The organism is Streptomyces sp. MB09-02B (assembly GCF_033794485.1).
Taxonomy (GTDB): domain Bacteria; phylum Actinomycetota; class Actinomycetes; order Streptomycetales; family Streptomycetaceae; genus Streptomyces.
In genome coordinates this window covers 1-52,777 of sequence record NZ_JARGEE010000009.1, presented here as the reverse complement: position 1 = coordinate 52,777, position 52,777 = coordinate 1, and the positions used below count along the sequence as shown (strand labels likewise).

Here is a 52,777-nt window from a genome sequence, read left to right as displayed (position 1 = left end):
GTTCCGGGGGTGGTGGGCAGGGGGATGCCGGTCAGCGCGGAGAGGTCGTCGGCGGGGACGTCGAGCAGTACCGCGTAGTCCGCCAACAGGTCCGGGGTGAGGGGCTTACGGCCATGGCCCACCTGGCCGAAGGTGGAGGCCGCCCAGTACCGGTAGGTGACCGTATGGAAGGTACTGGCGATGGCCGGCCAGTTGAGATTCCGGTTGTGCAGCATGGACATGAGAAGGGCCCCGGGCCCCGGAGGGTAACGACGGCCCGGCGGGGTTTCCGGGACGGGCCGGGTGCGCTCGGCCTGGGGCAGGGACGCGACGAATCGGCGCAGCGTGTCGAGCTGCTGCGGCGGGAGGTCGGCTGCTTCCCGGAGGACACCGGTGATGGCGCGTCCGGCGGTCGCGTCCACCGGGGCGAGGTCGTCAGGGGTGTCGGTGCCCGCGATCGCGAAGACATCCGCCGCGTGGAGGCCGAGGGCGGGTGCGAGCCGCCGGAGGAGGGGCGGCGCCGGTGCCTCGCCGCCGTGGAGGACTGCCGTCAGCTCGCGCTCGGGGACGTCGACGTGCCGGGCCAGGGCGGCCGGTCGCAGCCGCCGGTGAGCGAGCAGCCGCCGTAACCGCGCACCGAAGTGGTGTTCCCCCACCGTCGCCCCCACCATCGGGTCAGATTAGGCCGACGATCGCCCCGAGACCGACGGAACCGGCGGAACCGAAGAAGCGGACGTGCCCTCGCCGGGGAACCCGCGTTCCTGCTGAGCAGCAGCCGACTCGCCCCGTAAGAGGCGCGTCGGACGCGGCGCGGGCACGGCGGAGGGCCGCATCCCCGGTCCCGGGGATGCGGCCCTCGACTGCCTTGCCCAGCCGGCCGCTTACTTGCGGATCAGGCTGCGCAGCACGTACTGCATGATGCCGCCGTTGCGGTAGTAGTCGGCCTCACCGGGGGTGTCGATGCGGACGACCGCGTCGAACTCGACGCCCGTGTCGGTGGTGACCTTGACCGTGCTCGGGGTGGTGCCGTCGTTCAGCTCGGTCACGCCGGTGATGGAGAAGGTCTCCTCGCCGGTCAGGCCGAGGGAGTCGGCAGACTGGCCGGCCGGGAACTGCAGCGGCAGGACGCCCATGCCGATGAGGTTCGAGCGGTGGATGCGCTCGTACGACTCGGTGATGACGGCCTTGACGCCGAGGAGCGCGGTGCCCTTGGCGGCCCAGTCGCGGGACGAGCCGGAGCCGTACTCCTTGCCGCCCAGGATGACCAGCGGGGTGCCGGCGGCCTGGTAGTTCTGCGACGCGTCGTAGATGAAGGAGACCGGGCCGCCCTCCTGCGTGAAGTCGCGGGTGTAGCCGCCCTCGGTGCCCGGCGCGATCTGGTTGCGCAGGCGGATGTTGGCGAAGGTGCCGCGGATCATGACCTCGTGGTTGCCTCGGCGCGAGCCGTAGCTGTTGAAGTCGCGGCGCTCGACGCCGTGCTCCGTGAGGTACTTGCCGGCCGGGGTGTCGGCCTTGATGGCACCGGCGGGAGAGATGTGGTCGGTGGTGACCGAGTCGCCCAGCTTGGCGAGGACCCGGGCGCCGGTGATGTCGGAGACCGGGGTGGTCTCCATCGTCATGCCGTCGAAGTACGGGGGCTTGCGGACGTAGGTCGACTCCGCGTCCCACTCGAAGGTGTCGCCGGTCGGGATCGACAGGGCCTGCCACTGGGCGTCGCCCGCGAAGACGTCCTGGTAGGACTTGGAGAACATGTCCTCGCCGATGGCGTTGGCGACGACGTCGTTGACCTCGGCCTCGGTCGGCCAGATGTCGGACAGGAAGACCGGCTTGCCGTCCTGGTCGACACCGAGGGCGTCCTTGGTGATGTCCACCTTCATGGAGCCCGCGAGGGCGTACGCGACGACCAGCGGCGGGGAGGCCAGGTAGTTCATCTTGACGTCGGGGTTGATCCGGCCCTCGAAGTTCCGGTTGCCGGAGAGGACCGAGGTGACCGCGAGGTCGTGGTCGTTGACGGCCTTGGAGACCTCCTCCGGCAGCGGTCCGGAGTTGCCGATGCAGGTGGTGCAGCCGTAGCCGACGAGGTTGAAGCCGACCTTGTCCAGGTACGGGGTCAGGCCCGCCTTGTCGAAGTAGTCGGTGACGACCTTCGAACCCGGGGCGAGGGTGGTCTTGACCCACGGCTTGCGGGTCAGGCCCTTCTCCACGGCCTTCTTCGCGACGAGCGCGGCGGCGACCATGACGTACGGGTTGGAGGTGTTGGTGCAGGAGGTGATGGCCGCGACCGTCACCGCGCCGTGGTCGATCTCGTACGTCGAGCCGTCGGGGGCGGTCACGGTGACCGGGTTGGACGGGGCGCCGTTCGGGGCGACGGCCGGGGAGTCGGAGGCCGGGAAGGACTCCTGTCCGGCCTCGTCCACGGAGTCGACGTAGTTGCGGACGTCGACCTTGAACTGCTCGGCGGCGTTCGCGAGGACGATGCGGTCCTGCGGGCGCTTCGGGCCGGCGATCGACGGGACGACCGTCGAGAGGTCGAGCTCCAGCTTCTCGGAGAAGTCGGGCTCGGCGGCCGGGTCCAGCCAGAGGCCCTGCTCCTTGGCGTACGCCTCGACGAGCGCGAGCTGCTGCTCGGAGCGGCCGGTGAGCTTGAGGTACTTGATGGTCTCGCCGTCGATCGGGAAGACCGCGGCGGTGGAGCCGAACTCCGGCGACATGTTGCCGATGGTGGCGCGGTTGGCGAGGGAGGTGGCGGCCACGCCCTCGCCGTAGAACTCGACGAACTTGCCGACGACACCGTGTTTGCGGAGCATCTCGGTGATCGTGAGCACGAGGTCGGTGGCGGTGGTGCCGGGGGTCAGCTCACCGGTCAGCTTGAAGCCGACGACGCGCGGGATGAGCATGGAGACCGGCTGGCCGAGCATCGCGGCCTCGGCCTCGATGCCGCCGACGCCCCAGCCGAGGACGCCGAGGCCGTTGACCATGGTGGTGTGGGAGTCGGTGCCGACCAGGGTGTCGGGGTACGCCTGGCCGTTACGGACCATGACCGTACGGGCGAGGTGCTCGATGTTCACCTGGTGGACGATGCCGGTGCCCGGGGGGACGACCTTGAAGTCGTCGAACGCGGTCTGACCCCAGCGCAGGAACTGGTAGCGCTCCTTGTTGCGGCCGTACTCCAGGTCGACGTTCTGCTTGAAGGCGTCGTTCGTGCCGAACTTGTCGGCGATGACGGAGTGGTCGATGACCATCTCGGCCGGCGAGAGCGGGTTGACCTTGGCCGGGTCGCCGCCGAGGGCCTTCACGGCCTCACGCATGGTGGCGAGGTCGACGACACAGGGCACGCCGGTGAAGTCCTGCATGATCACGCGGGCCGGCGTGAACTGGATCTCCTGCGACGGCTGGGCCTGGGAGTCCCAGCCGCCGAGGGCGCGGATGTGGTCGGCGGTGATGTTCGCGCCGTCCTCGGTGCGGAGGAGGTTCTCCAGCAGCACCTTCAGGCTGTAAGGGAGGCGCGCGGCGCCCTCCACCTTGTCCAGCCGGAAGATCTCGTACGACTCGTCGCCCACCTGCAGCGTGCTGCGGGCGTCGAAGCTGTTCGCCGACACGACAGTCTCCTTCATTCCATGTGCGCGTACCACCGCATCCTGCCGCCACGCCCCCTTGGCCGATCCGCTAAGGTATGGCTAAGTTAGGTACCCCTTACCGGGGTGGCGGCCGCAGTGCGCCTCGGCAGATATCTCGATGTCGAGATAACAGTAGTACATGGGCGCGGGCTGGTCATGCCCGGCCCGATGTGGCGTGCGCCAATCTCCGTGCCGTCGCCCCGCTCGTCGGCGGCCGGAACGGGAAATCTCGGTTGATCCGCACTCTGGCGGATGAATACTGGCTGTCGTCCCCGTCGATGCGGTCCGGTCCGCGTTCGATGTCCTCGCACGGGACCGGGAGGGCCTGCACGCATGACCATGCACGTCGACCAGGTGGACGTGACCACCGAGATCGTCGAGTCCCTGGTCCGGGAGCAGTTCCCCCGGTGGCGCGGCGAGGCGATCCGGCGCGTGGCGTCGACCGGGACGGTCAACGCCATCTTCCGCGTCGGTGACGGCCTCTCCGCGCGTTTCCCCCTGCGTCCGGCCGATCCCGCTGAGGCGCTGGCGGTCCTGGAGCGGGAAGCCCGGGCGAGCGCGGAGCTGGCCGAGGTGTCGCGGTTCCCCGTCCCGGAACCCGTCGCCCTGGGAGAGCCCGGGGCCGGTTACCCCATGCCGTGGTCGGTCCAGACATGGCTGCCGGGCACGGTGTCCTCCGCTGCCGACCCGAGCGGCTCGGACGCTTTCGCCGAGGACCTCGCCGTCTTCATCGCGGACCTGCGGGAGGCCGAGACGCGGGGCAGGGTCTTCGACGGCGACAATCGTGGCGGCGTCCTCACCGACCACGACGCGTGGATGGCGAAGTGCTTGGCGGAGAGCGAGGAGCTGCTCGACGTGCCCCGGCTGCGCGGGCTGTGGAGCCACTTTCGGGAGTTGCCCCGCACGGGCGCCGACGTGATGAGCCACGGTGACCTGATTCCCGGCAACGTACTGGTCGCGGGAGACCGGCTCGGCGGCGTACTCGACACCGGCGGGTTCGGCCCGGCCGACCCCGCGCTGGATCTGGTCGGCGCCTGGCACCTGCTGCGGACGGGCCCGCGGGAAGTGCTCCGCCGGGCCCTGGCCTGTGACGATCTGGAGTGGGAGCGCGGCAGGGCATGGGCGTTCGAACAGGCGATGGGTCTCGTCTGGTACTACGTCGAGACCAATCCGGCGATGAGCGGCCTGGGACGCCGGACACTCGATCGGATTCTGGGGTCGTCGGAGTGATGCGGTGTCACCCGGGTCGAAGGCTTGTCGGGTGAACGCGGTGTCGGGCGCTCCCTCTCCCTACCCGGTCCGCACGAAAAGGCAGAACGGGTGGCCCACCGGGTCGTAGAGGACCCGCACATCGCCCTGAGGCTGGAAGTCCGCCACGGTGGCCCCCAGGGCGCGGGCGTGGTCGACGGCTGCTGGCAGATCGTCCACCTCGATGTCCAGGTGCGTCATCATCTGCTGTTCGGCCCGCGTCGAAGGCCACCGCGGTCGGGTGAAGAGCGGCTCCGTCTGGAACGACAACCCGGCACTGCCGTCGGGGGGTGCGATCTCTACCCACGCCGGGTGGTCCTTCCGCACCGGCCACCCGAGCAGGCCCTGGTAGAACCGCGCCAGTTCGCGAGCGTCCGGAGCGTCGAGAGTGGTCGCGGCCAACGTGAAGCGCGGTGGGGATTCCATGCAGTACTGCTGCCCGGTTTCGCCGCACAGCACCGAAGGAAGCGGCGTCTTATTGCGTTGCGGGGCGTTTCCCGGGCTTCCTAGCATGGCTGTTCCCCATGGTGACTCCCCACGGTCGCTCCCCATGGGCCCCTCCCCATGGTCACTCCCCGTGGGTGGGGGACGAGCCCTGTCCGCGGCCGTGCCGACGGATCGGAGATCCCACGCGATGACGTCCCACCTTCACGCGCTCAGCTTCGACGCGAACGACCCGGTCGCTCTCGCGCACTTCTGGGCCGGCGTCCTGGACCGGGAGACCACCGAGGACCCCTACGGAGGCATCGCGCTCGCCCCGGACGAGGACACCTCGCTCCGGCTGCGCTTCCTGCCCAGCCAGGACAAGAAGACCGTTCCCAACCAGATGCACTTCGACCTGACCAGCACATCCCTCGACGACCAGCGGCGGATCGTGGAGCGGGCACTGGAGCTCGGCGGCCGTCACATCGACATCGGCCAGCTCCCGGAAGAGACGCACGTGGTCCTCGCCGACCCCGAGGGCAACGAGTTCTGCGTGATCGAGCCGGGCAACAACTTCCTGGCCGGCTGCGGACTCGTCGGCGCGCTCGCGAGCGACGGTTCGCAGGAGGTCGGGTACTTCTGGAGCCGGGCGCTGGGCTGGCCCCTGGTCTGGGACCAGGACGAGGAGACGGCGATCCAGTCACCGCACGGCGGCACGAAGATCACCTGGGGTGGTCCGCCGCTGGCCCCGAAGGTCGGGAAGTACCGCCTCCACTTCGACCTCGTCCCGTCCGCCGACAGCGACCAGCAGAGCGAGATCGACCGGCTCGTCGCGCTCGGCGCGGCCCCCGCCGACATCGGCCAGGGCCCGGTCGACTGGGCGGTCCTGGTCGACCCCGACGGCCACGAGTTCTGCGTACTGCCGCCCCGCTGAGGCAAGTACCCCCCGGCCGAGCCCAGTTGCCGTACGCGGGAGGGATGCGGACCGAAGAGCGGGGTACCCGTCGGGCATCGGGAAATCGGGAAGGAGACAGTCATGCCGCTCACGTTCCGCAAGAGCTTTCAGATCCTGCCGGGTGTGCGACTGAACATCAACAAGCGCTCCTGGTCCATCACCACCGGCGGCCGCAACGGCCCCCGCCACACCCACAGCAGCACGGGACGCCGTACGACCTCGATGGACCTGCCCGGTCCCTTCGGCTGGCGCCGCACCCGCAGCGCGCGGCGCCACTGAGCCAGGCTGACGCTCCATCAGCTGACATCGCGCGACATCACCTGAACGGCCCCGCGTCACACCCCCAACAGACCCCCCAAGAGGCGTCATCTCATATCTGAGATAACCTCTCCCTCATGGCAGACGACTACCTCGAACGCATCGGCAAGCTCATCCGTGACGCACGACAGCACCGTGGCTGGACTCAGTCGCAGTTGGCGGAGGCGCTCGGGACGAGCCAGAGCGCGGTGAATCGTATCGAGCGCGGCAATCAAAACATCAGCCTTGAGATGATCGCCCGAATCGGTGAAGCCCTCGACAGCGAGATCGTCTCACTGGGCTACGCGGGGCCGATGCATCTGCGGGTGGTCGGCGGGCGTCGGCTGTCGGGCGCGATCGACGTGAAGACCAGCAAGAACGCGTGTGTCGCGCTGCTGTGCGCCTCCTTGTTGAACAAGGGGCGCACAGTGCTGCGCAGGGTGGCCCGTATCGAGGAGGTGTACCGCCTTCTGGAGGTGCTCGGCTCCATCGGCGTACGCACCCGGTGGATCAACGGCGGTGTCGACCTCGAGATCGCGCCGCCGGCCGAGGTGGACCTGGACGCGATCGACGCGGAGGCGGCGCGCCGCACCCGCTCGATCATCATGTTCCTCGGCCCGCTGCTGCACCGCATGGACCACTTCAAGCTGCCGTACGCGGGCGGTTGCGACCTCGGGACGCGGACGATCGAGCCGCACATGATCGCCCTGCGCCGGTTCGGTCTCGACATCACGGCCACCGAGGGGCTGTACCACGCCGAGGTGGACCGCTCCGTCACCCCCGGCCGTCCGATCGTGCTGACCGAGCGCGGCGACACGGTGACCGAGAACGCGCTGCTCGCCGCCGCCCGCCACGACGGCGTCACCGTCATCCGCAACGCCTCGTCCAACTACATGGTCCAGGACCTCTGCTTCTTCCTGGAGGCCCTCGGCGTACGGGTGGAGGGCATCGGCACCACCACGCTCACCGTGCACGGCGTGCCGCACATCGACGTGGACGTCGACTACTCGCCCTCCGAGGACCCGGTCGAGGCGATGAGCCTGCTCGCAGCGGCGGTCGTCACCGAGTCCGAACTGACCGTGCGCCGGGTGCCGATCGAGTTCCTGGAGATCGAGCTGGCGGTCCTGGAGGAGATGGGACTCGACCACGACCGCTCACCGGAGTACTTCGCCGACAACGGCCGCACCCGCCTGGTGGACCTCACCGTCCGCCCCTCCAAGCTCCAGGCCCCGATCGACAAGATCCACCCCATGCCGTTCCCCGGCCTGAACATCGACAACGTCCCGTTCTTCGCGGCCATCGCCGCCGCCGCGCAGGGCCAGACCCTCATCCACGACTGGGTCTACGACAACCGGGCGATCTACCTCACCGATCTCAACCGCCTCGGCGGCCGCCTCCAACTCCTCGATCCGCACCGGGTGTTGGTCGAGGGCCCCACCCGCTGGCGCGCGGCCGAGATGATGTGCCCACCCGCGCTGCGCCCCGCCGTGGTCGTCCTCCTCGCGATGATGGCCGCCGAGGGCACGTCGGTGCTCCGCAACGTCTACGTCATCAACCGCGGCTACGAGGATCTCGCGGAACGCCTGAACACGGTGGGGGCGCAGATCGAGATCTTCCGGGACATCTGAACGGCGCGGTGTCGTGCCCCTTGAAGGCAAGGGGCACGACACCTCAACATGCCTGCTGACCTGCCGATATTCACCTTCACAACCCTTCACTGATCACTGTTGTTTTTCAGCACCTTGTGCAACGCCCGTGCAAGATGATCTTGAATGGCTGACGATACGTCAGGTATCCCTGAGGATCCGTCAGCCTTCACGGAGGGTTGCCGCCGAAGTGGCCCTCAGCGTGCGATGTCGGTCGTGTCGCGCCGACCGCGCCCGGTCGATCACCGGCACCCATGTCGACGCCCCGGCAAGCCACCCTGGCAACCATCATGGTGCTGAGGCAGCGACCTTGCCCGCTTTGGTGCACCGTCGCCGACCACGAGCATCGGCTCGCGCATCCCGCGCCGCCGATAGTCGCGCAGCAGGTCCGCCCAGGACTCGGTGGACTCGCGCAGACCCTCGGTGATCGCGATGAGTTCCTTGGCGCCGTCGATGCGGACGCCCATCAGGACCAGGAGGCTGGAGTGCGTCTGGGACAAGCGGATCTTGGGATGGACGCCGTCGGCCCAGACGTAGACGTAGTCGGATCCGGCCAGGTCACGGCGCTGGAACTCGGCGTGGTCGGCGGTCCGCTACTGCGTCAGCCGGGTCACCGTAGCCAGCGACAGCCCGGCCGAGGAGCCCAGGAACTGTTCCATCGCGGGCACGAAGTCGCCCGACGACAGGCCGTGCCGTGGAGATAGAGCAGCGGCAGCACCTCGCTGATCTTCGGGGACTTCCGGCACCACGGCGCCAGGATCTTCGAGGAGAACCGCTGACGTTCACCCGTCGTCTCGTCGACCCGCTTGTCGTTCACGCGCGGGGCGGCCACCTCGACCGGCCCGGCAGCCGTGGTCACGGTCCGCGGCCGGTGCCGGCCGTTGCGGACCACCAGCCGGCGACCGGCCTCGTCACGCTGCCCGGCGAGCTCGGCTATGTACTGGTCCACCTCCGCCTCCAGGGCGGCTGCCAGCATCCGCCGAGCACCCTCGCGGACGATCTCGTCGATCAGGGAACCGGCCTCGGTGGTGCCGTCTTCGTTGACTACGCTGAGCACGGGCGTGCCTTCCCGACCCGCGTTCGCAGCGCGGCCCTACTCGGTGACTTGACGATCACTCACTCGGGAAGGTAAGCCCTTCGTGCGTCCTCCAGAGGGGCTGATCCACAAGTTTTGAGCTTGACTCTGTCGGGGATCTTTGATGGTCGGGCTCAGGTTCCGAGGGTTCGCCAGGACTTTGACCGGGGGATCTTGTTCTGGTCCAGGAAGTTCTGAAAGGCGGTCGGCGGCCTTGGCGAAGAGGGTTCCGCGGTCGCTGACCGGCTGCTGAGTCGTTCGATGTTCACGGCGATGGCCGTGAGTACGTGTTGCAGGTGGGTTTTCGGCTGTCCTCGGTAGCGGCAGTGGCGCATGCCGTGTCCGTGGGCGAACTCGTTGATGGTGCCCTCGACTCCGGAGCGGACCGCGTAGCGGGTCTTCCAGTCGAGTGTCTGCTGCTCAGCGCGGACGCGGAGTTGCAGGTCGCGGAGTTCTCGTGGGGGAAAGCCCACGGTCCGGGCGCTGTCGGCGGTGGTGGTGCAGCGGGTGCGGGCCGGGCAGGGACGGCACTGGCTCTTGAGGAACCGGGCCACGATCAGCGGGGCGGCGGTGGGCGAGGATGTCGGGTAGGGGCCGTGCCAGCCCGCGCTGACCTGGCCCTGGGGACAGGTCAGCCGTCGGCGGTCGAAGTCGATGTGGAAGTCGTCCCGGTCGAAGCTCTCGTTCTTGCGGTGCTGGCGGGTGGGGTTGCCCGGCAGTGGGCCGCTGACGGTGATCCGGTGTTCGCGCTGGGCTCGTTCCAGGTGGACCAGGGAGGTGTAGCCGCCGTCGACCAGGTGCTCGGCGGGCAGCAGCCCGCGACGCGCCAGGCGGGTGTGGATACCGGGCAGCGCCTGCCCGTCGTTCGTGGTGGCCACGTCCGTGATCACGTTGACGCTGTCGGAGGCACACGTCTCGGTGACATGTGCTGCGAACCCCTTCCAGCTGATGATGTGCCCATGGCGGACGTAGCGCGCCGTAGTGTCGTAAGGAGAGACGACCGTCGACGAGGAGGGCGGCAGGCCGCCGTCGTCGGCGGTGCGCCACCGTAAGCGGCCTGCAGAGTCGCGGTAGTAGTTCTGCACGACGATCTGCCGCAGCGCCTCGGCCTGCGGGCACGGCCGGTAGCCGGGTCCGTGCTGATGGAGGCGTTCCAGCAGTCGGCAGGCGTCGTCACCGGCGGCGAGGATCCTGGTCTTGGGCCGGGTGGGGTTCTTGCCCAGACGGACAGGACGGCCGTAGCAGCGCCCCCAGTCCTCATCGACCAGGCAGTCCAGGAGATGAGAAGCGGTGCGGGCCACTTCCTCCAGGACGGCGCGGACAGCCTCGGTGACCAGTTCCAGCCGGGTCAGGTCGCGCACCGCGGCCAGGACGTGGGTGGAGTCGGTGCGCTGCGTGGTGCGTTCTCGCACGAGACCGGCCCCCTTGAGACGGGCCAGAGCGAGGTCGAGGAGGCGGTCGGCGCGGTCGCCCTCGGCGAGACGGTCGCGGAAGTCGGCCAGCACGCTGTGGTGGAAGCCGGGATCGTCCAACTCCAGGGCCATGGCGTACTTGAAGTCGATGCGGCAGCGGACCGCTTCCGCGGCCTGACGGTCCGACAGGCCGCGCAGGAAATGCAGCACGCAGACAGCCGCCAGCTGGGCGGGCGACAGGCCCGGACGCCCGTCCCGCGGGTACCAGTCGGCGAAGTCCTCGTCGCACCACAGCCCGTCGAGGCGGTCTCTCACCCACATCGCCGTCGTACCACCCGGGTTACTCGCCCGTGCGATCTGCGCGGTCAGAGAAGGGACTTGCTCACCGGAACGGGGACGGAGCGACAACGGACACCTCAACAACTGCATCGGCCTTCGAAACAGCCACGAGCATGCCCGCTGATCATGCAGGCGCACCGGCAAACTCCAAGATCCCCGACAGAGTCAAGCTGAGCATTGCTCTGCCGGACACCGCCAATCACCACGCGCATCCGACCGCGCTCGCACGACAAGGAGATGCCCCGGGACGAGTGTCGTCAGGTGAGTTCCTGACGACACTCACTACGTCGAACCGGAGCCTCACGGCTTGGGGAGCAGCCCCATGAGTGCTTCAGCCAGGGCATCGATCGTCGGGTAGTCCCACAATATGGTCGCTTCCACCTCGATCTCTAGGTAGTCCTCGATATCCCCGCAGAGCGTGAGCACGTACACAGAGTCCAACCCGTAGTTCTGCAGGGGTACACCGGTTTGAACATCCACAGCATCGGAGGGGATGTACTCCCTGACGCGCTGCGTGAGCCAGTGACGTAGTGCGTCCGCGGTGACAGCCTGGGCAGGTTCGACGGGCATGGACGAGTGGGACAAGGGTTCCTCCGGCCTTTGTGGGCATTGAAAAGAACAGGGGTGTCGGTGGGAGGTCAGCAGCCCGTGGCCTGGCAACTGAGGTCGAACGTCAAACCGGCCGCTTCCCGGCGGAGGAGTTCGCGGTACAGCGGCTCCACGAGCTCGGGAGGCAGTGGGCCAACGCGTCTGCCCGCGTGTGCGTCGATGCGGTGCAGTGCAGCGACGACCCAGACCGGGTCGGCGACGTGATCACGACGTTCGTGGTTGTGCCACCAAAGGTTGAGAACGGCCGAAGCGGCGAGTATTTCGCACCAGCGTTCGGCGAGGTCGAAGCTGCGGGCCGGCGCATCCGGGCCCAGGTCCCTCGGGGTCAGCTTGGCGCACTCGGCGGCGAATTCAGTGAGATCACCGACGGCCTCCTCCGCCCGTTCACGGATGCGCCTCGCCATACCATCGCTCCCCGGAGGGTGTGCGGCGAGTCCGGCGGGAAGAGCACGTGCCAGCGGATCATGTCCTGCGCCAGAGACCCTGAGGGCGTCGAATGAGAGCCCCGGCAGCGAAGCTGTGAGCCGGAAAGTGGAGCCGTCGAGCGATGGGGCTTTGTCGTTCCCCCAGGTACGGCGGGCCGTGACCGGTATCTGCGGCAACAGCGCCGTCAGACAGGAGGCCCGGGAGGCATGGCCGAATCCCGACGGAAGGCCGTCCCGCAGGAGCTTCTGGAACAGAGCGTAGGGGCCCGTCCGAAGGTAGAACTGGGAGCCCAGTAGCCCGGACAGCTTATGGAGTGCCGCCATCAGCGTCTTCGGCACGAAGGCCTTCGTCGCTGCGGCGTAGTTACCCGCTTGACCGGGGGCCGTGTGCATCGCTCGGGCCGAGACGGTCGTCAACGTGTCGGCCAGCAACAGATCGGCGAACGCCTCGGCCAAGACTGTCCGCGACAGGGGAAGATCGGCAGCGGTTCTTCCGTACAGACGCCGATCGCTCGTGCAGCGGACGGCGGTGCGCAAGGCGGTGTCCAATATCCCGATGGTCATGCCGGGCAGAGCGATCCGGGTGGTCTGGAAAGAGCGGAGCGCCGTCTCCAGGCCGTGGCCTGGAGCACCGACCACGGTTTCGGACGGGACGAGGCAGTCGGCGAATTCGATTCCTCCGAGTTGCACGCCTCGCATGCCCGCAGTGTGGAACCGGGGCAGCTGACGGGCCTGGGTTGCCGGCAGCTGATCCTTCTTGAGGAAGAGCTGTGAATGGCTGCGGCCGCCCGAGCCCTGTGCCGTGCGGGCGAAGAGCACCATGGCGTCGGCTCGGCCCAGGTTGGCTATGACCTCCTTGCTCCCGTTGAGTCGCAGACCGTTGGGAACCGATGTCGCGGTGACTTCAGCTCGCCCAAGGTCGTTTCCATGCGCCAGTTCGTGGTAGGCGCAGGCGACTTTTGACCCGTCCAGCAGGAGCTTGGCAAGCTCGGACCGCTGGTCGGTACGACCGGAAGTCCATACGTTGACCGCGGCCAGGAGAGAACTCGTCCCATAGCCGAGTCCCAGGGCGGGATCCCGCCGATAGAGGGCACGCATCACGTGGATCAGCCCTTGGAGCCCGGTCAGGCGGCCGCCGAACTCCTGCGGTACGAAGTGCGCGCTGAGCCCGTAGTCGTCCAGCAGCCGTTCACCCTCGGCGAGCATTTCGCGTCGTTCGTCGGCCGCGACGACGCTCTGGATCCCGGTGGGGTTGTCCTCGGCTTCCGCGTTGCCGAAGAGTTCTTCCAACAAGGCGACTGCGGATGCCCCGTCATCCGGTGGGACACGCGTCTGTTCCGATGATGCCGAAATTCTCATGATTCGTATGCTCTTTCGACGGCGCTGAGCAATTCCTCCTGGACGTTCACGCAGATCACTGACGACGTCTTGTCGTCGGGATCGAGTAGTTGTACGGAGCGAGCCAAGGCCGCCTCCAGGCGCAGCCGGACGTCGACGACACCCGGAGCGCGGAGCGCGGGCACGGCGGTGAGCAGGAGCCCAAGAGCCGAAGCACCCGCGAAACACAACTCGTATCTGCGCGCCAGAGCGAACGCGGCGGCCGGCACGTCCCGGGGCGTCGGGCGTACGTCGGCCATGCGGTGCAGAACCTCGTCCGCGGAGCTCAACAGGTGCTGTGCCAGCGTCACCGTTCTGGCATGGAAACGACCGTCCGCGGCCCGCCGCACCATGTCGGGCAGCCCCTGGACGACACTGCAACCGCCCCGGCCGAGCACACGAAGCAGCGAACCATCCCACGCGGGCAGAGAAGCCGAAGCGTCAGTGGTCATGCTGAGCGCCGTGGCATCGTAAGTGGCCTTTTGGTACGACCGGACGAGCGCTGGGAACTGATTGATCAACGAAGCCCGACTCACGGCTGTGCTGCCGTCGAATATCGGCACGATCCGGTGATCCCGCTCCAGTTTTTGGAACTCACCGTGGGCATACGTCTCTGTCAGAAACCCGCGCGCTCCGAGGAGTTCGGCGCACACATCGATGCTCTCTTGGACCAGTTCGGGAACAGCGGCTTTGACGACCGCCGAGACGACGCCGAGTTCCGCCGGCAGCGCGTGCGCGCTGCGAGCGCCGACGGTGGCCGTCGCTTCCGCCAACTGGAGAGTGGCCAAAGCCGTGGCCAGGGCCCTTCGAGCGTACGGCAGTTCCAGCAATACCTTGCCGTAGAGCTCGCGATCTCGTGTGAACTCCAGTGCCATGCGCAGTGCGTGCTCTCCGGCACCGAGGGACAGCGCGCTGCATATGGTTCGGGTCAACTGGAGTGCGCACAGCACGATCTCGATGCCTTCGCCGACACCGCCCACGAGCGCGTCGTCCGACACCGCAGCGCCTGCGAACGCGATCCCGCTGATGTCTGCGCCGCGGATGCCGTGGGTGGGCTGCTTGGGCAGAGAGCGCCAGCTTCCCGGTGCGAGGGCTTCCTTGTCGACCAGGAAGAGACTGAATCCGCGGGGTCCCCCTTCAGGGTGGGTACGAGCCAGCACACAGCTGTAACGTCCGCGAGTGGCATTGTTGATCAGGTATTTCTCACCGTCGAGGCGCCATCCGCCGTCGCCCGTGCGAGTGGCCGAGAGCCGGCCGGCGAGCAGGTCGCTGCCTCTCTCGGGTTCCGTCAGCCCCCAGGAGACCACGGCACCGTCGAGGACCAGGTCGGCCAAGCGCCGACGTTGGGCGTCGGAACCGCGGACCCAGACCGAGGCGGCTCCAAGAAACGTTTTGCCATGTGCCACGGCAGTGGTCATGTCGTGGCGAGCGACGGTACGGAGTGTTTCGACGAGTTCGGGCAGGCCGCCGTGGGCCCCGCCGAGTTCTGCCGGAACGTATGTGCTTGCCGCTCCGGCGGAGTCCAGCAATCTGCATTCGGCGTCCGGGAACTCCTCCTGTTCGTCGAGGCGCAGGGACCGGGCCGGTGCGAACGGGGCTTCTCGTCCAAGTCCGGCGAAGGCGGCGGCGATCGCGTCGGTGACGGCGATGGGCACGGCGTAAGTACCCGCGAGGGATGGCCCGGTCACGGCGTCCGCGGAGTATGAGGCCGCCGTCGTTGTCATGGTGCGTTCCAAACCGTCGCCTCGCGCAGCGCGGGATCCAGGTCCGCCACCAGGGGCGTGAGCTCATTGGCGAGGAAGAGCTGGCGCATCAGTGAACGTTGCACCTTGCCGCTGGTGGTCTTCTGCACGGTTCCCGGCCGCACCAGCACAATCCCTGCGACGCGCACGCCGAACTCGCGCGAGATCGTGGCCCTCATCAGGGAGGTGAGGCCCCTGAGCCGGGGCTCGTCGAAGTTGCCGCGGATCTCATGGACGACAACGACATTCTCTTCCGGAGCATGGACACCGAATGCCGCTCCGGCCAGGTTCGAGAGCTCGGGGTGCTGCAACCGGAGTTCGTGTTCGAGATCCTGCGGGTAGAGGTTACGTCCGTGGACAATCAGCAGCTCCTTGATCCGGCCGGTCACATAGAGCTCACCGTCCACCACCGCACCCATGTCTCCCGTGCGCAGATATGGTCCGTCACCGTCGGTGGTGCGTGCCTCGAAGGTCACAGCCGTGGCATCGGGACTCTCCCAGTACTCTCCCGTCACGCTGGACCCGCGCAACCAGATCTCACCTACGCCGCGGTCTTCGAGCGGCCGGCCGCTGTCGGGCTCGACGATCAGGACATCGAAGTCCGCCGCGTCGCCGCAACCGACGAGATCACGCGTGGGTGAGCCGGAATCGGCGACGGGCTGCACCTCGTGCTTCTCCAGCGCGGCGGCGTCGACCGTGGTGATCACCGGGCTACGGCCAGTCCGGCCGGACACGAAGACCGTGGCTTCGGCCATCCCGTAGCTGGGAGCGAGGGATTCGGGGCGGAAGCCGGCGGACGCGAACCGCTCGGCGAACGCACGAAGCGTGGCAGCCTGAATCGGCTCGGACCCGTTGACGGCGCACCGCCATCTGGACAGATCCAGGCTTGCCAGTTGGGAGTCGGTGACCTTGCGGACGCACATTCCGTAGGCGAAGTCGGGTGCGGCGGAGTAGTTGACGTCGTGCCGGTCGATTGTGGCGAGCCAATGGTACGGGCGTTTCAGGAAGGCCATGGGTGACATCAGGACTGCACCACCGCCCAAGAACAAGCCGGGAAGCAGTTGCCCCATCAAACCCATGTCGTGGTACAGGGGGACCCATCCCCCGAAGCGCGTATGCTCGTCCAGCCCCAGGGAGCGGCCAAGACTGGCCGCATTGTGCAGCAAATGCTGGTGTCGGACCACGACACCCTTCGGGTTCCCCGTCGAGCCGGAGGTGTACTGGAGGAGCACCGCGTCGTCCCCGGTGACATCTGGCTCCCGCCAGGCGCCGGCGTCACCGAAGTCCGGCGTGTCCGAGGCCCAGGCTCGGACACGGGTCTCCTGGCCCCCGATCCAGCGGTCGGCGTCGGCGAGCTGCCGCGTGTCGGTCAGCGCGATACCGGCCCCCGCGTTGTGCGCCATACCGGTCGCCCGGCGTCGCTGATGCTGGAACTGACCGGGCATGGGAGCGGGGACAGCAATCGCTCCCGCGTAGACGCAGCCGAGGAAAGCGGTGACGAAGGACAGGCCGGGTGGGTGCAGCAGCATGACCCGATCGCCTGTCGCGCCCCGGTCCTGCAGCCAGGACGCGATACGACGGGCTTCGGCATCGAGTTGGCCGAAGGAGAGGGCGGCCCATCCTTCGGCGGCGTCATGATCGTGGATGAACCGCACCGCCTCGCCGCTTCCCCGCTCATCGGCGTATCGACGCAGTAGGTGCACCGCGGTGGGCTCATGCTGAAGCCAAGCAGTCATGGTTGGTTGTCCTTGCCTTGGAGTGCGATGGCGGAGACCCGGGCGGCTCGAGGACCGCTGTTTCAGCCCGCCGGTGCGCCATGCGGCTCGGGGCGGCAGTTCCGGGCGGCCTCGACGAACGCCAGTTCAAGCTCACGCAGGGCGTTCTGTATCGATCGAGGCCCTAGCACGGCGGTGTCGGCGGACAGAGTGACTTCCCAGCGGTCCCCGCTCTCCGCCAGATGGACGGTGATGGCCTCATGGCCATGAGCGTCTGTCTGTTCCACCCATCGGAAAACACTGCGCTCGATTTCCCGCTCCAGATCCTCTGCCTGTGCCGGCTGGAGCGGCTCGCGGTTCGTGCGCAGATCATTGAACCAGCAAGCCCGGTTGAGCGGCGTGTGATCGGCTCCGCTGTCCTCGATACGGGTAAGCAATTCAGGTTTGGAGTACTGCGCGTAGCGATAAGTCGAAAGACTGGCGTAAGCGGCCCGCCGGGCGAGTTCGATGAGATCGGCCCCCGAGGTGTCGACCGTGAAGAGACCCTCCAGTGCGACAGGACTCACACTGCTCCGATAAGGCTCGCGCAGCCGGTTGTTGAACATCACCATGAGGCACGGCTGGTGGGTTCCCGTGTATCGGCCCACTGCCCACGAGACCCCGGCCAGCACGACGGCAGCGCTGCTCACCCTGCTCTCCCGAGTGAGGACACCAACAGCGCCAGGCAGCGCCCTGGAGACGAGCGATCCCTTCCAGTGGCGCGGCGACCGGAGATCCCCCAAGGCGGGATCCGTACTCATTGGGGGGGCTTTGCGCAGAGTTTCCACCCAATAATTTATGGAGCGCTCCGCTTCCCGCCTTCCCCTTTCGGAGCGCTGTAATCGCGTTAATTCCAGGAGGGTAGGAGCCGACGGCATCGATTCCAAGGAATCCTTTTCGAGGAGTCGTATCAGCTCACGCTCAACAAGGCGTAAACCTTCGAAATCAGCGACCAAATGAGACACGACAAATGCGACTAACCGAGGATTTCCTAAAGTGCCCACAACCGCAATACGCAACGGCGGCTCGCTCTCATGACGGAAGCTGTGGGATTTCATTTCGGAGGCAAATTTTTCGGCGACCTCACCGGCTTCTTCGTCACTTGCCTCCAGCCATCGGACCGGTATACGGACCGGACCGAGCGGTCGATACCACACCGTACCGTCTGCGGCCTTTCCGTAGACGCTGCGCAGCGATTCATGGCGTTGAACCAGGGCGGACACCGCTCGGTGAACGGCTAATGGCGTCGTCGAGGCCGGCAGGCTGATGACCCATGAGAGATTGAACTGTTGGTCCCGACCGTCCAGGTCGGCCATGGCGTCCCATATCGCGCGCTGACCCCAGGTGACCGGCGCCGGCTTCCCTTCGGGTAATTCAATGAAGATCCCCGGGACGCTTGCGGATGTGATGCGGTGCGCAGGGTCTCGTTCGTGGGTCACTGTCAACCTTTCATCCTGCTGCTTGCGCAAAAACAGTGATGCGACAGAAGGGAAACTGGCAGTGATCACGAGTCTATAGAAAGCGATTTCGCGCGTCAATCATGGATCTTCGATGAGGACGGCTTCACAGGCCTGTCGCCAGCGCGACATCGGACATTCCAGGAAGGGGCGACCCTATTCGACAGGTTCGTAATCGATGACGCAGAGAGCTGTGTCGGCGTTGTAGCGTGCGTCACTCGAGCGGCGCCACACAGAAACGCGTAGTCGCGAACCGCCACCCCCGGTTCGGCCGAGATGTTCATCCAGGGCTGCGGAGGCGACGGCGCGAGCGGAGTCCTGAGTCTTCAGCACCCCGGAGAGCAAGGGACTTCGGCTTCCCTCTTCGCTCTCGATACGGAAATACGCCTCCCAGGGATTGTCGCGCAGCAGGCGGCGGACGCGTGATACGGCGATGCCGAGGTCACGCGCGATCTCCTTCGCATCTCGCCCCTGTATATGAGTGTCCACGACGATTCTCAGCAGTGCCGAGTCGACGGCCTGCGCGGCACGGCGGAGCAGTGCGGCATCCGCCAAGGTGCACTCGGAGCTGATCCAGTCGATGACGTCATCCATCTGAGCCGGCCGCTGTCCGGGCACCGAGACCGGGGGGACGGGGTCGCCGGTGCTATACCGATCTCCCGCCTCACCGTCTCCCGCCGCATCGTGTTGAGCATCCGCGGGCTGGCGCAGCTCAGCATCGATCTCGGCTGCGAGACGCGACAAGCCGTGCCGCCCCCGTGCGGAGTACCTCTGCTGAGCCTCGGAGCTTTTTGCGGAATCGTCGGGGTCCTGCGCGGGGTTCTCGGGACCCGTCTTCTCCGGTTCGCCGCGCCCCTGCTCCTCGAAGTCCCTGAATCCCAGGAGCATGTCCACTGCCGCCGACTCGAGAGCGGGCCACCTCAGGATATTCCCTGCGAAGGCCGCGAGTTCGGGGCGTTCGGCCAGATAGAGATCGACTGCGGCCCGGCGTTCCTCCGGGCTTTCCCCGGAGCGCTCATCGGCACCGAGTGGACGCCGGGCGGAGGAATCTTGGCTGAAGGCGGTCAAGCGTAACTCCCGTGGTCTCTGAAGCGGAGGCCGACGCAGAGGAGTTGTTCATCGCGACAACCTCGCCATACGCCTTCAGGGTATGACAGAGGTGATGCACAGTAGAGCCGTGTCCTCGAAGGGAGCCGACGAGAGGCCATCGTCAAGGGGCCGGTCCGGGCGTCGATGCCCGGCTCGCGGGCGGCCAGGGAGCCCGTGTACCGCACAGACAGACGAGACCCGCCGCAGTGGCCACCACCCCCATCCCCCAAACCAGGCTGCTCGCGTCTGGGCATAAATCCCACCAATGGAGGGCCGCGCAGAAGGCCCGTGGTCCCCATGGCTGCGACCAGCGCCAGCACGTCCGAACCCTGGCGTGCCGCCGCCGCATAGACGCAAGGGGTCACGGCCGCGATACCCGGTCCTACACAAGCGAAGCCGGTCAGTGACGCTGTCGCTCCGCCGATCACCAAGGCGAAGGCAAGTCCGGTGCCGGCCAGGAACATGCGCCATCAGCTCACTTCGTTCTGTAATGCCGAGCCGGCGGGGTCACGATGCCAAGGTGGGCGCCCACGGCAGGATCCCAGCGCCTTTGACATGTACAAGGCGTCGTCTCCGTACCCTTGCGGTGGCGGGACATCGGGATGCGCGGTGAAGCCGTGCGCCGACCAGAACTCCTGACTGCCACCGACGGCGACAAGGGAGATCCGCTCGTATGCGCGCGAGCGGGCCGTCAGCATGAGGTGCCGCAGAAGTCCTCCTCCAAGCCCTCTGCGGCGCAGCACTTGCGTGATCACGATGTCGTGCAGGTGCAGATTGCTGGAGGAGACAGCCGTTGTCTCCAGCCCCCGCAGGGCTGGAGACCGGAACTCTGGACAGGGCAGCGCCAGGAGATAGCCGGCCAGTCGTGAACCGACATCGAGCGCGAAGCATGTGCTCGGCGAGGAAGCGGCCCGGGACTGCAACGCGGCGCGTCCCTCCGACAGTCCCAGCTCGGCGTAGGCGGCCGCCTCCATCGCCACGATGCCGTCCCAGTCGCCGTTGGCTATGCGGCGTATGCGAATGTCATCGCTCATCGGCTGCACACTCCCTCAGAGGCACCGATGCAGGCGGTCGCTGTGAGTCCGCCGGGTACGGCTCCTCTGTCCAGGTGTAAGGAAGCGGGGGGAATCCGTTGAACGCCTTGGCCATGTAACTGGTCGAGTAAGCACCGCAGGACAGCACCCAAACGGGATCGCCAGACGCCAGGTCCCTGGGCACCCGGACCAAGGCGTGCTGATCGGAATAGGCGTCCTCGCTGTCGCAAGTGGGGCCTGCGAGGACGGCCGAGACGTACTCCGCGTCGGGATGCGAAGGGAAGCGAAGCCGGTATTGCAGCGCGTCCATCTCGTACAGACCGTTGAACCTGCCACAGCTGAGGTAGAGCCAGTGCTGGCGCTCACCACTGGCGTCCTGTCGCGCGGCCAGCCGAGCAACGTGTGCCCGAATAGCTCCGTGATCGGCAACCAGGTAGCGTCCAGGCTCGATGACAAATCCGAGGTGCGAGCCGTGCCGCTCTCTGAGGCGATGTATTCCCTCGCGTATCACTGCGAAGATCTTGTCGAAGGGGGGATCGAGGGGTATCCCGCGCTTGTCGAGATACCCAGCTGCTGGAAGGCCACCGCCGAGGTTGATCCGGTCGACGCGTATGCCCCGCCGGGCCAAGGCGTTCAGGGTCTGGGTCAGACGGTCGAAAGCCCCGAACCAGGCCTCCATCGACATCTGCTGGGAACCGACGTGTACAGACAGTCCCCACGGTGTCAGGCCCGTGGCACGAGCTGTTTCCAGCACCAGGACTGCCTCGGCAGGCGAGCACCCGAACTTGCGGCTGAGGCCCCAGAGCGCCCCCTCCCCATCAGTCGCGAGTCGGCAGAAGACCCGTGCTCCGGGAGCATGTACCGCTATCGCCGCTACGTCCTCCAGGTTGTCGGTGGCGAACTCCTTGAGGCCGAGCCTGTGGGCGGCTCTGATGTCGCTGTCTGACTTTACGGTGTTGCCGTAGTGCATCCGGCTGACGGGGAAACCGGCCCGGAGCGCCTGACGCATCTCGTGCGGACTCGCGGCGTCGACGCCGGCGCCCTTCGCCGCAAGGCTTGCGAGCACCTCGTCAACGGGGCACGCCTTCAGGGCGAATCTGACTGCGGTGTCCGGGAGTTCACGGCGCAGGGTGTCGTAGCGGCGCTTGATGCCCGTCAGGTCGAAGACGATCTGGTCCTCGGTGGCAGCGGCCAGCGCTTTGAACAAGGGTGCGGTGTCGTCCGTCACCGGAACTCGTTCCATTCCTGCTGCTCCGGGAACCGGTGCGTGGGGGCGGGGGTGTTGTGCGCGCTCTGAACCAACGCTGCCCAGGTCTCGATCAGTAGCGCGAAGTCCTCCATGTCATGTTGCGCTTCGTCCAGGAGCCTCTGCCGACGTGTGATCAGGAGGTCTGCGAGCGTGCTGTATCGGCCACCCAGCTTGCGGTACGACGTGTCGAGAGAGGTGAGTCGCCAAATGTTCTCCGTACGGTCGAGTCGGGTACTTTCGCGTACAAGGTCGGCGATGGCCGACGAGCGGACATGTCCCCGATTGTCGAAGAGGGCTTCGTCGGTCTCGGCCATCCTCTGGTAGATGAAGTTGAAGTAGAGCATTGACAACAGGAACTTGACGAAGCGCATCTGGTACGCCATGAACCCTGGATCGGTGCGGCGTTCACCGGTGTAGAAGTTGACGATGTTGCGGTTGTGCAAGACACCCGGGAGCGCGGCGTCGTGGATGAGATGAATGAGGAAGTAGTCGCTGCCGATGGTGTCAGTGGCAGGTGGCAGTGGAATCCGCTCATGCACTCCGTGGAAGCTGATGTTGCACATGTCCACGCGCATGGGGTCGACGACGGTCAGGACCGAGTGGTCGTGCGTGAACGAGTCGGTGCCGGCTCCCCTGAACGATTCGTCGACGAGCTGTCTTTTCCTGTCCTCGGGCCAGTGGCCAGGTGCCCACAGGCTGACTATGTCGTAGTAAACCCGTTGGTCGATCTTCTCGATTTCGCCGATGTCCACGGACAGTTCTCCCACGAAGGAGCTGCCGACCATCGCGACAGTCTTGTTCGAGTGCGCCGCAGTGAGCGTCGAATCGGAAACGTTGCACGCGGCATCGACCACGCGTTTGCCCAGCGAGGTCAGTTCGTGATGAATCGGGAAGACCTGCTGGCCGCCCACGACTTGGTACCGGCTGTCGGAGTCCCTGCGGTGGATGGATTCGCAGCCCAGGGCTGAACCGATCAGGAATGCACGGTTCGTGCAGGCGCCGTAGGAGAGGGCGTTCGGCAGCATCAGATCCAGAAGCTGGTCGGCTTTCAAAGCCCGAGAACGGGCGATCACCCGTCGGAGAAAATCACGCTGCTCCGTTTCGGGTAGATGATGGACGACGATTCGCGGATTTTTTGGGAGGCTGTCCAACACCGCAGCGTGCTCCCGCACCGTGGGCACGTCGCAGGAATCGAGGACCAATAGATGGACTTCGACATCGAAGTGCTCAACGGCGTAGGTTGCTTCTTCCGCCATGCCCACGAGCGCCGAGGCGCACAGCCGGTTGGTTGGAAGTGTCAGACAGATCTTGCGCATTCCTCTTCCTCCGTGAAGTCGCCGACGGCCTTCCCTTTCCAGGACCTGAGGCCCAGGAGTTTCTCTCCCAGGTCGGTCAGCGTCGCGCGATCGTACCGGTCAGCTTCGGGCCTCCTGACGTCACCGAGAAGCGTCACGTTCCAGTCCGGCGTGCTTAGATTGCGCCACGAATTGATGCGGGACCGCCGCAGGGATTGATGGCACTCCAAGGCCGGCATCATGGACAGATACTGAACCGAACGGACACCGTTCTTGGAGGTATTGGGGGCGACTCCGTGCGCGAGCAGACCGTTCCAGATCAAAAGATCTCCGGCCGCCAACTCCGGTCTCATAACCGGAAATTCCGATCGGTCGATCAGCGGCCGGATCGGGTCACGGTCATCCGGCTGGAGAGCCCGCCAACGGTCGAACTGCCGGAAGAGTTCGGGACAGCACTGGAAACCTCCCTGATCCGGATCGGTGTCGTTCAGAGCGATGATCCCCTGTACCCGCTGCGGAAGAACACTCAGTGAGGTGTCGACATCCCAATGGAGTTCGATGTCGAATCCCCGCTCTCTCGCTTCGATTAACGCGCGGTCGCGGTTGTTGATGTTGGGTGGATTGAGATTGAGTCGATCCAAGGTCACCCATAACTCCTCGCAGTCCCAGACGTCCACGAAGGCGTCGTAGACACGCCGTGTTTGGCGACTCTCCCATATCAGTTGGTGGTGGTAAGCCTCCACAAATCCGTAGATGTGGAGCTCCCGATCGAGGTCCGAGCGGAACTCGCGGTCCTCGTACCACGTCTCCGGGCGTTCGGGATCGAGCCCCTGGAACTTCCACGCGAAACTGAGCAGGCGTTGCGCGGCCGACGGAGGAATCGCCTGCTTCACCACGACGTAGCCGTACGTCTGCCAGAAGGCGAAGTCTTCCTCCGACAGCACCCTGAGCTGGCGTGTCTTGCGCAGGTCCCGCAGGGGTGTCTGCGCGAGATAGGTATCGCCGTCCGAGCTGAAATAGGGGACAGTCGAAGTCGATCGATGAAGATAGGGACGAGGTGACTCCACGTACTCCTCCAAGACAAGTTCCGTTTCTGTTGGATGCTTTAATTTCCACTACAGCGGGGTGCGTTCAACCAGTCCCTGATTTGCGCGGTGGATTTCGCAGACGAGGAAGGCCAGATCCAGGGACTGGCTGCGGTTGAGCCGGGGGTCGCACGCGGTCTCGTAGCGCTGGTGCAGGTCGTCGACGAAGATCTCGTCGCCGCCGCCCACGCACTCGGTGACGTCGTCACCGGTGAGCTCCACGTGGATGCCGCCCGGGTGGGTGCCGAGGCCCTTGTGGACCTCGAAGAAGCCCTTGACCTCGTCGAGCACGTCGTCGAAGCGGCGGGTCTTGTGGCCGGAGGCCGCCTCGAAGGTGTTGCCGTGCATCGGGTCGGTCACCCAGGCCACGGTGGCGCCGGAGGCGGTGACCTTCTCGACCAGCTCGGGCAGCTTGTCGCGGACCTTGTCCGCGCCCATGCGCACGATGAAGGTGAGACGGCCGGGCTCGCGGTCCGGGTCGAGGCGCTCGATGTACTGCAGCGCCTCCTCGGCCGTCGTCGTCGGGCCGAGCTTGATCCCGATCGGGTTGCGGATCTTCGAGGCGAACTCGATGTGCGCGTGGTCCAGCTGCCGGGTGCGCTCACCGATCCACACCATGTGCGCCGAGACGTCGTACAGCCGGCCCGTGCGCGAGTCCACACGGGTCAGCGCCGACTCGTAGTCGAGCAGCAGCGCCTCGTGCGAGGAGAAGAACTCGACGGTGCGGAACTCCTCCGGGTCGGCCCCGCAGGCGTGCATGAAGTTCAGCGCCTGGTCGATCTCGCGGGCCAGCTGCTCGTAGCGCTGGCCGGACGGGGACGACTTCACGAAGTCCTGGTTCCAGGCGTGCACCTGGCGCAGGTCGGCGTAACCGCCGGTGGTGAAGGCGCGCACCAGGTTGAGCGTGGAGGCGGAGGCGTTGTACATCCGCTTCAGGCGCTCGGGGTCCGGGATGCGGGCGGCCTCGTTGAAGTCGAAGCCGTTGACCGAGTCGCCGCGGTAGGTCGGCAGGGTCACGCCGTCGCGGGTCTCGGTGCCCTTGGAGCGGGGCTTGGAGTACTGCCCGGCGATGCGGCCGACCTTCACGACCGGCACAGAGGCCGCGTACGTGAGGACGGCACCCATCTGGAGCAGCGTCTTGAGCTTGTTGCGGATGTGGTCGGCCGACACGGCGTCGAAGGCCTCGGCACAGTCGCCGCCCTGGAGGAGGAACGCCTCTCCCTTGGCGACGGACGCCATCCGGGCGCGCAGCTGGTCGCACTCGCCCGCGAAGACGAGCGGCGGATACGACTCGAGCTCCGCAACGACTGCGCGCAGAGCCTCGGTGTCGGGGTACTCGGGCTGCTGCGCCGCGGGCAGGTCTCGCCAGGTATACCAGCCGCGCGACGGTGCCACTGGAGGCTTGGACATGACGAGGTCTCCCACGAGAGAAAGTTGCGTTGGACGTGAAATGGTTTGTCACTAAGAAGGCTCCACACGACAATGCGGAAAATTCCTGATGGTCAGCAGGTGACGCGATCTCCTTGTATGCCTTCGTATGTGGCACGAAGTGTGGACAGGAGGGGATGTCGCAGGTCGAGCTTCTTGCTGTCGATCGCGCCTATGGGGCGGACCCCGTAGGCACTGTTGGTGGCAAAGGCGGCTTGGAACTGGCCCAAGTCGCTCCGCGTCACGTTGACCACCTCACACCTTGTGTGAGCCTCTTGCAGGAGCCGCATGGTCACCCCGGGGAGAGCCGGACCAGCAGGCCAGATGAGTCGTTCGTTGTCGATGAAACCGATGTTCCACGTGGTGCCCTCGGTCACCTCGCCGTTGACATTCACGAGCAGCGCGTCGTCGAATCCGTCGAGTTGGGCGGCGCGCCGGTGATGAAGAGCTCCGAAAAGGCCGACGTGTTTCACCTCGGGCCGTTCCCGATCGTAGACGGCGGTTCGGACACGCGGAGGGGGTGGCGTCCCTTCAGGTAGCTGTCGCATTATTGCGTGCGCGACGAGTTCGTGCGGTTTCGCCACTGGTCGGCCGATCTCGAATGCTGGGGAGAACAACGTTATCCGCAGCAGGCCGGTGTCTCCCAGCCCCGCCATGGAATGTTTGATTATTTCGCGAATCTGTTCCTGGTTTATTTTCACCGAGAAGAGGGCAACGGAATCCTGGATCAACCGCTCGACGTGGAGTGCCAACCCCTTGACTCTCCCGCCCTCGACATGCATTGTCGTGAAATGTCCATAATTTGCGAGGGCTAGCGTCTTCAAAGAATCAGGGCAAGTGGACAGTTGTATCCGAGTAGTCATTGCCAATAGCGGCCTTTCGTCAATCATCCGAAAAAGATTCTCGAAGTGCCCTTGCCCTGTTGCCGCGCATCGCGTAAAGATTGACTCGCTGGAGTTGCTTCACTGAAGAATCTCCCTGGAGGCGTTTTGCGTGCAGTGCAGATAAATAAATTCGGAGGTCCTGAGGTCCTTCAGGCCGCTGAGGTATCCGAACCTCTAGTCGGCTCAGGACAGACGTTGGTGGAGGTTTCGAGTGCCGGGGTGAATTATGCCGACACGCATCTCGTGGAAAATTCATACATGACCAATCCTCGACTTCCTCTCGTCCCTGGAACGGAAGTCGTGGGTCGCACACCTGACGGGCAGAGAGTCGTCGCGCTGCCGTATGAAGGCGGGTACGCGGAGCGGGTAGCGGCGCCCATCGAGCGGACATTCCCGCTTCCGGATGGGCTGGGCGACCAGGACGCGCTGGCCATGTGTGTTCAGGGAGTCACCGCTTGGCACCTCCTGCGTGTCTCGGCACGACTGGCCAAAGGGGAGTCGGTGGTCGTGCAGGCGGCCGCGGGCGGGACTGGATCCTTCGCGGTCCAACTGGCCAGGGAGTTCGGCGCAGGCCGGGTCATAGCTGTGGCGTCGACCCGGGAGAAACGTGATCTGGCCATGAGTCTCGGCGCCGACGCGGCCATCGACGGAAGTCCGCAGGGGCTTTCCCAGCGGTTGCTGGACGCCAACAAGGGCCGTCCGGTAGACGTCATCCTGGAAATGACCGGCGGTCGATCGTTTGATTCCTTCTTGGCCTCGTTGGCGCCGTTCGGCCGCCTGGCCGTCTACGGAATCGCATCCAGACTGCCCCCTCGTCCCGTTCAGCCGGCGCAACTGATGTCTTCCTCTCGTGCTGTTGTGGGTTTCTGGCTCCAGCACTGCTTGGAGCAGCCTGAGATGTACGGCAGAGCCCTGTCCGAACTCTTCGAGCTGGTGGGCGACGGCCGTGTGAAGCCGGTGCGCGGCAAGACCTACTCCCTTCGCGACGCACGACGCGCTCACGAGGATCTTCGGTCCCGTGGGTCAGTGGGCAAGCTCGTGCTGGACACCAGGCGCTGAGCCTTGCCCTCAGCGTGCGGGGCGGCCGCACTCGGTGCGGCCGCCCCGCACGCCTACCGTTCCCGGCTGACGGAGACAGCTCAGCCCGCGGCCCTTGCCTGCCAGAAGCCGATGGTGAACACGTTCGCGCGGGCTCCGGCAACGATGGCCTGGGCACCGCGTGCCAGTAGGCTCAGCCGAGCGGGCAGCTGATCCGGAGGCACCGAGCTGGTGAGCTCATCCAGTTCGGACCAGTTGCGTTCGAGGTCACCGAGCTGGGATGCGTCGCACAGTTCCTCGACGACGAAACCCGCGGCTTCCAGGTCCTCTCCAATCTGCCCGAGCGTACTGAGATCCGACAGACCGTGGAGACGACAGATGGGCTCCGCGTAACGCTCTGCGGCCTCCGACGCCACACCCTCGCGCAGGATCCAGTCGAAGCCGAGCCAGCGCGCGTCCTTCCGCAGCACTCTGGCTGCTTCCTCGTGCGCCTGCTTCTTATTGGGTACGTGACACAGGGCCTCGACACTGTAAGCACCGTCGAAGTGCCCCTGGGGAAAGGGGAGTTTCATCGCATCACCCACCTCGAAGGAGGTCAGGTCGTCAAGGCCCCGTTCGACAGCCCCGGCACGGGCCGTCTCCACTCGGCTGGGAACCATGTCCAGACCCGTTACATGGGCCCCGGAGTGCCGTGCCACGGTGAACGCGGGGCCGCCCACACCGCAGCCGATGTCGAGGACCTTCATACCAGAGTCGAATCCGCCGCGGTCGGCGATGATCCGTTCCGTGTTCTCCGCGGCTTCGAGACGGGACTCGTCCCCGCTGTAGACGGCCAAGTGGTGTGCGGTTCCGAAGAAGGACCAGCTGGCGTCGTTCACCAGTCCGTAGTACTCGTTGACGACCCTCTCATGCTCGCGTTTCCGGACAACCGGGTCGGAGACACGACTCTCGAACGCTTCCACCTTGCTACTGGTGCTGGGCCTCATCACCGTTCGATCCTCTCGTCGTCCCATGACTCTCCTCGGATTGCACAGCCGTCGGCCTCTCGGCGGGGACGAGCTCGAGGAGTTGGTATGTGGTTCCGGCGGACAGTGCACTGCTCGAAGATCGAAGGGCGCGGACTTCGATTTCGTGGACAGCCGCCATCTCCTGTAAACGGGCCGAGTTGCCAAGACTGCTGAAGCCCAGAAAAATACGCCCGTTCGGCTTCAGATACTGGGGCGCCTCGGCCAAAAAACGCTTATGAGTCCGATAGCCCGGATCCAGCACTGCCATTTCGACAGGGGTGAGGGCCCGGGTGTCCGCCGGCGCCTCGACAAAGCTGGAGTTCCAATAAATGATGTCGTAGCGGTCGGTAGGCGTGACCGCTGAGAAGAGATCACTTTGTGTGACGTGTACTCGATCCCCCACACCGTGGCGGCGCGCATTTCGGCGGGTGTTCTCGACAGCCGCCGGGTTGATGTCCAAGGCGATGACGCTGTGGCATCCTCGTGTGGCGGCCATGACAGCTGTGACGCCCGCTCCACAGCCCACTTCCAGCAGGTCGTTCCCTTCGGAGAGGGGGAGCCATGCGGTGAAGAGCATGGTGGAGATGTCGTAGACAGGCGCGAAGACATCTGAAAGGAGATCCCACTGCCGACCAAACATCGAGAAGGAGGAAGGGCGCTCATCGGCATCCGTGTTGAGTCGTATGAACTCCTTGACGGGGTCCGGAATCATCGGTCGGTCCTCACCGCCACCACTTCGTCATCCCTCACCGGGAACCTCCCGTTGAACAGATTAAGCACAGGCGCGGCCTTCACGCTGGTCTCTTCGAATTCGGCGCTCGCTTCGGAAAGCGAGGTGATGGCTCCTCCGGTTCCGAAAGAGAACTGATCGTCCGTCATGACCATCGTCCTGATCACCACGCTGAGGTCGGCGGCCCCGGACAGCGAGAAGTAGCCCAGCGCTCCGGAGTAGATCCCGCGCGGCCCCTCCTCCAGTCTGTCGATGATCTGCATGGTCCGGACCTTCGGTGCGCCAGTCATGGACCCGGGTGGGAAGGCCGCCCGCGCACAGTGCACCGCACTGCTGTCGGGCCGCAGCTGGGCAAGAACGGTGCTGACCAGCTGATGGACCGTGGCATAGCTCTCAACGGAGAAGAGTGGATCGACACGAACAGACCCTGTCTCGGCGCACTGACTGAGATCGTGCCTGACCAGATCGACGATCATGAGGTTCTCCGCCCGGTCCTTCGGATCCCGAGCCAGATCACTCCTCAACCGTTCGTCCTCGACCGGATCGTCCGACCGCGGCCGTGTTCCCTTGATCGGCTTCGACTCGACCTCTCCATTGCCCCCCACACGCAGGAACCGCTCCGGAGAGGAGCTGAGAACTGACAATCCGCCGAACTTGAGCAATGCACCGAAGGGGACCGGATTCCGTCGGCGCAGGTGCTGGTAGGACAGCCACGGGTCGAAGTTCCCCCTGCCGTGCAGCATGTTGGTCAGACAGATCTCGTACGACTCACCTGCCTCGATCTCCTTGTGGCACGCGGCGATCAACTCCAGGTACCGTTCCCGGTCGTGCCGGAGCCTCCACTCGTCGACCGAGCCCGGAGAAGCGGGAACGGTGGCTGTGTCGGCGGTGTTCTCCTCGTCCTGGTCGGCGATTTCTTCCAGCCGTCTCCTGGTCCGCTCGAGCCATCTCTTCGCCGACGTGGCGTCAGCGTCCTTCACCAAGGCCAGAAGATAGATTTCGTGCAGCTCGTGGTCGAAGACGACAGCCCGGTCCGCGAAAATCATGCTCGCGTCCGGATACGGCGACCGGTGCCTGGCTTCTCCGCCGCATTCCGCTTTGAGCTCGTAGCCCAGGTATCCCACCCAGCCCAGCGTGAAGTCGAACGGAAGTCTGGGCGCGTCGATCCTGTGTCTCGTCAGGTCCTGGTGGAGCCAGTCGAGGAAGGAACCGGAGACGACCTCTCGTCCGTCCGCCCACGAGACCACGATCTGCCGGCGGTCGACGTGGGCTTCGACAACGCGAGCCAGCGCACCGCTGGCATCTCCCATGAAGGTGAAGCGCCCGCCCAGCTCTCCGGTGCTGCTGCTGTCCAGCCAGAAGGCGTGGGGAGCAGCGGCGTACATCGCCGCGAAGGCGACTTCGGTCGACACTTCGAACGGCAGCTTCTGTACCTCGACCTGCCACTTCGCTATGCCGGATGACGCGTGGCCGCTACTGCTTCGACGGCTTCTCTGCCGAGTCAGGCGCATGAAATTGCGCAGAATGCGCCGTCCATGGTCCGTGCCAATCGACTCAGGATGGAACTGCACACCCCACAAAGGGCGTTCCCGGTGCCGTACCGCCATGAGGATGCCGTCCTCGGTCCAGGCGGTGGCTTCCAGCTCGGGCGGCAGATCGGTCGCGATCAGGGAGTGATAGCGGACGGCCTTGAAGGGTGAGGGTACGCCGGCGAAAAGCTCGTCCCCGTCGTGTACTACGAGTGACTCGCGACCATGGAAGATCTCGGGTGCGGAGGTGACTCGAGCACCGTGGACGTGACATATCCCCTGGTGCCCCAGGCAGACTCCGAGAACGGGGATCTGCGCGTGACGGATGATCTCCGTGCAGATGCCGAAGTCATCGGCCTCGGCCGGGTTCCCCGGCCCCGGCGAGATGACGACGTTGTCGTAGGCCTCGAGCATGGACAGCTCCCAGCCCGGTTCGTCGTTCCTGACGACGGTGGGAGCTGTGCCGTTCATCGCCCCTATGTAGTGGGCGAGATTGTGGGTGAAGGAATCATAGTTGTCAATGATGAGTGTGCGCACCGGTTTCCTTCTGAGCGTGCAGAATTGCCCGATTGCGGATGATCTTCCCGTTGGCATTGCGCGGGACGGTCTCGGACAGCCTGAAGATCTTCGGGACCTTGTAGTCGGCGAGGCGGGTCCGGCACCAACCGAGGAGGTCTGCCGCCGTGAGACTGGTGTCACCACCGACATGGGCCTCGACGACCTCGCCGAAGATGACCACGGCTTCCCGGACGTGCGGATGGAGAAGCAGTACCTGCTCCACCTCTGTCAGGTCGACTTTCAACCCCCCCACCGCGATGACGGAGTCAGCCCTGCCCCGGTAGGCCAGGGAGCCCGTCCGTGCGTCCTGGTCGCACCGGTCGAAAGTTCGCAGCCATCCGTTGTGGAATCGGTCGGCTCGGTCTGCCCAAAGGTAGGGACTGCGGTCCATCCGGATCCGTAGCTCACCTGAGACGACGCCCACTTCGATGCCCGGGGCCGGCCTGCCGATGATCGGAGGCTCTGGTCCCGTGACAAGATCCGCGGCGATCAGTCCCGTCTCCGTCGTCCCGTAGATGGGACTGACCGGCACTCCGTACTGCTGACGGAACTGCGTCCACACCTTGACCGGCAACAATTCACCTGCTGAGACGGCCAGGCGCAGGGACGGAACCGCGCCGCACGCCGAGCGGGCCAGAAGCGCGAAGTGCACGGGCACACCGAAGATCGCACAGGCAGCGGTGGAACGAGCGGTAGCGACGATGTCCTTGGCTCGCATCCGTGGCGGGAACACCATCTCTGCGGCGGAGTTCAGGCCGTGCAGGATTCCACCTACCAACCCCATGGTGTGAATCACAGAGTTCAGCAGGACGACTCGATCCCCGGAGTTCGGCATGCCCTCCAGGGCGGCGTACCTCTGCAGCTCCTGCAGCAGGGAGGCCGGGGTGCGGCCGATGACCTTCGGTTCCCCGGTGGAACCGGAACTCGACTGGACGAGACAGACGTCCTCTGTGGCCGGCCGGCCGGCCGGGCGACGCTCCACGGTGAACGGCACGTCCTCGACGAGGTACATGGCGGCCTGGGGCGGGTAGGTCGCGGACAATACGTACTGAGGTTCGCAGATTCCGAGCAGCCGGTCGACCTCGAACACCGTTGATCGAATGTCGATGAGCATGACCTGGGCGCCGCGGGCCCAGACGGCGAACATCGCATAGAGAAGGGTCAGACTGGGGGGCATGTGGAGCGCGACGGAGGAGCCGGAACCGATTCCCTCGGCTGTCAGCCTCGCTGCCATCGACGCCACCTGCGCCCGTAACTCCCGATAGGTGACCGCGCGATCGGCCACGGCCCAGAGCGCGTCGTCATGGCTTCGTTCGAGGAGTTCCTCGCCCCACCAGGAAACTGAACCGGCGGGTCCCATCAGCTCTCCACTACCACGCGGTCCGGGAAGTTCTTCGCCAGGTAGTCGTGGAAGGCCCTGACCGACGTGAAGGAGTCCAGGTCCGACCGATCCGGCATGATCTCCAACTCATGGCGCTCTTCGAGCAGTTGCTGGATCCATACCAGGGTGAAGGACTCGATCATGATGGGACTGTCGACGTCGGTCTCGACGGGATCACCGCCCATGCTCATGCACTCGACCACGATGTCCCTGACGTCCTCGAGAGTGATCATCTGTGTCTTCCAATCCAGCGGGTAAGGGGTGGATGGGGAGTTCGTAGGCATGGGATCCGCGCGCATCGGCCTCGACTGCGGCACAGAGCGCCGCGAGGCTGTCCAGCCACCCGAGAGGCGTGGGTGGGGGGCGGAAGTCTCGGTCGCCCCGCAGCAAGGTGACTCGTGCCACCTTCTCGCTGCCTTCGAACCGTCGCAGCAGGATGGCGGCGGCCACATCTCCCTGCGGGAGCCGCGGGGGAACGTGATCGCCTGCGGCCAACTCGGCAGCGTGCCGGACCCGTTCGTTCGGCTCTGTCTCTACTCCGATGACGAGAACCTGACTCAGGGACGGGTCGTCCAGCAGAGTGTCAGCGACTGTCAGCGCCTCGGCCGCTGGGTCACGGACAGCCGAAATACAGACCAGGGGCCCATGGATGGCATAGCTCCGGGTCAGGTGGCTGAGAATGGAGGTGCTCACAGACTGAAAGAACAGCAAGGGCTTCGGAGGCTCGTCGGCCACGGCACGCTGGGTCGCGGTGTCCACCGTGACAGCGTCGCCGTACATGGTTGCGAGCACGATCGCTGTTTTCTCGCCGTCCCGTCCTATGTGGTTGTCCGGTGCGCCAGACGGTCCCAGGCACCTGGTGACCACCGTATGGACGAGCGGACCGAACCGGGAGATCGCGAATCCCATGATCCGCGGGAGGCCTTCGGGGGCGGCGCCCGGTAGTCCGGAAGCCGCGTCTCCCCAGGGAGTCAGACAGCCGGCACTCACTGCACTGCGTTCGGACAAGATTTTCGGCGCCAATGTTCCCCCTCAGCGCTATAGGCGTGGTGCGAGATCAAGACGAAGGCGCCCGTAGGCGAGGTCACTATGGGGCGCCGAGTACCAGAGCCGCGTTGGCGCCGCCGAAGGCGGCGTTCAGCGAGAGCGCGTGTGAGACGTTCGTGTCCCTCGCCGTGTGCGGGATGCAATCGACGACGCACTCCGGGTCGGCTTCGAGGAACCCGCAGGTGGGCGGCAGGAGTCCGTCGCTCAGGGCGAGGAGCGTGATCACGGCTTCCACCGCACCTGTTGCCTCAAGCATGTGTCCCGTGCTGCTCTTGGTGGAGCTGACCGGGACCGAGTCGGCGCGTTCTCCAAACACTTGGCGCAGTGCTGCGGCCTCGGCTGGATCATTACGGGGTGTTCCGGTGCCGTGGGCGTTGACGTAGCCGATGTCACGGGCGTCCATCCCAGCTCGGCGCAGGGCAGCTCGAGCAGCTGCGGCTAGCCCCCGCCCTTGTGGATGGGGCTGGATGGGATGGTGACCGTCCGCCGCCAATCCCCAGCCCAGGACTCTGCCAAGGGCTTCAGCCCCCCGCCGCCTTGCGTGGCCCCTCGACTCCAACAGCAGGACTGCGGCCCCGTCGCCATGCAGTAACCCCTGTCGGCCTTTGGAGAAGGGCCGGACCGCGCCGTCGATGGCGAGAGCCTCTCCAGAGTCGAACTTCGCAAAGATGTCTTCTGTGACGAGAAATGAACCGCCACAGAGTACTGAATCTGCTCTTCCGGAACTGATGAGTTCCGCTCCGTACGCGACGGCATTTGTTCCCGCGATGCAGGCATTCACAAATGCCATCCGAGGGTAACCGAGACCGAACTCCCTGGCAAGAAGCTCTGGTAATCGACCTGGCAGACCGTCTACGATGCCGGAATCGCGCGGCCTCTCCCCATCGGCGACTGATTTCCAGAAATCCAGGTTGGCGGAGTGATCGCCGTTGGTACCAAGTAGGACAGGTATATCCGTCCCATCATGCCGGGCCATGGATAACGCATCAACAAGGCACCTACGTAATACGTCCATCTGGGACGGCGCTGGTTCACCGGGGTACTCGGCAGCGTGCTTCGCGTGATAGCGAGATGTATCGAACCGGCTGACTTCGGCAAAGGATGGTCGGCCCGCGAAGACCCCGTTTCGAAGCACTTCTGCACCGAAGCCGAATGCCGTGAAGACTCCGTACCCCGTAACGACGACGTTGTGCAAGCCGAGACCTCCGGGTAGTCGAGCCACGGATGCCCTGCTAGGGCTGCAAGCGCTTTCAACCTATACGGCTGGATGGTGTTTCGCCAGAGGCTCAAGTGAAAGAAGTGTGCACTTGCAAGTTCCAGGTGACTCCTGTCAGCATGCGAGCTACCCGTCATCGTCTGTTGCGACACCTGGGGGTAACCCGTGCAGCGATCAGTTCTGGTCACCGGAGGCAGCCGGGGCATAGGTGCCGCGATTGCCGAAGCCTTCCTGGCCCAGGGCGACAAGGTCGCTGTAGTGCAGAGAAGCGCCAAGGCACCGGAGGGCGCTTACGTGATCGAGTGCGATGTGGCTGATTCTCGCCAGGTCGCGGCCGCATTCAAGGAAGCGCGAAAGGCACACGGACCCGTGGAAGTCCTGGTGAACAATGCCGGGATCTCCGATGACATGCTGCTGATGAGGATGAGGGACGAGCAGTTCTTCCGTGTTCTGGAGACCAACCTGGGGGGCGCCTTTTACGCCACGCGGTGTGCCTATCCGGATATGGTGAAGAAGGGCTGGGGACGTATCATCTTCGTCTCGTCCGTGGTCGGTCTCCGCGGCTCGGAGGGGCAGACCAACTACGCTGCGAGCAAGTCCGCGATGGTTGGCCTGGCACGGTCGTTGGCCAGGGAAATCGGACGGCACAACGTCACCGTGAACGTCGTCGCCCCCGGACTCATCCCCACCACTCTGACGCAGGGGCTCTCCGCGGAGCGCCAGGAACAGATCCTCGCAGAAACGGCGCTCCAAAGGAGCGGTACCCCCGGTGAAGTGGCGTCCGCTGTCACCTGGCTCGCTTCAGGAGGGGCCGGGTTCGTGACAGGAGCGGTCATTCCGGTGGACGGCGGACTTGGGATGGGGCATTGAGCATGGGCCTCGCGGCGAAGGCGCGCCATCTCCCCGTTCTGCCGGGCCGGCCCGGCAGAACCCGCCTCGATGGGCTTCTCGCGCCCCCCCATGCTCCAGGAAGCGTGATCAGCTCCGGGCCGGCCAGCAGGGGCATGATCTCGCCACGTCTCACCTACCGGATGCTGGACGGTATTTCGAACGCCATGGCCGGACGGGACAGGCCGCGGCTTGGGGAGCCGGCGGTGGAATCACGTCGGGAGCCCCGTCTTCTCAAGGGCCGGACAGGCCTGCGTGAGCTGGTCGGAGAGGTCGAGGATGCCTAGGCGAAGGGGCCAGGGAGCCGGACGCCGCCCGTTGCTCCACTCAGGGATCATCCCCCTGATGGTCAGCATCTTCATCGTCGACCTCGGTATTGTCAGCACGTCAGTGGCACTTCCGCTCCTCCTGGTCGAAAAGTACGGTGTGTCTCTGGCGGCCGGTGTCACCTTCGCGATCCGCCTCCTGCCGAGCATCCTCGCGGGCCCTGTGGTGGGTGGGGTACTCGCTGCGCGAGATCCGCGACAAGTCGCCGTCACCAGCACATTGTGTTCGGGGGTGTTCGCCGGGCTGATCCCGGTCAGCCAAGCACTGTGGCAGGTGCAGGTCCTGTCACTCGGGATGGGCATCGCCGCCATGTTCGCCCTTCCGGCCTGGCTTGTGCTACGCCCTGCGGTGATAGCCGAAGGTGAGGAGAGACGCGGCAACGGGCTGCTGGTCGCTGCGCAGCGTGTGCCCACCTTGCTAGGCCCGCCCTTGGTCGGATTGTTCGTCATCGCCGGGAATCTGTCCGTCGTCTTCCTCATGGAAGCGGTGACCGCCGCCCTGGCAGCGGTAATGATCTTCCGCATCCCTCCCCTGCCCTCCGACACCAGCCCTGTCGACGATGCGCGGTCCGGCCAAGGGCTTCACAAGCTGTTGCACCAATACGCGAGGAACACCAGGGCCCTGCTGCGCGTCACCACCGAGGATTTATTCATGCGCGGGGCCACCATCACGTCATTCACCTACAGCCTGGCTGTCGCGTTGGGGCGGATGATGTTGCTCGTTCTGGGGGCGGAGTCCTTCTCGCAAGTCTCGGGTTTCTACGGGTGGATGCTCGCTGCCATGGGGGTGGGCGGCCTGTGCGGAAGCCTGTTCGCCGGCCATCTCCGACGTGTGCGCACCGGCACGCTGTACATCGTTGTCATGGTCGTGGAGGCGCTGATCTGGCTCACATTGCCATGGTTGACCAATTTCCTGGTGGCTCTTGCACTCATGGCGATGGCAGGGATCATGGAATCTACTGGCTATGTACTGTACTACGCGGAAGCCCAACTCCGTGTGCCAGCCAGTTTGACCGGCTACTACTACGCCGCCCTCATTCCTGTCGTCGACGCATGCACCTTCGTGGGAACGGCTCTGGGAGCCTTTCTTGCCGGATGGTCGACGCATGCCGCGGCCATAATTCTGTCTGTTGTCATGGGGGTCCCGATCCTTGCCACGGCTCGCTGGTACTACGCACCACGCATGACCAGTGGAGACAAGCTGTCCGCCGCCGGGACGGAGAAGCCATGACCCACATGTACGAATGGCTTCATGACTGCACTGGCGTTTTGCGATTCCATTCATTGACGACTCCCTGCGCGCATCACTCTTGTTAGACGGCCCGCGCCTGGCAACTGATCCATATCTCGATGAGTGGGAGAACTCGGGTGAAAAACCATCTGCTATTACGAGACCTGAGCAGTGGAGTCGCTCCGGCGCTGCTGGGGCAGATAGCGATGTGGGATTCCATAGAGAGATCAAGGAATCAGAGTCGTCACAACTACCACATAGTGGCACGCTATGAGGCGGATAATCCCTTATCGCTGGCCAGGCAGGCGATCGAGTGGCTCGTAGCACGGCACGAGGCACTGCGCACAGTCTACTTCGAGGACGCGAACGGAAAGCTGTGGCAGCGGGTTCTTGGTGAATTAGAGGTGGGCATCCAGGTCAAAAATCTCCGAGAGGGAGCGCCCGAGGAAGAAGCCGATTCCATCGGAAGAGGACTGGTGGTGGCGCCGTTCGATCACGGTCGTGAGATATCGCTGAGGGCCGCCGTCGGCCTTGCCGGGGAACACATAGGGTTCATCATCCTGGGCCTGTCGCACATGGCTGCCGACAACGAGGGAATGGAAATACTGGAAGAGGAGATCGCTTCCTTCCTCAGCGGCCGGCTCAGAGGTCAAAACGCTCCGGTTCCACAGCCGAGAGAGCTTGCCGAGGCGGAGCGTTCCGCTGCCGGCACCAAGCGTTCCGATAACGCTTTGGAGTACTGGGTCAAGACGTTGACAGATGCGCCGAGCATGGTTGTCAACCGGAGTCTCGCCGATCCGCAGCAGCCCAGATTCCGTGAGGTGTCCATGCGCTCGGCCATCATCCGGAAAGCGCTGCAAGAGCTGACGGAGAAGACGGGAACCAGTGAAGCTGCGATCATGCTGGCAGCTGTGGGACGTGAGTTGGGGCGGCTGACCGACCTGGACAACATCTGTCTCATGGTGATGGTCCACAACCGATCGGCAAGCCTGAAACGGGTCGTCGGAACCCTCGCCATCGAAGGGCTCTTCACTCTCGATCTGAACGCAGGGGATTTCACTGAACTGGCGTCACGGGCCTGGAAGATGAGTCTCCAGACCTATCGGAGTTCACAGTTCGACAAAATCCAGCTCCGGCGCCGACTGCAAGCGGCCAAGGCCGAACACGCTGATGCTCTCAACCTTCGGTGTTGGTTCAACTACATCAACGAGGCGAGAATCAGAGCTGCCGACGACGGCCCTACGGCAGCGGATCGACTGTCCACCAGTTTCAACTGGCTGGATGACTCCGATGATCAAGGCGATGGAAGCTTGATATTCCAGATCCGTGATCGTGAAGAATACACGGAGATTTCTCTCTGCGCTGACACGGAAATCCTGGGATCCGAACACATGATCGCCGTGTTGCGCACCATGGAGGAGCACCTTGCCGATGCGGCGAGGGTGGTTGGGAGCGCGCGCTCACGGGAGAGAGGATAAAAGTGGGCCACAGCGGAGAAGTGAGACCAGACCTCGTGGTCATGCACCATCCTAGGCGGGCAAATGCGCTCCCACGCCTGTCAGCGGAATGCCACCCGTTTGAGCTCAGAATCGTGAGAGATCCAGACCCGGAGGGGCCGGCCAGCCCGCTGCGGACCGCCAAGAGGGCGTGGCGGGAAATCGGACTCGGAACGCACCATGTAGTGCTTCAGGATGACATCACCGTCGTTCCACAATTCACGGAATCTCTGGCGCCGACCATCAGGGCCAAACCGGATCACGCAATCGCTTTTTACGTGAATGGGAACAGCCCGGAAAACTCGTACCTAGTCAGGCAGGCAGCGGTTCTGGGCTCTTCTTGGGTACGGCTTTCGCTTCGAGAGTGGACACCGGCTCTGGCTCTCGCGTTGCCAGCGAGTCAGGCATTGGAGCTTTCCCGTTATCTCGCAGAGTTTCCAGACGACTTTCGTGACGACGATGAGCTGATCACGGTCTTCTGTCGTGAGCGGAAGATACCCGTGGTCGCAACCGTGCCGCATCTGCTCGACCATATGGACGGGGAGAGCCTGGCCGGAAACGGATCTCATGGTGTGCGAAGGGCTACGGTCCTGATACCGGATGACCCGACGCCAAGAAATCACTGGGAATCTGATCCCGGTATCGAACGGCGCATGGCCGAGCGGATACAGAATCCCGGCAAATTCTCCTTCGCTGTCGAGTTTACCGGTTCAACTTGTCTGTTGCGATTCATCAGGCCCGGTACGGACGAACTGCTTGAGCATCCGTTCGGCTGGTATTGGTGGGACTGGTGCGATTTGATCGACATACCTGGCCAGGAAATCATTACTGCTTGCGAGAGGTATTTGAAGGAGTCGAGCGGCGAGCTTAAAATTCTCGTTTCGGAGCTAGGCGAGCGAGTGTTCACTGAATTCTGGGCAGCCTGCTACATCCTCGGGTTCGATTCTTTTCAGATCGCGCGAATTTTGCCACTCCTTACCGAATACAGGGCAAAGATTGCTCGCGGCGCGTTGAATTCTTGGCTGGTCTCCGGATTGCGGGCGGAAGATAGCAGGTGTATTGCTCCAGGCCAGCGAGACGTCCTGGTTGACGCAGGTATCGAAGCTGTGCGCCACGGCATGCGCACTGCTGCGAGCAGGGCTCAATGATGAGGAATCGTTGTGACGCACCAAAAAATGAGGACAGGCACACCTCTGTGGTACTGAATGAGACGATCAGACGTATGGCGGAGCAAGAAGCGAACGCGCTGCTTGAGCCGGCCGCCCAGTCGAAAGCAGTTCGCTTCACGGTGCTGGAGTGTCCCGTGTGCGCTGCCGAGGTTAGCCCAGAGGAGTGGCGGCCACCTGCTCTGCCGATATCCGACGGCCCTATTGCAGTATCGGTCACTGTGCTGGCTTGCGAGATTCTCGCGCCAAGATCCCTTCAGTCGGTGCTTCGAAAGAACGCAGGAAGCGGTGCGGAGTTTCAATCGCGCAGCGCTGCGTGGTCTCGACTGTACAGGGACTTCGGTCTCGAGATGAGCGATGTGGAATATTTGGCGGCCATAGATTCTATGGAGTCCGATGGCAGAGTTCTCCCGGCTTCGTGCCGCGCATTCTTCGCGCCGCAGCAAACAAATTTTCTCCACCCTCACATGGGGATAGGGTTCGAGCCACTCAATCGCCGGTACCGCGAGATTCTGCTGCACATCGTGAGGAAATCAATCTGACATGCGAGGTTACGTCATGAATGGCGAAATATGGCACGGCAGCGCCGTTCTCTTCGACCTGGACGGCACTTTAGTGGACTCGATGGAAGCCATTGAAAGGCATACCCGAATGTGGGCGGCCCGGCACGGCCTGGATGGCGACCTGGTGCTACTGGAGTCCCACGGGCGGCGTGACAGCGAACTGATTGCCTCCTATGTTGACGATGCCTATTTCGACGAAGAGATGGAATGGCTGCGGGATATTTCCTGTCGTGACACAAAGGGCATGCGAGCACTGCCCGGAGCAGTTGATCTCATAGCGGATATTCCGCCGGGAGCGTGGGGAATCGTCACGTCCGGGGAACGCCGCGTGGCGCGCAGCCGGCTTGCCGCAGCGGGGATACCGGAACCCCTAATAATGGTGACCGCGGAAGACGTGCAGAACGGCAAACCGGATCCGGAGGGGTTCCTCCTCGGAGCTCGGCTCCTGGGCGTCGCGCCTGAGCAGTGTCTGGCATTCGAGGATTCTGTTGCCGGAATTCAGGCAGCCGAGTCATCCGGTATGACTGTGCTCGTGATCGCATCTGATCAGAATGCCATGAGCGGAAAGGGGACTGTATATGAGGACTTCACGTCCTTCGCGCTTACGGGTTCACGGCACCGCGGGGCGCCTGGTTTGACTCTTTCTCAACGAGTCGGATCTCCCAGTATTTAACCGTTGCCGCCCAGCCCGAAGCGACGAGAGCCCAACTGGCGCTTCCGCCTCGGCATCGGTGACGGGCGGATGCTCAGTGGTTTGTATCGACAGGTAGTCAGTGGTCCAACGGGAGGCGGTTTAGGGTGGAACAGGGAAGGGAAAAATCGGCAGGCGTTTTAGTTCAGGTGTCGGCCCTCCTCGGGGACGATACCTGGGCTGTCGAGGAAAGCTTTGCCGCTGTGTTCTCGGCGAGCCAGGATACGGGATACGGTGGTCCGGAGCTTCCCATGGAGCCGCCCGACCTGGATGTGTTGCCCATCCACAGCCTCAGGCTCACCGACGTGACCATGGGACTGTCAGTGTCACCTCGCTCACAAGGGGTGGACTTGGAGCATGCCCAAGGGTTAGCGGAGTCCGGGACTAAGGCGCCGCCGATCCTGGTGCACCGGCCGACCATGCAGGTGATTGACGGCAGACACCGGCTGCGCGCAGCGGAACTGCGCGGTGACGAGTACGTCGAGGCGCGCTTTTTCGAAGGCAGTGAGGCCGATGCGTTCGTGCTGGCTGTGCGGCTCAACGCGGAGCACGGCCTGCCGCTGCAGCGCAGCGACCGGATGGCCGCGGCCCAACGCATCATGTGCAGCCATCCGCAGTGGTCCGATCGTCGCATCGCGCACGCCAGTGCGCTGTCGGCGCGGACCATCGCGGCGCTTCGGCGCTCCATGGACAACGTCCCCATACTGCCCGTCCGCGTGGGCAGCGACGGCCGAGTCCGACCGATGAGTGCTGCAGAAGGGCGTTCAAAGGCCTCCGAGTTGATACGCAGTGGCCGGCAGCTCTCCCTGCGTCAGATTGCCCGGGAGGCGGGAATCTCTCTGGGAACAGCCCGGGACGTCAAGCAGCGGGTTCTATCCGGTCGGGACGTGATCCCCCAGGGGCAGCGGGAGAGGCGGCGCGGGCTGTCCGTACCCAACGGGTCGGCACAGACCGAAACCCGCAGAATCGTGCCCGGGGAGCGCAAACAGATACTTGCCCAGCTGACCCGCGACCCGTCATTGCGGCTCACGGAAAAGGGACGGACGCTGTTACGGATGCTCGCCGCGCACCCTTCGAGGCCGGAGGAATGGCAGCAGATCGTCGACAACATCCCCCGGCATAGCGTTGATGCACTGCTGAGCCTGGCGCAGAGCTACGCCGAGGACTGGCAGATCTTCGCCCGGCAGCTCGAGGAGTGCAGCCGTCAGCCGGCGGATACGCAACGAGTGCCCGCCGACGATCACTAGTGCGGTGCGCCGGAAATCACGAGTCCAAGTCAGTCCAGCCGGTTGATCGACAGGATGGAGATGTCGCGTGACACCGAGACCTCAAGAGCCTCGCATGCTCGCGTACGCGGCGGTGAGCAGCCTGGTGTTGGCGCATGATGCCGACGCGCAGGGCGTCGCGCCGAACTACTGGAAGTGGGCTGCCGACACACATGTGGCGATGGCTTCCGCCCTACTCGACTCCGAACAGCCCGACGTTCGCGGGCTCACGTCGGTTGTCGCCGCGAGCCCGCGCGACGATGGTGCGTGCCGACAACTCGTCAAGGAGCTCGAGTCCGTCTTCGCGGAGCCTGCCGGCACGCCGGCGTCCGCACGACTGGTCGCGCTCGCGCAAGAAGTGGAGAGTTCGTCACGGCTGCTCATTCACTTCGGTTCCCCCCTTGGCCACGAGACTCCGGCACCGACGGCGGACGTACTGCTCGGCGGCATCGTGCGACGTCCGCACCACGGGACGCATCCGGTTGACGCCGCTGTCGTCATTCCATTTCGCGCGGCAGAGAACGCGCACGACCGCGTGCGGAATCTGGCCGCCGTGCTCAACGCCCTCGCGGACCAGAGCTACCCGCGCGATCGATACCGGGTGATCGTCGTCGAAAGTGATGAGCGAGCTCAATGGCGAGAGCTCTTCGCCGGAGCCTGCGATCACTACCTGTTCGCTCCCAGTACCGGCCCGTTCAACAAATCCTGGGCTGTGAATGTCGGCGTCGTACATGGCGCACGCCCGGCTGAGCTGGTATGCGTCCTCGACGGCGATATTCTGGTCGATCACCACTTCATTGAGCGCGCAATCGAACGATTTGGACATTGCGGAACACAAGCACATTGGCCTTATCGGGATATGCTTTTCCTCGATGAACGCGCCAGTGTGCGAGCCAGTGTGCAGCGCTGCCTTGACGAAGCGCATCGGGTCGATCCGCATGATCTGCGTGGCGTATGGCTCCGGCGACCGCCAGGCGGGTGTGTGTGGCTCCGGGAATCGCTCTTTCAACGACTGGCCGGGATGGACGAGCGATTCGTGGGATGGGGCGGCGAAGACGAAGACTTCGTCTGGCGCATCGAACGCCATGGCATCATGGATCGCTACGACGATCCGATGGTGCATTTGCACCACAGTCGCGCCCCGCACAAAGCTGAAGGTGACATACCGTTCTATGAGAAGGTCGAGAACCTCGCCTTCTGCACCTGGCCGTTCGACGCCGAAATCGGTCGGCTCGATCGCTACATCACGTAGTCGCTCCATGTCTTTCGTCAAGCGAGACGTGGGGTTCTGGGTTCGTGCAAGGTGCCGTCGCGGAGCATCGCGAACAGCACGCTGATGCGGTGGCGGGCCAGGCTGAGGAGTGCCTGGGTTTGGGTCTTCCGCAGGAGCGGGCCAGGGACGGGATCACGATGTCGGGAGTGCCGGTGCCCGGCACTACGACGGTGTACTCGTCGAACGCGTCGAAGACCACGTCGATCAGCCGGGCGGCCGCCTATCTGGTTTGAAAGGGGCCTGCTCCGCGCTGATGAACCGGGGTACCACAGGTTGCTCTCCTTCGCGAAGAAGGCCGCCGCGTCCAGCTCGCTACCGGCGGCCACCGGCGCGGCCTGCCCGACGCCCTTCTGACCGGAATTACAGCTGGCGTGACCGCGATGGCCGCGCGACCGTTGGATGGCTCAACAAGTACCGGAAGGCCCTTACGAAATTCACGCTGGCCGAGCCCCACAGAACTGGATGTATATGACCATTCTCGCAAACACACGGGTTGTGACTTCAAGGGAAATCCTGGAACCGGGTTGGATCCGATTCGCCGGTGGGCGCATCGACGCGGTCGGATTCGGCGACCCGCCGCGCTCCTCGGATTCGACACACGACCTCGGCGGCGGCTATGTGCTGCCCGGATTTGTGGATCTTCATATGCACGGCGGCGGCGGCGCGCAGGTCACGACCGCCGAACCGGAGGAGATCCTGCGCGCGATCGACTTCCATCGGCGCCACGGTACGACACGGACCCTCGCCAGCCTCGTGACGTCACCTGTGGACCAGATGGCGACGGCGGCCCGGGCGGTCGCTGAGATCATGCGGTCGGGGGACGAGCTGGGCGAATCCATCGCCGGCATCCATTTAGAAGGCCCGTTCCTCAATCCCCGCTACCGCGGGGCGCACCACACCGATTTTGTGCATCCACCGGACGTCAAGGCTCTTCGTCACCTGCTCGACGCCGGAGCCGGCGCAGTCCGCGTCGTCACCCTGGCCCCGGAGCTGGAAGGCGCGATGGACCTGATCCGAGAAGTCACCACTGCGGGCGCGACCGCGTCCGTCGGCCACACCGACGCCACCTACGAGCAAGCCCGACAAGCCTTCGACGAAGGCGCGCGCACCGCCACACACCTGTTCAACGCGATGCGACCGTTCCAGCATCGCGATCCCGGACCCGTGGCAGCGGCACTCACACACGACGCCGTCGTCTGCGAACTGATCAACGACGGCATCCATCTACACAGCGGCTCGGTCGCTCTGGCGCTGAAAGCCGCTGGCGCCGATCGGATCGCCTTCGTCACCGACGCCACCTCTGCCGCCGGGATGCGCGACGGGCGATTCGGACTCGGACCGCTGACAATCCTCGCGCGTGACGGCAAGGTGACACTGCTGGACGGCATCACCAATGCCGGAAGCACACTGACCATGGACAGGGCCGTACGTCACGCGGTCAACTGCGTCGGAGTCCCCATCGTCGACGCTGCCAAGGCCGCCGCATCCACACCGGCGCGGGTACTCGGCCTCCAAGATCGGACAGGGAGCATCGTCGCCGGCAAAGATGCGGACCTCGTCGTCCTCAGCGATGCCTTGCGCGTGCGAGCTGTCATCGCACGAGGCCGACTGGCCCATGGAACCTACGACCAGATCACCGGCGGCGGTCACTGACCTGTTGTCGCCAACGCGCGGCCTTCACGGACGACCTCGGGCTCGCCGGACGGGAGGATTCCGTCCGGCGAGAGCCCTCAAACGTCAACGCGACGCCACCTCAGAAGGCCGGCGGAGAAGGACGCCGAATCCGGCTGGTTTGAGCGTGAGTTCGATCAGCGCGTCACACTGCCTTTGCGGCAGGCTCGCGGACAGATCTTTGATCTCGCGCGACCACGGCATCGCCTCGACGCTCGGCCACAGTTCGCCGTTGGCCTCGACCAGGCGCACCACGTCGAAGCCGGCACCCTCGAAGAGGTCGTAGAGCTGGTCGACCCGGAAATCCACATCGTGCGGGTGATAGACCACGTCGTGCAGGTGAATCAACGATTCGTCGGCCGACATGTTCTCGCGGTACACCTTCCGCGCGAAGTGCGGAGGCGCCAGGGTCCGCACGAGCTCCAACCGGTCAGGATGATCAGGCCCGATCTGAAGGATACGAAGGGCCTCTCGCAAGTCCTCGAGCTCGCGACGGCCGAGTGTCGAGTACGTCCAGACGTACACATGGCCGCCAGGTCGCACGAACTCGAAGAGCCGTCGCGCACCGAGCGCGGTGTCGGACAGGGTCTGCAGAACACCGTGAGAGTAGACGAAATCGAAGCCACGCAGGTCGTCATTGGCGTCGAGGAAGTTGCGCCGCTCGACGTGCGCGTTGGTGATCTCGCGTTGCTGCATGAGCCTACGCGCGTAGGCCAGGGACGGCTCAGAGAGATCGAACGCGACGATCTTCGTCGCCGGCATCGCGGTCGCGAGATCAACGGTGACGCACCCCGTTCCGCAGCCGGCTTCAAGCATGCTGGAGAGCGGACCGACCTCCTCCATCACAGGCTGCAGGAATGTTTCGAAGTAATCCGAATGATTCCCGTAGGTCGGATAGGGATACTGTTGGTAGAGTTCGACAACGCTCGCCGTAATGTCATCCATGATAATGTCGATCCTCTCTTTGTGCCCCGCCGAGGGGCTGCGGGGAATTCGAAGTCGTCAGGCAGAGCCGCGTGAACAGACCGATGTCAGACACAGGCCGGCCCGGACAGCAGATCGACCACGATCCCGTCGAATCCCGTCAAGGTCGCCCGTCCGCCCCCGGCCTCGCCGATCAAGAGGCCGGTGAAGTCGGGCACGCTGGTGATGGCGCCGATGTCGACCAGTCCGGCGTCGCGGACAGCCACACAGGTCGCACCCGCCGCGACGGCGGACCGCACGCCTGCGTCCGAGTCCTCGAAGACCAGGACCTGCTCCGGATCGACCCCGAGCCTTTCGAATGCGATCAGATACGGATCCGGATTCGGCTTCCCACGCGATACGTCATTGCGATTGACCGTCACCTTGAAGGCGCCGGTTATTTCGAGATGGTCCAGCACGAACTCGATCCGCCGCGGCCAACTGCTGGTCACGAGCCCGACGTCGACACCTAGGCGAGAGAGCCCTGTCAGCAGATCGACGACCCCTGGAATGGCAGAGCATTCCGACTCCTCCTCGGCCTTGTCGACCTCCGACCAGATGGCCTTTCGGTCATTTTCGGATCGGTCTGGAAAGAGAAGCCGAACCGTCTCCGAACCCGGCCTCCCGTGAATGTAACTTGCGATGTCGACGGGCGTCAGGACACGACCGTGGCGACGTGAAACTTCACTCCAGGCATTCTCGATGACTGGTCCGGAATCGACAACGACACCGTCCATGTCGAAGACAACCGCCGCGATACGGATCCGGCGAGACTCCGCGTCCATTGCGCTCCTCATGCGTCGTCGTTGAAGGCACTGTCCCTGCTACTGCTGATCGGGCGCGTCTGCGGCACCGCGTGCTTCGTCCCGGATGACAAACGTGTCGTCGACCACCAGCACATCTATCGCACCGCTCCGAAGCGCTTCGAGGGCGTCGCGGTGTGATCCGACGATCGGCTCTTCGTGCTTGTTGAACGAGGTGTTGACCAACGCCGCTTGCCCGGTTCGCTCGTGCCAGGAGAGCAGAACCCTGTGCAGGAAGGGGTCGTCCTGCTTGCGTACGATCTGAGGACGCGCCGTGCCATCGACGTGCACGACCGCGGGGCAGGCCTTCGAAAATTGCTCACGGCATTCATACGTGATTGTCATGAATCGCGCGGAGACGTGCTCGCTGGACCACCCGACATAGCAGTCCGCGGCGAGCTCCTCCGCCGTGATCGGCGCGAAAGGCATGAACTCGGTCCTGTTCAGTCGCGCATTGAGCCAGTCGTTGATCGCGACGTCGTCGGTACGGTACAGCACACTTCGATTGCCTAGCGCGCGTGGTCCGAATTCCATACGACCGCGAAATGTTCCCACGACCTGGCCGTCCGTCAAGGCGTCGACGACGATCTTCTCCATCCCGTGATCGATACGCCGAACCGACAGGGTGGGATATTCGCAGATGATTCCATCCAGCTGCTCCGTGGAAATCGTCGAGTCGGGCCCAAGCGCCATCGACGGCGCCTTGGGGCGCATGGCAGTTCGGCGGTGCGACACGACGACGGCGGCCTGAAGCGGCAGACCCCCGTCACCCATCGGAGGCATGACGTATACATTGTGCACACCGGCCGCCTCGAATATCCGCTGATTGAGCTTGACATTCGCGAATACGCCACCCGAAAGGCAGACATTTCCGGTGGGCACTGCGGCGATGTGACGGGCCACGAGAGTGGACAGGATCGACTCGATGTGCTCCTGTGCGGCGGCGGCGATATCGGCCGGGTCGTGCTTGGCGACCTCGGCTGTCAATTCGTCGGTATAGCCGTTGTACGACGGCTGGAAGAAATCTCCGCAGAGACCACGGATCCGGTTGGAATCGTCGATGTGGATCATCTTTTGCATCAGCGGCAGAGCCTTGGTCGGGTTTCCGTTCGCCGCCAGTCCGGTGATCTTTCCCTCGTGACGATTTGGTCGGTATCCGAGGAGTTTGGTGATCCGACCGTAAAAATACCCCAGGCTGTCGATGGAAGTCTCCCTTTGGAGCACCTCCGTCTTCTGCTCCGTACAGTAGGAAACCGTCAGTGATTGGAAGTCACCTCTGCCGTCGCAGGTCACGACCAGAGCCTCGTCGAAGGGGGAGCACAGGAATGCACCGATCCCATGTGCCTCGTGATGGTCGACATACGCGACCTTCGACCTTAGGCCATTGCTTTCCACGAAGTCGTCGAACTCGCCGCGCTTCTGCTTGTCGTTCGCAATCTCGTCCGAGATGCGCTTTCTGAGGTGGGGGAACGAGTTGGGGTTCTTCCGAACTTCCTCTGCTATTCGGTCGACATAGAGCAGAAGGTGCCGATCGGCGTCGAACCCGGCATTCCATCCGTATGCGAGCGCGTCCACAGCATCGAGTGATGTCCCGCCCTCATTGAGAACGAAGTCGATCGATCGCGTCGGCCATGTCTTGTGATCCTTGATCCGGGTGAAGCGCTCCTCACTCGCGGCGGCGACGATCGCGCCGTCCTCCACCAGGCACGCACCCGCTAAGTCATTGTTGGTTATGCCGAGAACAAGCAATTTTTCCTCCGAGTTCGGGTTCGCCCATGGGAACTTGAAAAACTTGTCCGAGGTCCGTTCGGTTGACCGAAGGAGAAGAACGCGAGAGTAACGAAGCACGCGATGGCGGCGGGCATGAGTCGAGTGTCCAGGGCGAAACAAGCGCCGACCACTCCCGGGCCGTCATAGGGGCTCATCCGCCGCCGGTATTGAGTCGGGCACCCAGTATTCGACATACCGGCCGCAGTTATAGCTGAACAGTCGGAGCCTCTGCGTCAGCTGCTCGCCCGAATGACGTTGAGCATGTCCGGACGCAATGTGTCACTGGCGAATCGCTCAGATACAGTACTCCCAGAGTGTCAAAGGGGATCTGTGGATTGGCGTCCGCAATAGCCTCCAAATCATTGACGGAGCACAGCCAGAGTCAAGCTGGCTCATCACGTCAAGTCAACTGTTCAATCGCGCTGTTGGACGCTGAAGGTTTCAACGCCGCCACTGATCGGGGGGCGTTTCCCTATCCCGCCCTCGTGACCCGCCGCATGCGCTGGTCAAGTGGGGAACAATGCTCATTGTCACCTGCGAGGGGGGACTGTCGATTGAAGTTCTCACCGCGCCAGCGGGCCCTGGTCGGGCCGGCCTGGCCCCGACTAATTTCAGCCGCTCGCATAAGCGCCGCCGCCACGGGTGAAGGTGCACGTGGTGAACAGCCCGGCCGGGTAGCTACTCTGGCCGTGAGCTGGCACTAGGGCGCTTCTGATGGCTCTTGGTCGGAGATCATCCGGCCGATTGGCGCCGCGCGAGGTGACTCGTGAGGCGCTGGCTGCCTCACCAGACTCGCCCGTAACCGCCCACGAACGATTTCAAGAGCCGTCAGAAACGGCCTAACCGAGCACACACGCCCAACCAAGGACTCTCGACAGCACGCTGCACAGCGGAACGCAGCGTAGCCGGCCTCAAGTCCTGGCGCGTTTTTCACGGATCGCGCTGCACCCGTATTGAGCCTTGGGGCTTGCAGAGAACCAACGTGTCGTGGCCGTATTCCTTCGAGCCGCCCTCAAATCGGGCCGGACCTCCCGGTGTCAGCTACTGGACGGCGTCTGTCTTGGTCCCGCCGCCGATGTCGCCGAGGTCACCGCGGCCCAGGTCCGCCGAGTGGTCACGGAGTTGATCGAGACGGGCCGTCGGCACGTCGATGACCACGAGATCCTGGTCGTCTTCGACGCCGACTACGACGCCCCTCGCATCGCCCACCTCCCGGTTCAGACCTCGGACGGATGCGCACAGCCGCCCGCCGAAGCACGGCAAGGACTTCCACTTCGCCAAGCCTGAGACCTGGGGCGAGCCGGACGCGGCAACGGTGCAGGTCACCGACTGGTACGGCACCGTCGGCGCGATGGACTGGGACCGCATCCATCCCTGGCTGACCACCCGCTCCGCGTGGATCGACCGCAGCGGCGAAGTCCCGGTCGCCGAGGGCACGTTGATCCGCCTCCAAGTCGACGGCCTCAGGGCGGCCACGATCCGCTGCCGCTCTGGCCGTGGGCGTCGGCCACCGGCCTGACCGGCGAGGACGGCGACGTCCGATGGCAAACGTTCCTGCGCGGGTTCGACCTGGAGCACACCTTCCGGCTGATGAAGCAAACCCTGGGCTGGACCCGACCGAAGCTCCGCACCCCCGAGGCCGGAGACCACTGGACCTGGATCGTCATCGCCGCCCACACCCACCTCCGTCTCCTTCGCCAGGCCGCTACCGACTCGCGACGGCCCTGGGCGGAGCCGGCCGGGCGCGGCCGGCTCCGCCCTCACCTGCACCGTCCGGCCCGTGCGTCGGAGCCGTCAACTCCAGGACGTCAAAGGCCACTTGGCTCGAAGAACAAGCGACCCGCCACCTGCTACGACGTCGGCAAAACCGCGAGACGCCCCGAGAGCATCACCGAACGAAACCTGCCCAGACCTCCACATCTGCCTCAGACAGAGGCGTGTGGCAGGTCTGAATGAGTTTCTCGAAACCGAGTGTGGGACTTGGTTTTGTGCTGGTCAGGCATGGTGTGGGGGTGGGTGAGGTAGGTCCGGTGCGTCCGTGGATGTGGCGTGTTGGAGGTGCGTGATGGCGTCGGTGCTGGGGCCGCTGGAGGAGCGGGAGCGTGCGGCCCGGAGGCGGGTGGAGGAGTTGCAGGCCGAGCTGGAGGCGGCGCAGTCGGAGTGTGGACGAGTGGCTGATCGCCCGCAGGCGGGTCGGCGAGGTGTGGGACGGCGGGGGTAAAACCGCAGACCAGGACGGGGAGGCGGGGAAGGCGCCGGACGGGAGTGAGGTCGCGGTGCCGTCGGCGGCGAGGCCCGGGTCGGTGGTTCCTCCCTGGCGGCAGGGGCTGTCGGCCGAGATGCTGTCGCCGGAATATCAGCAGGTCATGGGACTGCTGGCCGAACGCCGTGCCTCTGGCGGCCAGCCGCTGAACTGCCGTGAGATCACTGCCTTGTTGGGGCTGGAGGTGGTTCCGGCGAAGACCGAAGGCGTGCAGTGCAAACTCAAGCGGCTCGTTGCGCGGGGATGGGCGCATGAGCCGGTGCCGGGCCGGCTCGCCTGCGGCGACGGGCGAGACGGCGGGTCATGACCATGGTCATCGACCACAGGATCATCGCTTCCGAGGACGCGGGCAGCCTTTCGTAGTCGCGGGCCAGGCGCCGGGAGCGGGTGAGCCAGGCGGTTGGGTCGGCCGCGCGGCGAGGTGCTCGCCGTGAGGGCGAGTCCTGTTCCGCGCGACCTCCCGCCGAACCGGACATGACGGTTTCCCGGTCATCCGGCTCTCCAGTGACTACTGCGTGAATGGTCTGGCTGGCCGTTCCGAATGGATACGGTCGTGGCAGATGTCGCAGGCCACGACTGTCTTGCGGCGCCGATGGAGCATGACGCGCGCCCAGTCGGAAGGCTGCCATCCGGCATGTGCGAGGTCGGCGAGAGCGCGGACGTGGTGCACTTGCACGTTGCCCTTGCTTCCGCAGATCGCGCAGGTATCCGCCAGGAGTCTCGCAATGAGTTCCTTCTGCGGGTAGTCCACCCGGACAGGCTCACGATCGGCGAGTTCCGCCGCCCGCTGCCGTTGGAGGGAAATCCCACCGAATCGGGCCACCAGTGGCGTCCTGTTCTTCCGCTCGATACGGGCCTCGAAACAGACTCAGGGCCCATTGGGAGTGTCGATTCTGGCCTTGTGCTTGGCGGCCATCTTCGACACGGACGAGCGGTGCTTGGCTGCAAGAGTCTTGAGCATATTGATCCGAAACTCAAAGGGTTCTATTCGAGGATGTAGCGGACGTGCGGGCCGCCGAAGTAGCCGCGGACGATGTGGGGCTGGCGTTGGCGTCAGTGGAAGAATCGGCGGGTCTCGGCGGCGAGTTGGGCCTGGTCGCGGGCCCGGCTGTGCATCGGCAGGCTCCGTTTGAGGTCGGCGTTGACCAGCTCGTCGGGGTTCAGCTCCGGCGAGTACGACGGCAGGAAGTGCAGCTCGATCCGGTCCGGGTGATCGGCGAGCCAGGTGCGGACCTTGCGGGAGCGGTGCGCGGAGTGGCCGCCCACGACGAGGTGGACCTTGTGGTCGAAGTGGCCTGCGAGCCGGTCGAGGAAGCGGCACATCACCTCGGCGTCGAAGGTCTCGGTGAACACCATGAAGTGCATCCGGCCCTTCGTGCTGATCGCGGACATCGCGTTCACCGAGAACCGGTTGCCCGAGCGGCGCACGATCGGGGTGCACCCCTTGGCGCCCCAGGTGCGGCCGGTGACCTGGTCGGAGCGG

The 52,777-nt window shown here is 64.8% G+C and carries 42 protein-coding genes and 4 pseudogenes; 17 read left to right on the top strand and 29 right to left on the bottom strand.

Annotated elements, in window-relative coordinates:
- The coding region (locus tag P1P70_RS03095) for a helix-turn-helix domain-containing protein (protein WP_319234328.1) at nucleotides 1–650 on the bottom strand (650 nt) is incomplete at its 3' end.
- 210 nt (nucleotides 651–860) lie between these two features.
- Nucleotides 861–3,578 (bottom strand): aconitate hydratase AcnA, encoded by a 2,718-nt coding sequence (gene acnA / locus P1P70_RS03090; protein ID WP_319234327.1) that lies wholly within the window; start codon nucleotides 3,576–3,578, stop codon nucleotides 861–863.
- A 351-nt stretch (nucleotides 3,579–3,929) separates the two neighbouring features.
- Between acnA and P1P70_RS03085 the strand changes: the two genes are divergently transcribed.
- A complete protein-coding gene (locus tag P1P70_RS03085) occupies nucleotides 3,930–4,826 on the top strand; it encodes an aminoglycoside phosphotransferase family protein (protein WP_319234325.1) in 897 nt (298 codons plus the stop codon).
- 60 nt (nucleotides 4,827–4,886) lie between these two features.
- Here the strand turns inward: P1P70_RS03085 and P1P70_RS03080 are convergent, their stop codons facing one another.
- On the bottom strand, nucleotides 4,887–5,270 hold the full coding sequence (locus P1P70_RS03080; RefSeq protein ID WP_319234323.1) for a VOC family protein: 384 nt from the start codon (nucleotides 5,268–5,270) through the stop codon (nucleotides 4,887–4,889).
- A 208-nt stretch (nucleotides 5,271–5,478) separates the two neighbouring features.
- On the opposite strand from P1P70_RS03080, the gene P1P70_RS03075 reads away from it, so the two are divergent.
- From P1P70_RS03075 to P1P70_RS03065, 3 genes are all read left to right on the top strand, one after another.
- A complete protein-coding gene (locus tag P1P70_RS03075; RefSeq protein ID WP_319234321.1) occupies nucleotides 5,479–6,201 on the top strand; it encodes a VOC family protein in 723 nt (240 codons plus the stop codon).
- A gap of 102 nt (nucleotides 6,202–6,303) precedes the next feature.
- On the top strand, nucleotides 6,304–6,501 hold the full coding sequence (locus P1P70_RS03070) for a DUF4236 domain-containing protein (protein ID WP_319234320.1): 198 nt from the start codon (nucleotides 6,304–6,306) through the stop codon (nucleotides 6,499–6,501).
- A gap of 116 nt (nucleotides 6,502–6,617) precedes the next feature.
- Nucleotides 6,618–8,147: a UDP-N-acetylglucosamine 1-carboxyvinyltransferase gene (locus tag P1P70_RS03065; RefSeq protein ID WP_319234319.1), complete on the top strand. Its 1,530-nt coding sequence runs from the start codon at nucleotides 6,618–6,620 to the stop codon at nucleotides 8,145–8,147.
- 341 nt (nucleotides 8,148–8,488) lie between these two features.
- Here the strand turns inward: P1P70_RS03065 and P1P70_RS03060 are convergent.
- From P1P70_RS03060 to P1P70_RS02990, 15 genes and pseudogenes are all read right to left on the bottom strand, one after another.
- A pseudogene (locus tag P1P70_RS03060) lies at nucleotides 8,489–9,222 on the bottom strand (transposase); the annotation flags it as partial.
- A gap of 152 nt (nucleotides 9,223–9,374) precedes the next feature.
- Nucleotides 9,375–10,973, bottom strand: a complete 1,599-nt coding sequence (locus P1P70_RS03055; RefSeq protein WP_319234318.1) for an IS1182 family transposase — start codon at nucleotides 10,971–10,973, stop codon at nucleotides 9,375–9,377.
- A gap of 318 nt (nucleotides 10,974–11,291) precedes the next feature.
- On the bottom strand, nucleotides 11,292–11,561 hold the full coding sequence (locus P1P70_RS03050) for an acyl carrier protein (protein ID WP_319234316.1): 270 nt from the start codon (nucleotides 11,559–11,561) through the stop codon (nucleotides 11,292–11,294).
- A 68-nt stretch (nucleotides 11,562–11,629) separates the two neighbouring features.
- Nucleotides 11,630–13,384 carry an acyl-CoA dehydrogenase gene (locus tag P1P70_RS03045; RefSeq protein WP_319234313.1) on the bottom strand — a complete coding sequence of 585 codons (1,755 nt, stop codon included), beginning with the start codon at nucleotides 13,382–13,384 and terminating at the stop codon, nucleotides 11,630–11,632.
- Nucleotides 13,381–15,057, bottom strand: a complete 1,677-nt coding sequence (locus P1P70_RS03040; protein ID WP_319234311.1) for an acyl-CoA dehydrogenase family protein — start codon at nucleotides 15,055–15,057, stop codon at nucleotides 13,381–13,383. Before P1P70_RS03040 ends, P1P70_RS03045 begins: the two co-directional genes overlap by 4 nt.
- Before the next feature lie 65 nt (nucleotides 15,058–15,122).
- Nucleotides 15,123–16,880 carry a fatty acyl-AMP ligase gene (locus P1P70_RS03035; RefSeq protein ID WP_319234309.1) on the bottom strand — a complete coding sequence of 586 codons (1,758 nt, stop codon included), beginning with the start codon at nucleotides 16,878–16,880 and terminating at the stop codon, nucleotides 15,123–15,125.
- Nucleotides 16,881–16,942: 62 nt separating this feature from the next.
- Entirely contained in the window at nucleotides 16,943–18,406 is a 1,464-nt protein-coding gene (locus tag P1P70_RS03030) for a condensation domain-containing protein (protein ID WP_319234306.1), read from the bottom strand.
- Between the two features lie 105 nt (nucleotides 18,407–18,511).
- Nucleotides 18,512–19,423, bottom strand: coding sequence for a hypothetical protein (locus P1P70_RS03025; RefSeq protein ID WP_319234304.1), 912 nt, complete (start codon nucleotides 19,421–19,423; stop codon nucleotides 18,512–18,514).
- Nucleotides 19,424–19,565: 142 nt separating this feature from the next.
- Nucleotides 19,566–19,902 (bottom strand): annotated as a pseudogene (locus tag P1P70_RS03020) (MFS transporter); the annotation flags it as partial.
- 12 nt (nucleotides 19,903–19,914) lie between these two features.
- On the bottom strand, nucleotides 19,915–20,478 hold the full coding sequence (locus P1P70_RS03015) for a GNAT family N-acetyltransferase (protein ID WP_319234303.1): 564 nt from the start codon (nucleotides 20,476–20,478) through the stop codon (nucleotides 19,915–19,917).
- Nucleotides 20,468–21,721, bottom strand: coding sequence for a type III PLP-dependent enzyme (locus P1P70_RS03010; RefSeq protein WP_413471411.1), 1,254 nt, complete (start codon nucleotides 21,719–21,721; stop codon nucleotides 20,468–20,470). The genes P1P70_RS03015 and P1P70_RS03010 overlap by 11 nt, the downstream gene beginning before the upstream one ends.
- Nucleotides 21,703–23,043: a DUF6271 family protein gene (locus tag P1P70_RS03005; RefSeq protein ID WP_319234300.1), complete on the bottom strand. Its 1,341-nt coding sequence runs from the start codon at nucleotides 23,041–23,043 to the stop codon at nucleotides 21,703–21,705. Before P1P70_RS03005 ends, P1P70_RS03010 begins: the two co-directional genes overlap by 19 nt.
- On the bottom strand, nucleotides 23,025–24,089 hold the full coding sequence (locus P1P70_RS03000; RefSeq protein ID WP_319234332.1) for a phytanoyl-CoA dioxygenase family protein: 1,065 nt from the start codon (nucleotides 24,087–24,089) through the stop codon (nucleotides 23,025–23,027). Before P1P70_RS03000 ends, P1P70_RS03005 begins: the two co-directional genes overlap by 19 nt.
- Nucleotides 24,090–24,137: 48 nt before the next feature.
- Nucleotides 24,138–25,517, bottom strand: coding sequence for a class II 3-deoxy-7-phosphoheptulonate synthase (locus P1P70_RS02995; protein ID WP_319234299.1), 1,380 nt, complete (start codon nucleotides 25,515–25,517; stop codon nucleotides 24,138–24,140).
- A 92-nt stretch (nucleotides 25,518–25,609) separates the two neighbouring features.
- Nucleotides 25,610–26,398 (bottom strand): aminotransferase class IV, encoded by a 789-nt coding sequence (locus tag P1P70_RS02990; RefSeq protein ID WP_319234330.1) that lies wholly within the window; start codon nucleotides 26,396–26,398, stop codon nucleotides 25,610–25,612.
- Between the two features lie 135 nt (nucleotides 26,399–26,533).
- Here P1P70_RS02990 and P1P70_RS02985 point away from each other — a divergent pair, with 135 nt between their 5' ends.
- Nucleotides 26,534–27,478, top strand: coding sequence for a quinone oxidoreductase family protein (locus P1P70_RS02985; protein WP_413471412.1), 945 nt, complete (start codon nucleotides 26,534–26,536; stop codon nucleotides 27,476–27,478).
- An 80-nt stretch (nucleotides 27,479–27,558) separates the two neighbouring features.
- Here P1P70_RS02985 and P1P70_RS02980 read toward each other — a convergent pair whose 3' ends face one another.
- The 6 genes from P1P70_RS02980 to P1P70_RS02955 all read right to left on the bottom strand — a co-directional run bounded on the left by P1P70_RS02980 (nucleotide 27,559) and on the right by P1P70_RS02955 (nucleotide 34,904).
- Nucleotides 27,559–28,470, bottom strand: a complete 912-nt coding sequence (locus tag P1P70_RS02980; RefSeq protein WP_319234295.1) for an SAM-dependent methyltransferase — start codon at nucleotides 28,468–28,470, stop codon at nucleotides 27,559–27,561.
- Entirely contained in the window at nucleotides 28,424–29,176 is a 753-nt protein-coding gene (locus P1P70_RS02975; protein ID WP_319234294.1) for a methyltransferase, read from the bottom strand. Before P1P70_RS02975 ends, P1P70_RS02980 begins: the two co-directional genes overlap by 47 nt.
- Nucleotides 29,173–31,260 (bottom strand): aminodeoxychorismate synthase component I, encoded by a 2,088-nt coding sequence (gene pabB / locus P1P70_RS02970; RefSeq protein WP_319234293.1) that lies wholly within the window; start codon nucleotides 31,258–31,260, stop codon nucleotides 29,173–29,175. The genes P1P70_RS02975 and pabB overlap by 4 nt, the downstream gene beginning before the upstream one ends.
- Nucleotides 31,241–32,641 carry a class I adenylate-forming enzyme family protein gene (locus P1P70_RS02965; RefSeq protein ID WP_319234291.1) on the bottom strand — a complete coding sequence of 467 codons (1,401 nt, stop codon included), beginning with the start codon at nucleotides 32,639–32,641 and terminating at the stop codon, nucleotides 31,241–31,243. Before P1P70_RS02965 ends, pabB begins: the two co-directional genes overlap by 20 nt.
- Nucleotides 32,641–32,895 (bottom strand): hypothetical protein, encoded by a 255-nt coding sequence (locus P1P70_RS02960; RefSeq protein WP_319234290.1) that lies wholly within the window; start codon nucleotides 32,893–32,895, stop codon nucleotides 32,641–32,643. Before P1P70_RS02960 ends, P1P70_RS02965 begins: the two co-directional genes overlap by 1 nt.
- An 854-nt stretch (nucleotides 32,896–33,749) precedes the next feature.
- Complete coding sequence (locus tag P1P70_RS02955) at nucleotides 33,750–34,904, bottom strand: beta-ketoacyl-[acyl-carrier-protein] synthase family protein (RefSeq protein WP_319234288.1); 1,155 nt, start codon at nucleotides 34,902–34,904, stop codon at nucleotides 33,750–33,752.
- Nucleotides 34,905–35,090: 186 nt separating this feature from the next.
- On the opposite strand from P1P70_RS02955, the gene fabG reads away from it, so the two are divergent.
- The 10 genes from fabG (at nucleotide 35,091) to nagA (ending at nucleotide 45,477) form a co-directional block, all read left to right on the top strand.
- The gene (gene fabG, locus P1P70_RS02950) at nucleotides 35,091–35,795 is read left to right on the top strand and encodes a 3-oxoacyl-ACP reductase FabG (RefSeq protein ID WP_319234287.1); all 705 of its coding nucleotides are present in this window, start codon (nucleotides 35,091–35,093) and stop codon (nucleotides 35,793–35,795) included.
- 363 nt (nucleotides 35,796–36,158) lie between these two features.
- A complete protein-coding gene (locus tag P1P70_RS02945) occupies nucleotides 36,159–37,370 on the top strand; it encodes an MFS transporter (RefSeq protein ID WP_319234285.1) in 1,212 nt (403 codons plus the stop codon).
- 137 nt (nucleotides 37,371–37,507) lie between these two features.
- Complete coding sequence (locus P1P70_RS02940; RefSeq protein WP_319234283.1) at nucleotides 37,508–38,848, top strand: condensation domain-containing protein; 1,341 nt, start codon at nucleotides 37,508–37,510, stop codon at nucleotides 38,846–38,848.
- 203 nt (nucleotides 38,849–39,051) lie between these two features.
- Complete coding sequence (locus P1P70_RS02935) at nucleotides 39,052–40,014, top strand: hypothetical protein (RefSeq protein WP_319234281.1); 963 nt, start codon at nucleotides 39,052–39,054, stop codon at nucleotides 40,012–40,014.
- Between the two features lie 74 nt (nucleotides 40,015–40,088).
- Entirely contained in the window at nucleotides 40,089–40,574 is a 486-nt protein-coding gene (locus P1P70_RS02930) for a hypothetical protein (RefSeq protein ID WP_319234280.1), read from the top strand.
- A gap of 1 nt (nucleotide 40,575) precedes the next feature.
- Complete coding sequence (locus tag P1P70_RS02925) at nucleotides 40,576–41,268, top strand: HAD-IA family hydrolase (RefSeq protein WP_319234278.1); 693 nt, start codon at nucleotides 40,576–40,578, stop codon at nucleotides 41,266–41,268.
- 125 nt (nucleotides 41,269–41,393) lie between these two features.
- Nucleotides 41,394–42,533 carry a ParB/RepB/Spo0J family partition protein gene (locus tag P1P70_RS02920; RefSeq protein ID WP_319234277.1) on the top strand — a complete coding sequence of 380 codons (1,140 nt, stop codon included), beginning with the start codon at nucleotides 41,394–41,396 and terminating at the stop codon, nucleotides 42,531–42,533.
- 94 nt (nucleotides 42,534–42,627) lie between these two features.
- Entirely contained in the window at nucleotides 42,628–43,803 is a 1,176-nt protein-coding gene (locus P1P70_RS02915; RefSeq protein ID WP_319234276.1) for a glycosyltransferase, read from the top strand.
- A 119-nt stretch (nucleotides 43,804–43,922) separates the two neighbouring features.
- Nucleotides 43,923–44,057, top strand: a complete 135-nt coding sequence (locus P1P70_RS02910) for a hypothetical protein (RefSeq protein WP_319234334.1) — start codon at nucleotides 43,923–43,925, stop codon at nucleotides 44,055–44,057.
- A 235-nt stretch (nucleotides 44,058–44,292) separates the two neighbouring features.
- Nucleotides 44,293–45,477 (top strand): N-acetylglucosamine-6-phosphate deacetylase, encoded by a 1,185-nt coding sequence (gene nagA / locus P1P70_RS02905; RefSeq protein ID WP_319234274.1) that lies wholly within the window; start codon nucleotides 44,293–44,295, stop codon nucleotides 45,475–45,477.
- A gap of 84 nt (nucleotides 45,478–45,561) precedes the next feature.
- Here nagA and P1P70_RS02900 read toward each other — a convergent pair whose 3' ends face one another.
- From P1P70_RS02900 to P1P70_RS02890, 3 genes are all read right to left on the bottom strand, one after another.
- On the bottom strand, nucleotides 45,562–46,440 hold the full coding sequence (locus P1P70_RS02900; RefSeq protein ID WP_319234272.1) for a class I SAM-dependent methyltransferase: 879 nt from the start codon (nucleotides 46,438–46,440) through the stop codon (nucleotides 45,562–45,564).
- Nucleotides 46,441–46,526: 86 nt separating this feature from the next.
- Nucleotides 46,527–47,243 carry an HAD family phosphatase gene (locus P1P70_RS02895; RefSeq protein ID WP_319234270.1) on the bottom strand — a complete coding sequence of 239 codons (717 nt, stop codon included), beginning with the start codon at nucleotides 47,241–47,243 and terminating at the stop codon, nucleotides 46,527–46,529.
- 39 nt (nucleotides 47,244–47,282) lie between these two features.
- Nucleotides 47,283–49,010, bottom strand: coding sequence for a carbamoyltransferase (locus P1P70_RS02890; protein ID WP_319234269.1), 1,728 nt, complete (start codon nucleotides 49,008–49,010; stop codon nucleotides 47,283–47,285).
- 1,009 nt (nucleotides 49,011–50,019) lie between these two features.
- Between P1P70_RS02890 and P1P70_RS02885 the strand changes: the two are divergent.
- Nucleotides 50,020–50,987, top strand: a pseudogene (locus P1P70_RS02885) (transposase); the annotation flags it as partial.
- Between the two features lie 206 nt (nucleotides 50,988–51,193).
- Nucleotides 51,194–51,601, top strand: coding sequence for a hypothetical protein (locus P1P70_RS45650; RefSeq protein ID WP_413471410.1), 408 nt, complete (start codon nucleotides 51,194–51,196; stop codon nucleotides 51,599–51,601).
- A gap of 201 nt (nucleotides 51,602–51,802) precedes the next feature.
- Here the strand turns inward: P1P70_RS45650 and P1P70_RS45645 are convergent, their stop codons facing one another.
- Both P1P70_RS45645 and P1P70_RS02875 read right to left on the bottom strand, forming a co-directional pair.
- On the bottom strand, nucleotides 51,803–52,045 hold the full coding sequence (locus tag P1P70_RS45645; RefSeq protein WP_413471409.1) for a hypothetical protein: 243 nt from the start codon (nucleotides 52,043–52,045) through the stop codon (nucleotides 51,803–51,805).
- A 233-nt stretch (nucleotides 52,046–52,278) separates the two neighbouring features.
- Nucleotides 52,279–52,777, bottom strand: a pseudogene (locus P1P70_RS02875) (IS630 family transposase); the annotation flags it as partial.

Excerpts from the sequence above, each read along its gene's own strand:
- P1P70_RS02980 (WP_319234295.1), bottom strand. The coding sequence starts at position 28,470 with ATGGGACGACGAGAGGATCGAACGGTGATGAGGCCCAGCACCAGTAGC.
- P1P70_RS02960 (WP_319234290.1), bottom strand. The coding sequence starts at position 32,895 with ATGATCACTCTCGAGGACGTCAGGGACATCGTGGTCGAGTGCATGAGC.
- P1P70_RS02915 (WP_319234276.1), top strand. The coding sequence starts at position 42,628 with ATGCTCGCGTACGCGGCGGTGAGCAGCCTGGTGTTGGCGCATGATGCC.
- P1P70_RS02895 (WP_319234270.1), bottom strand. The coding sequence starts at position 47,243 with ATGGACGCGGAGTCTCGCCGGATCCGTATCGCGGCGGTTGTCTTCGAC.
- P1P70_RS02990 (WP_319234330.1), bottom strand. The coding sequence starts at position 26,398 with ATGACTACTCGGATACAACTGTCCACTTGCCCTGATTCTTTGAAGACG.
- P1P70_RS03015 (WP_319234303.1), bottom strand. The coding sequence starts at position 20,478 with ATGAGCGATGACATTCGCATACGCCGCATAGCCAACGGCGACTGGGAC.
- P1P70_RS03045 (WP_319234313.1), bottom strand. The coding sequence starts at position 13,384 with ATGAGAATTTCGGCATCATCGGAACAGACGCGTGTCCCACCGGATGAC.
- P1P70_RS03075 (WP_319234321.1), top strand. The coding sequence starts at position 5,479 with ATGACGTCCCACCTTCACGCGCTCAGCTTCGACGCGAACGACCCGGTC.
- P1P70_RS03085 (WP_319234325.1), top strand. The coding sequence starts at position 3,930 with ATGACCATGCACGTCGACCAGGTGGACGTGACCACCGAGATCGTCGAG.
- P1P70_RS02900 (WP_319234272.1), bottom strand. The coding sequence starts at position 46,440 with ATGGATGACATTACGGCGAGCGTTGTCGAACTCTACCAACAGTATCCC.
- P1P70_RS03065 (WP_319234319.1), top strand. The coding sequence starts at position 6,618 with ATGGCAGACGACTACCTCGAACGCATCGGCAAGCTCATCCGTGACGCA.
- P1P70_RS03070 (WP_319234320.1), top strand. The coding sequence starts at position 6,304 with ATGCCGCTCACGTTCCGCAAGAGCTTTCAGATCCTGCCGGGTGTGCGA.
- P1P70_RS03055 (WP_319234318.1), bottom strand. The coding sequence starts at position 10,973 with ATGTGGGTGAGAGACCGCCTCGACGGGCTGTGGTGCGACGAGGACTTC.
- P1P70_RS02945 (WP_319234285.1), top strand. The coding sequence starts at position 36,159 with ATGGTCAGCATCTTCATCGTCGACCTCGGTATTGTCAGCACGTCAGTG.
- P1P70_RS02975 (WP_319234294.1), bottom strand. The coding sequence starts at position 29,176 with ATGATTCCGGACCCCGTCAAGGAGTTCATACGACTCAACACGGATGCC.
- nagA (WP_319234274.1), top strand. The coding sequence starts at position 44,293 with ATGACCATTCTCGCAAACACACGGGTTGTGACTTCAAGGGAAATCCTG.
- P1P70_RS02995 (WP_319234299.1), bottom strand. The coding sequence starts at position 25,517 with ATGTCCAAGCCTCCAGTGGCACCGTCGCGCGGCTGGTATACCTGGCGA.
- P1P70_RS02965 (WP_319234291.1), bottom strand. The coding sequence starts at position 32,641 with ATGGGACCCGCCGGTTCAGTTTCCTGGTGGGGCGAGGAACTCCTCGAA.
- P1P70_RS02925 (WP_319234278.1), top strand. The coding sequence starts at position 40,576 with ATGCGAGGTTACGTCATGAATGGCGAAATATGGCACGGCAGCGCCGTT.
- P1P70_RS03035 (WP_319234309.1), bottom strand. The coding sequence starts at position 16,880 with ATGACTGCTTGGCTTCAGCATGAGCCCACCGCGGTGCACCTACTGCGT.
- P1P70_RS03005 (WP_319234300.1), bottom strand. The coding sequence starts at position 23,043 with ATGCGCAAGATCTGTCTGACACTTCCAACCAACCGGCTGTGCGCCTCG.
- P1P70_RS02930 (WP_319234280.1), top strand. The coding sequence starts at position 40,089 with ATGGCGGAGCAAGAAGCGAACGCGCTGCTTGAGCCGGCCGCCCAGTCG.
- P1P70_RS03080 (WP_319234323.1), bottom strand. The coding sequence starts at position 5,270 with ATGGAATCCCCACCGCGCTTCACGTTGGCCGCGACCACTCTCGACGCT.
- P1P70_RS03010 (WP_413471411.1), bottom strand. The coding sequence starts at position 21,721 with ATGGAACGAGTTCCGGTGACGGACGACACCGCACCCTTGTTCAAAGCG.
- P1P70_RS03050 (WP_319234316.1), bottom strand. The coding sequence starts at position 11,561 with ATGCCCGTCGAACCTGCCCAGGCTGTCACCGCGGACGCACTACGTCAC.